Origin of the sequence: Rhizocola hellebori (assembly GCF_016862955.1) — a bacterium.
GTDB lineage: Bacteria > Actinomycetota > Actinomycetes > Mycobacteriales > Micromonosporaceae > Rhizocola > Rhizocola hellebori.
Genome location: NZ_BONY01000054.1, coordinates 1 through 55,895 on the forward strand (window position 1 = coordinate 1; position 55,895 = coordinate 55,895).

The following is a 55,895-nucleotide window of genomic DNA, read 5'->3' on the forward strand; positions in this document are numbered from 1 at the left end:
CTTTGGGGCTTCATGATCGCGAGGGAAGACAGTGGCTCTCGAGCGGCGCTGCCCGCGCGTTGCTTCGCACGCGCCAGCATTAGAGCCCGCGGGCTCTTGCCAGGCGCTCTAGATCCGCGGTCAACGCGTCGAGGCGTTGCATTCCCTGCTCGATGGCGGCGTTTGCCTGCTCACTCGGTTTCGCGTGCAGGAGCGGGCCCATGATGTCGTCGGCCCGCCTGGCGAAGTCGGCCTGAGCCTCGCTGATCGCGCTGCGCACCTCGGCCGTCAGCGCTTCAGGCGAAAGCCGCATCGCGTCGGCCTCGATCTTCAGGTCCCTGAGCACCCCGGCCGCTCCGGTCTTCGCCTTTACGTAACCGTCGCGCGACGTGCCCTCTCCGACCTGTTCGGCCAACTCGCGCTCCATCCGCTGGATGCGCTCGATCTGTTGGTATGCATAGTCGGCGAGGCCTTCAACGCTGTGGATTTCTGCCATGGCGGCAAGAATAGCGGTGGCTTTACCTGATTTGGCATACTCCCCTCGTGGCCACGAAGGACTTTCGCGACAGTGTCGAGCCGGCGATCCGGCCATTTCTGTCTGGAGACGAGCCCCTGCTCGCGGCATCGCCCCTGGTAGCCGATCCGGGGGCAACGGAGGAGCTCGATCTGGCCGACGAGCTGAAGAACCTTCTGGACCCGACGCTTTATGTCGGGCTGGGCGCCCATCCCGGCAATGCTCTTCAACACGCGACCTGGGGCCGGGGTGTCGTCGGCGGGCTCGACTCGATCGCCGGGCAGCTTTTCACGGCCGTCACCAAAGCCGTCAGCCCGACCATCGGCGTGGCCCCCAGTGGCATATACCTGTTCGATATGGACACCAAGCCGCGCGGCGAAGGCTTCTTCGCCAAATGGTTCGGCGAGGTTGACCGCGTCGCGAATTTGCTTCATCGGGTACCCAGAGAAAGCCTCATGGGTGCGGTGGCCACCCCGAAAGGCGTGTTGCTGCAAGGCCGGCTGCTGGCCGGATTCTCCGACGGTTCGGGCTGCGCGCTGCTGTGCGCCCCGCCGTCACTGGCACCCGCCGTGGTCGCGGCGATCGGAGCTCCCAAAAAGAGCTAATACCTGCACAGGTAAAGGGGAGGGCATGACCGAGATAAAGGTCTACTTGGACGCGATGACCAAGTACGCCGACGCTATGGACAAGTTGGGAGAAGACTTCGGCGCGACCAAACAACGGCTCTATGACGCCGATGTGACCGAGGACAGCTTCGGCATGCTCTCCGAGTCCCGAGAGGCGGCCAAGATTTACGAACAGCGCACCACCGACGGGCTCGACGTGCTCAAGGCCGGCGAGGAAACCTGCGCCGGGCTGGCCGATGCCTTCCGCCAGCTTCGCACCAACTACGAAGGCACCGATCAAGACCTCGCCACCCGAATCGGAGGCAACTGATGGTAAGAGCCCCGAGCGGATCGGCGCGCATTGAGGAATGGCTCGGCCCGGCCGGTGCCGCTTACGGCATCATCAAGCCGATCGTCGACTTCCTCGCCCACCCGATCGACGCGGTCACCGGCGACCCGGACCAGTTGCGGTCCAAGGCGGAAGCTTGGCGTAAAGCCGCGGACGACTTGGAAAAGTACGCGACGCGGGAGCTTGAGGCGCGCGGCAACCTGCTCGCCCACTGGGAAGGCACGGCCGCCGCCAGCTTCAACACCGAGATGGACGCGCTCAACCAGTCCTTTCACGACATCTCCGAGCACTACATCGGCACCGCTGAACTGCTGGAAGGATCCGCCGACGGCGCGCAGCAGGCCCAGGATCTGGTCGAGACCATCGTCCGCGAGCTCATCGCTTGGCTCATCGTCACCATCATCGTGGCCCTCGCCTCGTCCTGGATCACGCTGGGCGCCTCCCTCGCCGCCGGCTCGGCTGCCGGCGCCATAGAAGCCGGCGTGGCCGGCACCCGCGCCGCCGCCGTCGGCCTCAAGCTGGCTCGGCTGCTGCGCCAGGTCGCCGTCTTCCTCAAGAAGATGAGCGACTTCGCCAAGATGTACAAGCTCACCCAGATCCACAAGGTCGGCGTCGCCCAGTGGACGGCCGCCCGCTTCGCCACCGGCACGGGCTACCAGCTCATCGCCACCAACTGGGTCATCAAGAAAGCCATCGTCCAGCCCACCCTCGGCGGTCCGATCGACAAGGTCACCGGCGCGGACAAGAGCTGGGACCTCCCCCAAATCCTTTAATACCAACGCTTTCGTTCAGGGCCGGCGCGATTCGCGCCGGCCTTTGTTCATACCGCGCTGGGGCGGGCCGGGTCGAAGATCTCACTCACCGAGATCGCGTCGAACGCGTCGAGCAAGGCGTCGGTCCCGCGGGCCACCTTGAGATCGATCTCGGCACGATGCAGTGGCACCAACGCGAGAAGCGAGATCTCCTTGCCGGACTCGGTGACTATGGTGTTGGCTTCGGGCTCGCAGCGGACCATAGGCGCGACAAGCACACCGGCGAAGGGTGTTTTGGAGGCGAAGGGCTCGGCCGGGTCGCCGTTGGGAACAGAGTGCCACTCCCCGATCCACGTGTTGTACTCGTGCGGAAGGCGCGCCACCATTTTGAGCCACCTGATCGGCCAGTAGGCGTTCTCGTCCTCGAACGCGTCGGCATTCAACGGCCAGGTCTCGGGCAAGCAGAGCATCAGCTCGGCGAACGGGGAAACCTCTGCCGCCGCAGGCACATTCATCGGTCGATCGCTCATTCCCGACGTGACGAGCACAAAGTAGGGCCGCTGCGGGGTGGGCTCGACCACGTGGACATCAATATGAACGAGATCCGAGACAATCTCATGCCACACAAAGGCGATAGGCCCGAAATAGCGCTCGATGTGGGCCTCAATCGCCCGTGCCGTCTCCTCGTCCCCGTCTACTGCAGGCTCCCAGGAGGTCTCCCGCGCCGCATGACGAAGAACTTGTGAGCCTGCCGCGTTCTCACCGGTGGTTTCCATGCGCAGGAGCTTAGATCCTGCGTCACACCGGCGCCGATCGATCCGGCCAGTATCCGGCGCACATCGTCTCGAGCTGGTGATAGGCGTCGCTCGTGGTGATGGTTGTCGCCGCGAAAATGGCGGGCCCCGTGCTCGAAACCGAGGCGTCCTTGGCGGCTTTGACAAAGACAGCAGCGTATTCCTCACCTGGCTGCTTCAGCTCCGAGTTTCGCCCGGTAATGCTCTTGAACTTAGCCGCGTCCTGCTCGGCTCTGGCCACCGGGTTGATGGTTCCCCGCGACGTGATGGCCTTCACGAACTCCTGCAACGCCTCCTGGTTGGCTGCGTCGAGGGCCACACACGTGTCCTTGCGCGACACCGGATCGGCCGGGTCACTCTGCGTCGCACCAAACACCAGCACCGCGGCCACCAACGTCACCAACGTCGCCAGCACCACCCGCACCCGCGTTGTCCCCATCAGCACCCCTCGGCATAGATGCATTGACGATAAGCGCTCGGCGTCAACTCCGCGGCCCCGTCAAGTCAGCTGCTGGTGGCGGCGTGGGGCGATGCCGCGGACTCGTTTGAAGGCCGCGCTGAGGGCGAAAGAGCTTCCGTAGCCGACCTTTCGAGCCACCGAGCCGACGGTGGCTGACGGCTCACGCAGCAGGTCCGCCGCCAGCGCCAGGCGCCAGCCGGCCAGATACGACATGGGTGGCTCACCGACCAGATCGGTGAACCGGCGCGCGAGCGTGGCTCTTGAGACTCCGGCCTGCTCGGCGAGCTTGGCGACGGTCCATGGCTGGGCGGGCGCCTCGTGCAGCAGGCGAAGGGCTCTTGCGACGATGGGGTCGCTTTGCGCTTGGTACCAGGCTGGGCCGTGCCTCGTGGACTGCGCGAACCAGCGCCGGAGCACGGTGATGAGCAACAGGTCCAGAAGGCGATCCAGCACCACCTCCTGACCCGGCTCGTCTTTGACGATTTCGTCATCGAGCAGGGCGATGAGCGGGGAGTCCACGGCTTCCCGCGGCACCACCAGCATGGGCGGCAGCGCGGCCAGGAGACGCTGGCTTGTCGCGGCGGGCATTTGATAGGTACCCACCAAAAAAATCGTTGAACCATAGCGATTGTTGCCCCACGAGCGGACGCCCAGCATCATCGCGTCGTGCAAGTCTTCTCCGGCGGGGGTGGTGCAGCGCTGTCCCGGGTGGATGACCGCTTGCGGTGCGGTGGCGGGATCTCCGGCGAACGTGTAGGGATCGGGGCCGCGCATGATGGCGACATCGCCCGGCGCGACTGCGACCGGCTCCCCGTCCATCGGCACGACCCAGGCCGTGCCCTGCACGGCGGCCACCGCCGACAGCGGCGCACGATCCTCGATGCGCACCGACCACGGCGGTTCAAACAGCGCACGAAGCAGGAACGCGCCATGGGCGCGGGGGCCATCGAGGAGACTCGCGAGGGCATCCACGTCTTCAGGGTAGACGCTCGCTTATGCAATTAAGATCCTGAGCCATGGACCGTCTCAATGCGGCGGCGGTTTACTGGGCGCGGAGGTGCACATGTTCGAGCTGTTTCGCGGCGGAGCGCTGATCCTGGCGGTGCTTGCCACCGGCATCATGGCCGGTATCTTCATGCTCTACTCGCACACGGTAATGCCCGGCCTGGGGCGCACGGACGACAAGACCTTCGTCGCCGGCTTCCAGGCGATGGACCGAGCCATCCTCAACCCTTTGTTCCTCAGTACTTTCGTCGGTGCTTTGGTATTCACCGGCCTGGCGGCCGCGCTCAGCTTCGGCTCCGCCTCGCGCTCGATGCTGCCGTGGCTCGTCGTCGCCTTCCTGCTCTACCTGGCGATTGTCATCATCACGGGCCGCATCAACGTTCCACTCAACGACGCCCTCAAGGCCGCCGGCGATCCAAACACGATCGATGTCACCGCCGCGCGCGAACATTTCAACGAAGCACTCTGGATCCGCTGGAATCATGTGCGTTCGGTGGCATGCTTCCTGGCCTTCGCCTGCCTCACCTGGGCGACGGTCCTCTACGGCCGCATCACTGCGTAGACTCTCGCGTCATGGGGTGGAACACATCGGCACTGTTCGCTCGCGGCGAAGACGTTTTGGCTCTGTTACCCGTTCCGGTAACACCGACCGGTGCGACCGCGACCGCAGACGAGGCCACGAGCGGTCTGGCCGAGGAAGTGGTCTACGTGTCCAGAGCCGAAGAGTGGCAACAACTCTGGGACCCGAGCGTGATACACCTAGCCGACGCGGATACTGGCCAGAATTCGCTGAGTGTCTTCTTCTTCGGCGTCTCCAGCAGCTACGGCTTCATCCTGGTCGAGGACGGAGAGGTGGTCAGGCGCCTCATCTACGTTGATGGCGAGCCTTCCATCGACGAAGGTGAGCCGCTGCCGATCGAGGCGGAGATTCCTCACCCGAGCTGGGGGCCGGACGAGGACTGGGTGTGGGCCATCATCAAAGACGTCACCGGCATTACCTACGACGAAGACCGCATCTTCGAGGTCTACGCCTGTCAAGACTGAACAAGCGAACCGCCGCGCCGGTCGCGATCGTGACCAGCGCGGCGGTTCGAGCCAGAACGGGCCGAGGGGACCAGCGAGCGAGACCACCCGGCCGCTACAGCACCGTTCCTGCTTCCTCATCAAGCAGCAGTCTTCGCAGTGACTGTCCATTTGGTGCCGAACTTCATTCCCTGGCACCGGTTGTCGGCGTCTGTCGACAGTTCAATCGCGTTGGCGACGACCACCTTCAGCGAAGCATTGGGATCCACCGGGTAAATGGTTTTGGTGCCGGTCAGCTTCAGCATGGACTTGCAGTAGGCGACGTCTGTCACCCCGGTAATGTCCTCGTCCGCAAGCAACATGGGCGAAATCTCGGTGACAGCAATCGCCACGTCGTTGGCCTTGTTGTCGATGGTCAGCGTGACGGATGTCTTCTGATTGGGGAAAAGCGTCGTGTCCCCGGCGACACCGGTGAGAGTCAGCTGCTTGAACGTGTCAGTTCCGCCCATCACCTTCTCCACGGTTGCCTGCTGGGTGAAGGCCGCCAAGGCGATGCCGGTCACACCGACCACGATGGCGATTGAGAGGCCGGCCACGATGCCACGGAGCTTGCTGCGGTTCATGATTTCTCCTCGGATGAGAGTGACTGTTTGTTTCCTCGCGGGGGTGCGAGAAAGTGAACACACCGGGCGTGATCCGGTTGGCGGACGCAAGCTCCGCAATGTCCTCACGAAGCGGGCAGCGCCAAAGTCGGCGTATAGCTCGGCTCCGCCGTCGGCGCGGCGTTGCTCCCATGTCGAGGGTGGTTGTTTGAGTAAGCGATCGGCTCGGTGCCGGGCTGGAAAGGTGTTGGCGCGTATGTACATCTCTGCGTCACCTGCCTGGTGCAGAGATGGACATGCTCGCGAAGAGCGGTCGTGCTTGGGAGAGCTTGGAGATGATCTAGCGGCTGTGGGTCGGTGGCACAGTCGTTGGGGGTGGCCATGCACGGGGGTGGCGTTGCCGCCGGGGAGGGCGAGGGGCTCGACGCTGTGGGCGTGAGGTTGAGCTCGCTGCGCGCAGATTCTGGCTGCGCTGTGGTGGCGGCGGCCGGGATTGACACGGAAAGTCCACCGACCTCGACCGCTGTCGTCAGGGTCCAGGCACCGTAGGCCGCGCGGGCGAGGCCTAGGACGTGGATCGCCACCGTCAAAGCGATGACGACGCCGGCTGCGGGAAGCCTTGGCGATAGGAATTGTGACAACTTACTGACCTTCCATGCGATGGCGGTCGGTTACGGGATAAATCTCCCGTTACTCGCGACCGGTGCAATCGTTACAGATCAGCCGCCATGGCTGCACATGGAAAACAGGTGATTATCGGGCGCTAACCGGCGAATCAGGCCGTCATGCAGCCGAACCCAATCGTGGCCCCGGAACAGAGCCAGACTCACGAAAGCGGCCCCCTCGGGGCCGGGTGATCGTCACGGATCATCGCGGCGTGGGCGGCCGGAGGGCAGGGCGGGTGCGAAGCAAACAGCGCGCCGCGGGAGCGGCGCGCTGGGCGTGAAGCGGTGTGTGGAGCGGGGTTTAGAGCGAGCGCAGGGCGCGGGCGGCGTCGACGGCCCAGTAGGTGAGGATGACTTGGGCGCCTGCGCGCTTGATGGAGTGCAGGGTTTCGAGCATGACGCGGTCACGGTCGAGCCAGCCGTTGGCCGCCGCAGCCTCTACCATCGCGTATTCGCCGCTGACCTGGTAGGCCGCGACCGGCACGTCGACCGCGTCGCGGACGGCGGAAATGACGTCCAGGTAAGGCAATGCGGGCTTGACCATCACGATGTCGGCGCCCTCGGCGACGTCGAGGCGGACCTCGCGAAGCGACTCGCGTAGGTTTGCCGGGTCCTGCTGGTAGGTGCGGCGATCGCCCTCCAATGTGGACTCCACCGCCTCGCGGAACGGGCCGAAGAACGCGGAGGCATATTTGACCGCGTAGGCCAGGATGGTGACGTCGGTGTGGCCAGCTTTGTCCAAAGTGGAGCGGACGTGGCCGACCTGGCCGTCCATCATGCCGGAAGGGCCGACAATGTGAACCCCGGCGGCAGCCTGGGCCACGGCCATGTGGCCGTAGGCTTCCAGCGTGGCGTCGTTGTCGACGGTGCCGTCGGCGGCGAGCACGCCGCAGTGGCCGTGCGAGGTGAACTCGTCCAGACACAGATCGCTCATCACGAGCATGTCAGAGCCGACTTCGGAAATGACATCGCGGATGGCGACATTGAGAATGCCGCCCGGATCCGTTCCGCCACTTCCATTTGGGTCCTTTTTTGTGGGTACCCCGAAAAGCATGATCCCGCCCACGCCGACCTGAACCGCTTCCGCGGCGGCCTTGCGCAGAGACTCGCGGGAGTGCTGAACCACCCCGGGCAGGGATGCGACCGCCCGAGGCTCGGTGAGCCCCTCTTTGACGAACATCGGCAGCACCAGCTCGGCCGGATGCAGCCGAGTCTCGGTGACCATAGCGCGCATGGCCGCGCTGGTGCGTAGACGACGCGGCCGTTCACTCGGGAAAGGCATGACGCCTCCTAAGTTGAGTTGTTAGCGGAACCGAAGCGCAGTCGGGCCCTGCACCTTGGAACCGCGCCTTTGCTTGGCGGGCATGGCGGCGAGTCGCTCGCGCAGCTCCACTGCGTAGGTCGCGAGCGCCTCCACCAAATCTGGAACGGATGCGTGCTCGGGCTGGACATCAACCCGCAGGCCGAATTCGACCGCCGTTTCGGCTGTCTTCGGCCCTATCACCGAGACGACTGTGCGCTGATGCGGCTTGCCGGCGATGCCGACGAGGTTGCGCACGGTCGACGATGAGGTGAAGAGCACCGCATCAAAACCACCGGACTTGATGGCATTGCGAATCTCCTCCGGCGGCGGAGCGGCCCGGACGGTGCGGTAGGCGGTGACATCGTCCACCTCCCAGCCGCGCTCGGTGAGGCCTGCCGCAAGCGTTTCGGTGGCGATGTCGGCGCGCGGCAACAGCACCCGGCCTACCGGGTCGAAGATTTCGTCGTAGGGCGCGAACTCGGCGAGCAGCCCTTCGCTCGACTGGTCGCCGTTGGGCACCAGCTCCGGCTGAATGCCAAAGGCACGAACCGCTTCCGCGGTCGACTCACCGATGCACGCGATTTTCACGCCGCCGAAATGACGTGCGTCGAGGCCGTGCTCGGCGAACTTCTCCCACACGGCGCGCACGGCGTTGGCACTGGTGAAGATGGCCCACGCGTAGCGGCCGTCGACCAGACCCTTGATGGCGCGTTCCATCTGGGCCGGGGTGCGCGGCGGCTCGACCGCGATGGTCGGCACCTCGCAAGGGATAGCGCCGTAGGCGCGAAGCCGCGCGCTCATCACGCCGGCCTGCTCCTTGGTGCGCGGCACCAGAACCCGCCATCCGTAGAGCGGGCGGCGCTCCCACCAGCCGAGCTTGTCGACGTTGCTGACCTCGGACCCGGCGATGACGACCACGCGGTTGGTGAAACCGAGCGCGGCGGCCACGAAACTGTCCACTGTGGAGATTGTCGTGTACTGGGTCTCGCCCGTCCCGTCGCCGGTGATGGCGACCGGGATGCCGCCCTCCACTCCCGCGGAAAGCAGACCGTCGCGAACCGCGGCCAGATCGCCGGCGTCCACGGCCAGCGCCACCGAGCCGTGCTTGAGCGCGGAGGCGAGGCCGTCGAAGTCCACCGCGGCCACGTCATCGACGTCGAGAGACGTCCGCACGCCGACACCGGTGTAGGTGGCCACGCCGGAGGCGGTGCCTACGCCTGGTACCACGGAAAAATGCACATTGGTTCTGGCTATGGCCTGAACCTCTTTCACCACAGCATCGTGGCCGAACGGGTCGCCGGCGACGAGCCGGACCGCGTTGCGGCCGGACCGCGCTTCGGTCAGCAACACCTTCGCCACGTCACCCGGCCCACCCTCGGCCGGGCTGAACTCCGTGTCGGCGTGGGCATCCGAGCGCACCGTGTCCAGCAGCACGTTCGGTACCGCTCGATCAAACACCACATGGTCGGCCTCCAGCAGCGCTTCGAAGGCGCGGCGGGTAAGCAGGCCCGGGTCGCCGGGGCCAGCCCCGACGAAGGCGATGTGTCCGGCGGGTTTGCGAGTGCGGGTCATGCTGTGGTCCCCAATACGTGGTCAGCACCGTCTTCGAGGAGGTCGGCTGCGAGCAGCCGGCCAACCTCCTCGGCGTCGGCGAGCGTTCCGGTGCGCGACAGCCGGAGGGCATAGCTCCCATCCGTGCTGATAACCGCACCGCGCAGGTATATCTCGTCATCCTCGGTGACTTCGGCCAGCGCGGCGACGGGGGCGCTGCAGCCCGCCTCCAGTGTGGCCAGAAAAGCCCGCTCAGCGGTAACCGCCGCGCGGGTGGCTCTGTCGTCAAGCGGCGCGAGCAGCTCGACAAAGTCGGTGCGGCATTCGACCGCGAGCGCCCCTTGCGCGGGGGCGGGAAGCATGAGCATCGGGTCGAGGATCTCCGTGATCTCATCGGCACGCCCGAGCCGGACCAGGCCGGCGCGGGCGAGCACGATGGCGTCGAGTTCACGGTTGGCCACCTTGCGCAGCCGGGTGTCCACGTTGCCGCGGATGGGGACGGTGCTCAGCGGCAGACCGAGCGCGGCCAGCTGGGCGATGCGGCGCAGGGCGCCGGTGCCGATGACAGCGCCGTCCGGAAGCTCGGTCAGGGTCAGCCCGTCCCGCGCGACAAGGGCGTCGCGCGGGTCTTCGCGCTGTGGCACGGCGGCGATGGCCAGACCATCGACGCCGGCCGTGGGTAGGTCTTTGTAGGAGTGCACCGCGAAGTCGATCTCTTTCGAGATCAGCGCGTCGCGCAGAGCCGAGACGAAGACGCCCACGCCCAGCTGCTGCACGGGTGCGCTGGAGCGGTCACCCGCGGTCACGATCTCCACCAGCTCGACGGTTTCCCCGGTGAGCCGCTGGACTTCATTCGCGACCATTTGTGACTGCGCCAGCGCAAGGGCACTCCCCCGCGTGCCCAATTTCCATGTCATGCGATTACCTCCGGGATGTCCGCGACGTTGGTCGAAGCCGGGTCCAGCTCGAACAACTCGCGGATCAGCTCGGCGTAGGCCGCCCCTGCCGGACCGGCCGCGAGCTGCCGCACGCGTACGGTCGGCTGATGGAGTAAACGTTGCACCACCCTGTGCAGGGTATGGGCAACCTCGGACCTCTGTTCCTCGGTGAGGTCGGGACGGCGCTGAGCGAGACGGCGGAGCTCCCCGGCGACCACGTCATCGGCGCGGCCGCGCAGGGCCGCCACCGTAGGCGCGATCTCATATCCGCGCAGCCAGCTGTCATAGGCTTCCAGCTCGGCGTTGACTATCCGCTCGACCTCGTGCAGCTCGGCGGTGTGGCTGGGCGCCAGCGCCGCAAGATACTCGATGTCGATGAGCCGGACTCCGGGCAGCGCTCCCACCCCAAGCTCCACATCACGCGGTAGCGCGAGGTCGAGAATGGTCAGCGGGCGGGCGACGCCCCGGACAAGTTCGACGGTCAGCACCGGCTCCACCGACGCGGTCGCGGTGACGACTACGTCGGCCTCCTCCAGCAACCTTGGCAGCTCGTCAAGATGGCGAACCCCGGGCCTTTCGGTGCGGTTGACCATGGTGATGTCGGTGACACCGCGCCGGGTCAGCTCGGCCGCGGCGAGCGCGCCCATCGCGCCCGCCCCGACGATCAGCCAGCGCTGGGCAGCGCCATCGACGAGGTTCAGTGCGGTGCTGACCATGCTGCGGGGGGCACGGTCGATGCCGGTTTCGGCGTGGACTCGCTTGCCTACGCGCAAGGCTTGCTGCATCAGCTCGTGCAGCACCTTGCCGACCGTCTCCGCCTCGGACGCGCGCTGGTAGGCGTCGCGGAGCTGGCCGAGGATCTGCGGTTCACCGGCGACCATGGACTCCAGGCCGGCCGCCACCCGGAAGATGTGACGGACTGCGTCGATGCCGTGGTGCACGTAGAGCGAGTTGGCTAGTTCCTGTTGGCGCAGACCGGTGCTTTGGGCGAGCACCTCTGCGATGTGGGTGAGGCCGGCGTGAAAGGCGGGCACGGCGGCATAGATGTCGGTGCGGTTACACGTGGTAAGGACAACTACCTCACCTACGTTGGGGCCGAGGAATGCCTGCGGACCGTCCACACGCGACAGACGTTCGAGGGTAGGGACAGCGGAAGTGTGATGTGAAGCGCCGACGACTATGAGGTTCATCCGCGCAACCCTCCATTGATGCGGGCAGATTTCCTGTGCTCGTGAAAGGACAGGATCTGCAACTCGATGGCAAGGTCGACCTTACGAACGTCCACTCGATCGGGCACAGATAGTACGCACGGCGCGAAGTTCAAAATGCTGGTGACACCGGCGTTAATTAACTGGTCGGCGACCGATTGGGCGGCGGAGGCTGGGGTGGCCAGTACCGCAATCGAAATCGACTCGGCCTTAACGATAACCGCAATCTCATTGATATGCTTCACTACGAGCCCATTAATTCTTTCGCCGACCCGGGACGGATCCGCGTCGAACAGGGCTGCAATGCGGAAACCACGGCTAGTGAAGCCGGCGTAACCCGCCAGAGCATGCCCGAGATTACCCACACCTACCAACGCGACTGCGCGGCGTGACGTAAGCCCGAGGATGTATTCAATCTGGCCGATCAGCGGAGATATGTCATACCCGACGCCCCGGGTGCCGTAGGAACCCAGGTGGGAAAGATCCTTACGCAGCTTGGCGGAATTCACGCCCGCCGCGTTGGCCAGGCCTTCGCTGGAAACGGTGTCGTGACCGGTGTCCGCGAGGTGATGAAGAGCACGCAGATATTCAGGCAGCCGAGCCACGGTCGCCTCGGGAAGATCCGGGAAGAACGACTCGGAGACGCCGGCCTTCAGCTCGACGCCGGCGTCGCCGTTCAAGCTGACACCGACGACGGCCGCGCGGCCGTTGGGGCCGGATCCGTTGCTACCGGAAGTGCTGCCGTTGCGTTGCTGACTCATGAGACTCCGTGCCGACCTGGCGTGCAAAATAGGCACCCCGCTCACAGGCCTTTTGGCTGCTGTGCTAACGGAGCAGGTAACAGAGTAGGCGCTTGTGAACGGGTGCACAAATCGCGATCTTGAGACCTCGCCAGATATCGCGCCCATCCGTGGCCACCGAGAACGGCGAGATATGCCCCCGCGGCACACGTGCCCTCCATTCTCGCCGTAGCGGGTACCACGGATGAGCGCTGCTTGCTCAGTATCGCCACAGAAACCAGAAAAGGGACATAAGACGCGCCAGAATTTCAGGCCGCCAGCGCCACCGCTTCCACCAGGGTGCGCGCCACCGGTACGCCACACGCCAACAGGTTCTCCTCGTGCGTGAAGCCGCCGCTGTAAAGCACGCAGCGCGCGCCAACCGCCAGCGCCGCATCAGCATCGTCGACTGAGTCGCCGATCAGCACCACGTCACCGCCGGCCAATCCGAGCTCGCCCAGATGAGTCCTTAGATGATCGGCTTTGTAGGTGCCGTTCAGCGGATCCCGCAATCCATCAACCCGAAGGAAATCCAGGCCGAAGCGATTCACCGTCGGCACCAGCTCGTGGTGAAACCACATGGACAGCAGCGATTGCGTCCCCATCCACGCGCCCATCGCCTTCGTCGCGTCAGGGGTCAGCGTGACGGTGGGCAGTGCGTCCAGATAGGACCGATGGAAGATCTCGTCCAGCTCGAGGAACTCGGTCTCCAGCAGCTCGCGCCCGATCGACTCGGAGTAGAACTCGATAATCGGGCGGCGGAACCGCCGCCGGTGATCGTCAGTGGTGATCGCCTGCCCGCCCGCCTTGAGGAAGGCCGCGTTGGTCGAAGCCACCACGATTTCGATGTCGTTGAGAAGCGTGCCGTTCCAGTCCCACACCAGATGCATGGGCCAAGGTTACTTAGCCAGATCCCGAAGCAGCCGCTCCTTTTCCACCCGCCAATAGCCGTGTTCCTTGCCATCCAACATGATCACCGGGATCCGCTCGCCGTACTCCATCTCCAGCTCCGCCTCGCTGGTGATGTCGACCTCGTCGAACGGCTCGCCGATCTCCTCCAGCGCGGTGACCGCCACCTCGCACAGATGGCAGCCGGGCCGGGTGTAAAGCGTGATTCTCGTCATGGCTGGTCCCGAAGCAGGGTCTTGCGCACCTTGCCCGTCGCGGAATGCGGCAGCTCGGAGACGATTTCGATTCTGGTGGGGCATTTGAAGCGAGCCAGGTTGGCCGCGCAGTGCTCGGCCAGCTCGGCCTGGGTGACCGCGCCTTGCGGCACCACAAACGCGTGCACGGTATGGCCGGTGAGCTCGTGCGGCGCGCCCAGCGCGGCCGCTTCCCGAACTGCTGGATGGGAAAGCAGCACCTGCTCGACCTCGGCCGGGTAGACGTTGAACCCGTTGACGATGATCAGCTCTCCGATGCGGTCGACGATGAACAGGTCGCCCTCCGCGTCGGCGTAGGCCACATCGCCCGTGGGCCACCATCCGTCCTCGCCGGCCGGGCCACCGCGCCGATCGGGCCAGTAGCCCAGGAAGAGGTTCTCGCCCCGGACCACGATCTGGCCTGGGTCGTCGTCGCCTTCCCCCGGCTCGTCCTCGGCTGGAGTTCCGTACTCGTTGACCAGCTTCAGCTCCACGCCCGGGATGGCCTTGCCGATCGACCCCGGCTTGACAGAGGCGCTGGCCAGAGTCGAGGTGAGCACCGGGGCGGTTTCGGTGAGCCCGTATCCGATGTGGACGGTGAGCCCGGTTCGTTTGGTGAACTCGGCGGCGGATTGCGGGTCGAGGGCTGCGGCGCCGCACACGGCGAGACGAAGTGACTTGAGCAACTCGGGCGCGCTGGGCTCGGCGTTCCACGCGAGGTACATGGCCGGGACCCCGACTACCGCGGTGATTCGGTGCAGCGCGATCAGGCCGGCCGTGCCCAGCGGGTCGAATTGCGGCTCCAGGACACCGGTTGCGCCGTACCACAGAACAGAACCAAGACCGGTATTGAGCCCGTAGGCGTGAAAGAGCGGGATCCCGAGCAGCAGGACATCGTCAGCGCTCAGGATCGGCGGCTCGATCTGCTCGAGCTGGCGATGGTTGGCCATCAGCGCCCGGTGGGTGAGCATCGCGCCCTTGGGCGCGCCCTCGGTGCCGGAGGTGTAGAGCAGCACCCCCACTTGATCGTCATCCACCTCGGGGAACGGCGCGGACGGGGTGGCGTCGGGCGCCTTGTCCCGGATCAGCAACTCCGCGCCGGAGTCGGCCAGCACGTGCTCGATCTCGCGGGCGGTGAAGGCGGGGTTCACCGGGACAGCTATCAGCCCGGCCCGGATCGTGCCCAGCAGCGCCACCACGAACTCGATCGTGTTGGGCAGGCAGATCGCGACCTTGGTGGCACCGGAGGCCAGCAGGCCCGCGGCCGCCCGATCGACGAGCGCGTCAAGGTCCGTCCAGGTCCACGAGCTTTCCCGGCTGTGCAGCGCGACTCGCCCGGGCTGCGCGCCCGCCTTGTCCCGCAGGAGGGATGCGAAGTTCACGCGGGTGAGTCTATTTGGGTCCGCGGTCCCCCTAGCGGGTGAGGTCGGGCGAACTTGGCACACGGACGGCGTCAAGCCGCACACGGTGTGCGACACCTTCCACCAGGTCACGCTGACACTTGGCACGGTCGCGGGAGCCACAGCTATGGTGGTTTGTCGTAATCTTCCACGATCTGCACCTCTCAGCCCGGAGGAGACCTTTGTGCCAGATAGAAGTCTGAAACGGTTACCTCAACACCATTCGCACCATATGGTGGAGTTTGCCGGAATGGTGGGGCATGTGGAGGTGGCGCAATGACAGCGACGGTCTTCGGCGATGAGGTGTTTCTCCGCCCCTTTTCAGCGGGCGGCCTGCGCTCACTGTTAAACGAAGTGTTCGCCACCGCGGTACGCGGCGAGGGCGATCGTGCACCGACCACTCAGCGGATACGAACCAGGCAGGGCAACGATGCCTCGACCCGGCACGCTCCGCCCCCGGTCGGCGGCAAGGTAAACGGCAGGCCGGTGATGCCGGCGCAGAACACCCCGCTGGCAGACGCGCCGACCACGCTGTTGCCCGTCCTGCCGGGCGGCGAGGAGGAGACCGAGACCGGCCCGGCAGGAGGTGGTGGGCCGGCTGGCTTTCCAGACCGCCCTGACCGCACCGATCCGGCGCACGAGGTCTGGACTCTCGTGGAACGCGCCCAGCAGGGCGACACCGAGGCCTTCGGGCTGATCTATGACCGCTATGTCGACACGGTCTTCCGGTTCATCTACTTCCGCGTGGGCAACCGGCCGCTGGCCGAGGACCTGACCTCGGACACCTTCCTGCGCGCGCTCAAGCGGATCAGCAGCTTCACCTGGCAAGGCCGGGATCTTGGTGCATGGCTGGTCACCATCGCCCGCAACCTCGTTGCCGACCATTTCAAGTCTGGCCGGTACCGGCTGGAGGTTACTACCGGTGATGTTCTCGATGCCGACCGCGAGGACCGGGGCCCCGAGGGCAGCCCGGAGACCGCGGTCGTCGACCACATCACCAATGTCGCATTGTTGACTGCGGTAAAACAGCTCAACCCGGAGCAGCAGGAGTGCATTGTGCTGCGCTTCCTGCAGGGTTTCTCCGTCGCCGAAACGGCACAGGCCATGGGAAAGAATGAAGGAGCCATCAAGGCCCTTCAATATCGTGCGGTGCGCGCACTCGCCCGGCTCCTTCCGGAGGGCTTCCAGCCGTGACACTCCCCGTAACCCGACGTGCCCTAACGGCGTTTGTTCGAGTGCGAGCCGATTTCTCGACCAAGTACCTAGGGGGGTGCTCGCGATGAACGCTTCTCTGTTTGATCGTGCGCGCGCCGACCGCTTCGCCCAGCTTGTGGACGAAGCGAGTGGCGGCCGTCGTCACCATGCCCGTTCCCGGTTGGACGACGAGCTCGCTGAGCTTGTCTCCACCAGCCAACAGCTGCAGGCCATGCCGATCTCGGTACAGGCCTCGCCGGTCTTCAAACGCGACCTGCGCGCGCAGTTGCTGGCGACCGCGGTTCGGGAGGGCATCGGCAGCACCGCGCAGCCCGAGCCCAAACCGCGCCGAGCTTTCGGCCGGCCGCGCCCGCGGGCCCGCGGTGCCATCGTGGTCGGTATAGCCGCCGGCACGCTGGCCCTGTCCGGGGTCTCGATGGCCAGCGGTGAGGCCATCCCCGGTGACGCGCTCTACGGCATGAAACGCTCGACCGAGCGGGCACAGCTCGCGCTGGCCGGTTCCGAGCTGACCCGTGGCCAGCTGTATCTCGACTTCGCCCGCACCCGGTTGACCGAGGCTTACGCGGTCCGCTCGGATCCCAACGGCTTCGTGGCAGCGCTGAAGGACATGGACGGCGAGACCCAGCAAGGGATTCGGGCGCTCATCGCCTCGGCGATGGCCCAGCACGACACCACCGCGCTGGACGCGATCGACAACTTCGTCTCCGGCCAGCGCTTGCTGGTGGCCGGGATGCTGGATCTGAACGCCACCGCCGGCCGCGAGAAGGTGACCGAGTCACTGGCTCTGCTGACCGTGGTGGAGCAGCGCTCCGTTGCGGCTCGGTCGGCGCTGGCTTGCGGCGCCAAGCCCACCGGCGCTGACGCGCTTGGCCCGATCCCGGGCGGTTGTGCTGTAACCACGCAGGGTGGTGTGAAAACCACGGGCGGTACCAACGCTCCCGCGCCCGAGGGGACCACAGTCAACCCGCCGAACACCGGGGTGACCGGCATTCCGCAGGACCTCATCCCGTCGGCGGCCGCAACACCGGCCAAGCAGGAGGAGAAAACCGATGACGGCCTGCTCGGTGAGCTGGGCCGGATCCTCGGGGGCCTGCTGGGCGGCTAATCGCTTAGGTAATCACGCTGAAGGGACGGCCAATGCCGTCCCTTCAGTTTGTGCGGCACGGATTAGGCTCTACATCTGAATGTTTGGAGGATGCATGGCCGAGACAGCGGGCTGGGCAGCGGCAGAGCTGGAAGCCGCGATGATAGTCCCGCACCAGCCGCACGCCGCCGCCTTCTTCGACGTGGACAACACGATGATGCAAGGCGCTTCGATCTACTACTTCGCGCGCGGGCTGGCCAAGCGCCGCTACTTCACCTCCGCGGACCTGGCCCGTTTCGCCCTGCGCCAGCTGCGTTTCCGCCTGATCGCCTCGGAACACGCCGGTGACATCACCCAGGCCAGGGAGGCGGCGCTGGCCTTCATCGAGGGCTGGAAGGTGGAGGACGTGGCCCGGCTCAGCGAGGAGATCTTCGACGAGCTGATGGCCGACAAAATCTGGTCGGGCACACGCGCCCTGGCCGACCTGCATTTGGCCGCGGGCGAAAGGGTCTGGCTGGTGACCGCCGCCCCGGTGGAGCTGGGCACGGTTATCGCTTCCCGGCTGGGCCTGACCGGCGCGCTCGGGACGGTGGCTCAAATCCGCGACGGGCACTACACCGGCAAGCTGGTCGGCGAGATGTTGCACGGCCCGCACAAGGCGACCGCGATCCAAGCGCTCGCCGCGGCCGAAGGCCTGGACCTGTCCCGCTGTGCCGCCTATAGCGATTCGGTCAACGATGTGCCGATGCTCAGCACCGTGGGCCGCGCGGTGGCGGTCAATCCCGACAGCGCCTTGCGCCGCACGGCAAGGGAAAACGGCTGGGAGATCCGGGACTTCCGCACCGGGCGCAAGGCAGCGAAGGCCGCCGTGCCGATGGCCATCGGCGCCGGCCTGGTCGCCGGGGCGGTGGCCGGAGGCATCGCGCTCAACAGGAAAAGGCGACGGTTTTGACAGGTAAGCACCGCCATCCGATGACGCTCCGGCTCACCAGCCTCATCGCCTTGGTAGTGGCGCTCATCGCCACCGGTGTCATGTTGGTGGCCAAGCCGGTTGAGCACGGGCCGGCCGCATCGGCCGCTGAGGTCACGCTCGCACAGGCCTTTCCGGGGGCCAAACCGAAGCCGGTCAAGGCCACGCTCGCCGACGGGACGACCGTCACACCGCTGTTTTTCGTTGACACGCAACGGATGCTTGGCACCATCCGGAAACCGTCCGGCGAGACGCAGCTTGTCCTGCGCACACCCACCGGGGAACGGGTGCTGCGCAGCCTGCCGAATTCGCAAACCCCGGAGTTCGCCGGTTTCGCCGCCTTCGAGGGGCGCGTGGTGTGGCTCGAGCTGACCATGACCACCCGAGGCACCACCGAAACCCGTTTGTGGACAATCGATTCCGACGCAGCCGCGCCGCGCATGGTGACCGCCGACACCGGCGATGTGGCGCTGTTCGACAAGCGCGATGATGTCGTTATCCACGATGGTCTGGTGACCTGGCTGGCCGCGGCCCGTACGGACACCCCGCAGACCGAGGTGAGAACGGTCTCCATCAACGGCGGGCAAGTGAAAGTCGACACCCGTGACAGTGCCTATGCCTTCGCCGCGTGGCCCTGGCTGAGCAAGGTGAACACCAGCGGCATGGACGGCCCGACCGAGCTGCTCAACCTGGCCACCGGCGAGCGCAAAACCGTTGCGCCCAAAGGAAGTGAGTTGCTGGCCTGCTCACCGAAGTGGTGCCGCGCACTCGTCATCGGCAGCACGGCGTCTTCCACGATCATCGAGATGGCCCGGCCCGACGGCAGTGAGCGCCTGCGCACCGCGGCCGGAAGCGTTGCCGCGTCTACGGTTGATGTCGCACTGCTCGACCGGTACGAGATCTACTCGTACGCCGGCGGCAAGCTCGTCCTGTTCGACCTGCAGACCCGCAAGTCCGTCGTCATCGCGCTCGGCGTGACCCAGGTCATGAGCCGGGCGCCGATGCTGTGGTGGACCACCGGCGACAACGAAACCACCGCCTGGCACCTCCTCGACCTGCGCGAGTTGGCGGGCTAGACCTACTCCTGGAACGGGTCGGGTCGCAGTTTCAGCAGGTCGTGCAGCATGCCCTGGATGGTCTCGCGCACCTGGTCGGCGAGGTTGAAGACGACGGCTGGATCGTCAGCCTGGTCCGACCAGGGTGTGGTGTCGATCGGCTCACCGAAACGGATCATCCATTTGCTCGGCAGCGGCACCAGACCCGCCGGGCCGAGCCACGGAAACGTTGGCGTGACAGGAAAATAGGGCGTCCCGAGGAGACGGGCCAAGGGCTTGATGTTGCCCAGCAACGGGTAGGTCTCCTCCGCGCCCACGATGGCGGTCGGCACGATCGGGGTGCGGTTGCGCAGCGCGACCGAGACAAAGCCGGCCCGCCCGAAGCGCTGCAGCTTGTATCGCTCGGAATAGTGCTTTCCCACGCCCTTGAAGCCCTCGGGGAACACCCCCACCAGCTGGCCTTCGTGCAAAAGCCTGTCCACATCAGGGTTGCAGGCCAGGGTGGCCCCGGACTTGCGGGCCACCTCGGAGACCAGCGGCAGCCGGAACACCAGATCTGCGGCGAGGAGCCGAAGGTAGCGGTGGGCCGGGTGCTCGTCATGCACGGCTAGGCAAAGCATGAGCGCGTCGAGCGCGATGGTGCCGGAGTGGTTGGCCACGATGAGGGCCGCGCCCTCGTCGGGAACGTGCTTGGTGTCGAAGACCTCGGTGCGGAACCAATGCTTGTAAAGCTGGCGCAGCACGGGATGGAAGACATGCTCGGTGAGCTCGGCGTCGAAACCGAAGTCGTCGACCTCATATTGGCCGATCAGCCGCCGGCGAAGAAAAGCCAGCCCCGTCGCGACTTTCGCGTCCCACTCGTCCAGCAGATCATCCACGGGCCCGCACCGACTTAATCATGTCAAGGAAGCTGTCTATCCGATCGGGCGTGACCACAGCGCCGCTCTGATGCGACTTGATGAAATCGTCGAACGCGACCGAGGTCGAGCGCGGGGTGAAGCCGAACTCCTTGCACAGCTTGGCAGTGTCGACCACCCTGCCGTGGACGAAGAGGTCGACCTGGTCCAGCGAGACCCCGCCCAGCCGGGTCGCGGCCTGCAACAGCGGCTCCACCACCGGCAGGTTCACCCGGCCCGACCGCCGAAGCGCTTGCGACAGCGTGATGATGCCCGGCCCGGCCACGTTGAAGGTGCCCGGGTGGTCTTCGACCACCGATCGCCGCAGGATTTCCAGCGCGTCGTCGACGTGCACGAACTGCAGCCGGGGATCGCGCCCGAGCACGGTGGGGACCACGCTCTGGGCGAAGTAGCGCAGCAGCATCGTTTCCGCGGTCGGCCCCACGAAGGGGGCGAAGCGCAGCACGGTGGCGGTCACCTCGGGACGGCGGCGGCGGAAGCCGCGCACGTATCCCTCGATGTCGAGGATGTCGCGCCCGTAGCCGCCGCGCGGAACGTCACGCGCCTCGGTGTCTTCGGTGAAGACTGCGGGGTCGCGAAACGAAGCGCCGTAAGCCGCGGTCGAGGACCGCACCACGAGCCGCTTCAGGGTTGACGTCTGCTGGCAGCCGGCAAGCAGATGCATCGTGCCGATGACGTTCTGCTCTTTCATCCCCGCCCGCCCGCCCGCGGCCGGATCCGGAGAGGAGGCGACCGCGAGGTGGACGACGGCTTCAGCGCGCAGCTTGGCCAGTGTGTTGCCGGTGCTTTTGGTCAGGTCGACCTTGCGCAACTCGACACCCGACAGCAGATCGGCATAGGTCGAAGGCGGATCCACCCGGTCCAGCCCGATGACACGCTCGACCATCGGGTCGGCGGCTATCTGGGCGGCGATCTGGGCGCCTAGGAACCGGCTGACGCCGGTGACGACAACCACCCGAGGCGCGGTCGATTCCATCGCGCACCTCCCGGGGCGGGTTTACTTGCCGAGACGACGACGCTGGACGCGGGTCTTGCGCAGCAGCTTGCGGTGCTTCTTCTTAGCCATGCGCTTGCGGCGCTTTTTGACCACGGAGCCCATACGGAACCCTCTCGAAGTTGACGGGTGGTGAAACCGAACCTGTCCAGGGTAGCCGAGCCTTAAGAAGCAGCTTCGAAGGCCCCTCGTAGATACTCCTGAACCGCCTGCTCCGGAACCCGGAACGACCGGCCGACACGCACCGCGGTCAGGTCGCCGGAGTGCACCAGCCGATAGACCGTCATCTTGGACACGCGCATCAGCGTCGCCACCTCGGCCACGGTGAGGAACCTGACCTCGCCGAGCCGCGGCTCGTGATGCCCATGAGTGACCATATGAGTAACGTACCGGGGCAGAAGTGGCAAATGCGAGAGTTCTTCAAGATCACCCGGCGGCCTGCCGGATATAGGCCAGACAATCCCGCTGCAGATCTGGCCAGGAGATGTCGAGCACCTCCGGGGCGGCCTGCGACGCCACCCGGCGATCATGCACCACCGCATGGAAGAACTCGACCAGCTTCGGCTCACCGAAGCGCTCCGATATGCAACGCGCCCCGAGGAACGCGAAGGCGTAGAGCCCCGAGACAGCCTTGTTGGCCGCGTTGTCGGAAGGGCCGGTGACCTCGAGCCCATCGCTGTCCTTCGCGATCGCGGCCACGTCCTGGATCCCGGAATGAGCCGAAACCGGGGAACCTTCCATCTCACCGATCTCGGCGATGCCCTCGGTCAGCCACCACAGCTCCTTGCCGCCCGCGATGCGCCCCGGCAGCGACGCCGCATGGGTCAGCTCATGGCGCAACAGGTCATCGACGGCGGAAGGGTCCAGCCCGTCAGCGTTGAGCACCAGCTCGTAGCGGTCCGTGCTCACCTCGATCGCCGCGCCGCCGGACCACTCCGGCGGGTTCCAGTCGAACCACCGCTCCCATTCCTTCTTCGGCGCCCAATAGATCACGTACCGGCTCGGCGGCTTGCCGTCGCGGGCGAACCTGTCGGCCACCAGCGCGGCCTTCTCCGCCTGGACCAGGACCGACGGCAGCTTGCCCGCCTGCGACTTGACCGTGGCCACGATGGTGCGCTGACCCGCCTGTGCCACCAGCTCGCTGGTCTGCCAGGGATGCGGCTCCTTGTCGTCGGGTGCCCACTCCACCAGCGTGGCCGTCGCCCCGACCACCCGCCACACGGTGTCGGCCAGCGCCGAGGCGTCTGCGCATCCGTCGGTGACGAAGCACGGGCTGCTGTCCAGCTCGATGCGCCACAGATCGCCGTCCTTGCGGATCGGGTTCGACGGCTTGTCGTGCCAGTCGGCCACCTTCATCGCGCGCAGCGACTTGAACTGCACCGCCAGCCGATCGCGATCGGCCTTGGCGGCCTGCGCGTCAAGCACGGACAGGTAACCGGCCTCGTCCCCGGAAAGCAGCGACTCCCGTTGCCTGGCAAGGGTTTCGCCGACCTTCTCGCGCACCCAGTCTTGGTACACGGAAATGGGATCGCCCTCGCGAGGGCTGCGGGCCGGACCCGGTGTGCCAGAGCTGCGCGCCGAAACCGGTGGCTTGTCCTCAAGCACGTTTGCCACGAGCACCGCCAGGCCCACCAGCCCGGCGCAGAACACCAACGTCAACACGACGCCCAGGGCAACCCAACGGCCCCAACGGCGTTTGGGAGGGGGCGGGGGCGGCCCATAGATCAGCGCAGCAGGAGGAGGAGTGGGGTGCACAAAGTGGGAGGTTACCTCACTTTTTCGAGACCAGCGCCCTCGCGAAGAACCCGATGTTGGCTGGACGTTCGGCCAGCCTGCGCATCAGATAGCCGTACCACTCGCTGCCGTAGGGCACGTAGACGCGGACCGAATAACCCTCGTGGCTGAGCCGCAACTGTTCCTCGGGACGCACGCCGTAGAGCATCTGGAACTCGAAGCGGTCCGGCTCCCGGTCGAACCAGCGCGCCCGGTCTTCCCCGATGGCGATGAGCCTCGGGTCGTGGGTGGCCAGCATCGGGTACCCGTCGCCGGCCATCAGGATGTTCATGCAGCGCACGTAGGACTTGTCCACCTCGAGCGCCGACTGGTAGGCCACGTGCTCCGGCTCCTTGTAAGCACCCTTGCAGAGGCGCACCCGGGAACCGGCCGTGGCCAGCTCGCGGCAATCCGCCTCGGTGCGGCGCAGGTAGGCCTGCAGCACCGCGCCCAGCGAAGGGTGATCGCGGCGCAGCCGCAGGAGAATGTCCAAGGTGGAATCGGTGGTGGTGTGGTCTTCCGCGTCGAGCGTCACCGTCGTGCCCGCCTCATCGGCGGCGACGCAGATCTCCCGCGCGTTGGCCTCCGCCTTCGCCTCATCGAAGGCCTGCCCCAGCGCGGAGAGCTTCAGACTCACCTCGGCCTTGCCGTCGGCGGTGAGCCCGGCCGAGTCGAGCGCCTTGAGCAGCTCGAGGTAGGCGTCCTTGGTGGCGGTGGCCTGCTTCTCGTTCAGCGTGTCCTCGCCGAGATTGTCCAGCGTGATGCGCAGGCCCGAGTGGGCCAGCTGCTTGGTGGCGAGGAGAGCCTCATCGGTCGTGACCCCGGCGACGAACCTTTTGACGACGTCGCGGCTGACGGGGGCGGTTTCGACCAGTCGCTCCACCCGGGGTGACCGGGCGGCGGCAAGGATCACGGAGCGCAGCATAACGCCAGACTAACGGCTGGCCCCCCACAAGCTTGCCGGGCTCAGCTACAAATGACCCGTGCCACCTAAACCCTCTAAACGTCGAAAACCGAGGTCGCCTGCCCCTATGAAGATCCCGGCGCACCTCCCACCGCGGCCGTCCCGCCCGGCCGGCCTCGCGGTGCTGCGCTCGCCCAAAGTCCTGGTGGGCGGGGTGCTGCTGCTGGTCCTGGCGACCGCCTGCGCCTGCGGCTCGATGGACGACGATGACTGCGACTCGATGGGCACTACAGACTCGGTCTTTGCCGCCGGATCCTCCGGCGTGCGGATGGCACCACCTGCGCAAACCCAGAGCGATGCGCTGCCCGCAAGCGGCGGGTTCGGCACGCATCTCGCCTCATGCGGCGGTTAGCGGTCACGCCCCGGCCGGGGTGGCGGGAGACCGTCCGGTCGCAGGGAATGCTCCACTCGGACACGACCCTGGATGACGGGCAGACCCTTCCCTACTGGGATGAGTCGGCGTGCTACGAGTTCTCTGTCGATGAGGTGCTCGCGCTCGAGGAGCAGACCGACCAGCTGCACGGGATGTGCCTGGCCGCCGCCGAGCATGTGGTGTCGGCCAACCGGTTCGCCGACTTCGGGATCCCCGGATGGGCGGCCGAGGCGGTCAGCCGCTCGTGGCGGGAGAAGCCGCCCTCGATCTACGGTCGTTTCGATTTGTGGTACGACGGCACGAGCGCGCCAAAGCTGTTGGAGTACAACGCCGACACGCCCACCTCACTGCTTGAGGCGGGCATCATCCAATGGTTCTGGCTCACCGACACCCGGCCCGGCACGGACCAGTGGAACAGCATCCACGAAAAGCTTGTCGCCGCTTGGGAAAGGCAGGCCCCCGGGTTCGCCCCCGGCCCGGTGCACTTCGCCTGGTCGAACCTTGAGGAGACCTTCGAAGACCTGATGACCGTCGGCTACCTCGCCGACACGGCTCACCAGGCGGGGCTCGACGTGCGGGTGGTGCCGATGCTCGACATCGCCTGGGACGGGCGGCACTTCCGCGACAGCGCGGGCGACCCGATCACGACGATCTTCAAGCTCTACCCGTGGGAGTGGATGCTGGCCGAGCCTTACGGGAAGGTCGCGCTTGAACCTGGTACCCCCACACATTGGCTGGAACCACCGTGGAAGCTGCTGCTTTCCAACAAAGCTCTGCTGGCGATTCTCTGGGAGCTCTTCGAGGGGCATGAGCTGCTGCTTCCGGCCTATCTCGATGGACCGCGCGGGCTGGCCGAATACGTGGCGAAGCCGTTGCTCGGCCGGGAGGGCGCCAACGTGCGAATAGTCACGCCCGACGGTGAAATGCACACGGAGGGTATTTATGGGGCGGAGGGCTGGTGCTTCCAAGAGTTCCGGGCGCTGCCTTCGTTCGACGGTCAGCGTGTCGTGCTGGGATCGTGGGTCATCGACGGCGAGGCCGCCGGCCTGGGCATTCGCGAGAGCACCAGCCTCATCACCGACCACCATGCCCGGTTTATTCCCCACTACTTAGTTCCGTAGGACGCTGGCACACAACTTCGCGCAAGATTGCACTACCTTTGTCGGGTGGACTTCGATGCGTACGCCCGCATGGCCGTTGATCTTGTCAACGCGCCGCTGGACGACCTCAACGCCCTGAAGGGCCTCTACCCCGACCCGGAGTGGATGTGCGAGGACCCGACCGAGCGTGATCTGCAAACCTTCCGGAAGGCCCAGAAGAAACTGCGCGACGTCTTCTCCTTCGGCTCCTCCGGACGCGAACGCGAGGCTGTCAACGAGCTGAACATGCTCTTGGAGACTCACCCTGTCCATCCCCGGATCTCCGGCCACCAGTCCGGCAACTGGCATATCCATGTGACCAGCCGAGGCTCCATGATCAGCGCCGAATACCTCGCGGGCGCGGTCTGGGGCCTTTCTGTCTGGTTGTGCGAATACGGCAGCGCGCGCTTCGGGGTGTGCGCCGACGAACGCTGCGGCAACGTCTACCTCGACACCTCGTCGAACAACTGCCGCCGGTTCTGCTCGGAGCGCTGCGCGACACGTTCCCACGTCGCGGCCCACCGCGCGCGCAAGAAGGCCGCTGTCGAGGACACCGCCACCAACCTCACCCCCGTCGGCTAGCCCGGCTCGCTCCTGCGGCTCCGCGATTTCCCTGAACTCGCGGCGATCGATGGCGGGGCGCTAGGGCACCGGCACGGAGAGGTGGGTGCGGGCGAATTGGAGCGCGTCGGCGAGATCGGCCTCTCGCTCGGCACGGCTGCGGGCGCGGCGGGTCGCCACTTCGAGCGCGACAGAGCCCGAGAAACCCCGCCTGGCCAGCGACTCAAGCAACTGTGCGCAGGGCTGGTTGCCGCGTCCGGGGACTAGATGCTCGTCGCGTCCCTCCCCCGTGCCGTCGCCGAGGTGGATGTGGGCCAGGCCATCGCCCATCGCCTCGGCCATTTCCAGCGCGTCGGAGCGTGAGGCCGCGCAGTGCGAAATGTCCAACGTGTAGGAATCGTAGCCGCTCCTCGTCGGATCCCAGCCCGGCGAATACGGGACGAACTGCCGGCCGGCCATGCGGACCGGGTACATGTTCTCGATCGCGAACCGCAGCCCGGGATGGCGTCTGGCCAGGCGCTGGATGCCTTGCGCGAACCCGCGCGCGTAGTCGCGCTGCCAGGTGAACGGCGGGTGCACCACCACCGTGGTGGCGCCGAGATCCTCGGCGAGCACGGCGGCCCGCCGCAACCGCTCCATCGGATCGCTGCTCCACACCCGCTGGGTCACCAGCAGGCAGGGCGCGTGGACCGACATGATGGGAACGCCGTAGTGCTCGACCAGCCCCTGCAGCGCGCTGGTGTCCTGGCTGACCGCATCGGTCCAGACCATGACCTCCACCCCGTCATAGCCGAGCGTCGCGGCCACCTCGAACGCGGCCGCGGTCGGCTCCGGGAAGACCGAGGAGCTTGACAGCAAGACAGGCACAGACACGTCCTCCACCCTAGTCCGCGGGATAGGCCACCCCTCCCCGTGCCCACGGCCCGGCGTCCTGAAACACGGCCGGACGGGCTTTAGCGTTAGTTCTCCACATTGGACAGTGAGAGCTGGTCGAGCCGGCTGAGGATGACGCCTTCCCGCAGTGCCCACGGGCAGATGCGCAACTCGTCGATGCCAAGCCGGCGCATGGTGTGCTCGGCCACCACGGCCCCGGCCGCGAGCTGATGGGCCCGGCTCGGGCTCACCCCGTCAAGCTCGCCAAGCGCGACCGAAGGGATTCGCTGCACGAAAGCCCTTACCTGATGCAGCCCGGTCATCGTCAGCGAGCGCGGCACCCACAGCCCTTCCCCGCTCGGGGCGGCGCCGGCCAGGCGGGCCAGCGTGCGAAAGGTCTTCGAGGTCGCAGCGGCGAACTCCCATCCGCCGATCTTGTCCAGCTCCTTGTGCTCCAGCTTGTTGTCCACATAGGACTCAAGCGCCTCCACCTCTTCCGGCAACGGCGGATCGTGCGAGAGCTTGTTGCGGGTGAGCCTGCCCGCGCCGAGCGGAAGCGAGACCGCGATTTCGGGCGACTCGTCGACCCCGGCCGCGATTTCCAGCGACCCGCCGCCGATGTCCAGCACCAGCAGCCTTCCCGCCGACCAGCCGAACCAGCGGCGCACCGCCAGAAACGTCATCCGCGCCTCGTCCTCGCCCGAGAGCACCCGCAGATCGACGCCCGTGTCCAGCCAAACCCGGCGCAGAACGTCGGCCGAGTTGCTCGCGTCCCGCACGGCTGAGGTGGCGAATGCCAGTAACTCGTCCACCTCCAGGCGTCGCGCGGCCTCCTTGGCCCGAGCGCACGCCTGTACCAGCGAATGGGAGCCCTCCTTGGTCAGCGAACCGTCGCCGTTGAGCTGCTCGGCCAGGCGCAGCCTTTCCTTCTGGGAGTGCGCGGGCCAGGGATGTGCGCCCGGATGGGCATCGACCACCAGCAGGTGGACCGTGTTGGAACCGACGTCGAGAACACCGAGCCGCATGCGCCTACCGTAATGCCCTTCGGGCGCGTCGTAGTCTGGGCTCTGTGAAAGAGGTAGCGCTGGGTTTCCCCAGGGAGTGGATCGAGTTCGCCGATCCAGCCGACTCCAACCATGTGATCCGCGCCGACATGACCTGGCTGCTCTCCCGCTGGAGTTGCATCTACGGCGTGGGCTGCAAGGGCATTCTGAAAGGCCGAGCGGTGGAGGGATGCTGTTCGCACGGCGCGTTCTTCACCGATAAGGAGGACATCGCCCGGGTGAAGGCGGCGGTGAAGAAGCTGACCCCGACGACGTGGCAGCACTTCCGCAAGGGCTACAAGAACTGGACCGAGGTCGACGAGCTCGACGACCAGCCTGCCCGGCGCACGGCCACCCGCCCCGGCGCGGGTTGTGTCTTCCAGAACGACCCCGGTTTCGCCGCAGGCGGCGGCTGCGCCCTGCACGGTCAGGCGCTGCGCGATGGGGTTCATCCACTGGAGTACAAGCCGGATGTGTGCTGGCAGCTGCCGATCCGGCGCGGCCAGGACTGGGTCACCCGACCCGATGAGACCAAGATCCTGCTTTCCACCATCGGCGAGTTCGACCGGCGCGCCTGGGGCTCGGGCGGCCACGAGCTGAACTGGTGGTGCACCTCGTCACCAGACGCGCATGTGGGCACCGATGTGGTCTATGTCAGCTATGGCCCCGAGCTGACCGCGCTTCTGGGCGAGAAGGCCTACGCCGAGCTTTCCCGTCTCTGCCGGGAGCGCCTCGGCAAGGGCCTGGTCGCACCGCACCCGGCAACGGTTGCGCAAAACCAGTCAGTGGCTGGAAACGAAAAGGCAAAACGGATGCCCCGCCGGGTCTAGATAGACCCTCACGTCATCCTGCGGCTGGAACTCGGCGAGCGTTGCGCCTGCGGCTACTGCGCGGGCGCCCGCCTCCGCCAGATCCTCCACCGCTATGTCGAGGTGGACCTGCATCTGCTGGTCGCCCGGCCCGGCCGGCCAGACCGGCGGCACATGCTCCGGCTCCAGCTGGAACGACAGGCCCGCACCCTCGGGGGCCTTGAGCGTCACCCACTCCGGCTCGTCGCTGCCGAGCTCCCAGCCCAGCAACCGCTGGTAGAAACCAGCCAGCGCCCTCGGCTCGGGCGCGCCCAGCACGATTCCCTTCAGCCTCACCTGTTGTCCTCCAAGCTTTCGGTGTACCTGTTCTGCGCCGCCTCGAGCGCCCCGGACTCAGCCTTGGTCAGTTTCCGGAACAGCTGAATTTCAAAAGTCACCGCTTTGCCCTTGACCGTGCGCCGCCAGTGCCCGATCAGCCTCCCGTTGAGCAGGATGGAGTTGTAGTAGACGGCAGCCTGGCGAGTCAGGCTGGGCATGGCCAGCGCGTCACGGCTCTCCGTGTAGGCCATCCCTATCTCGTCATAAACCTGGATCAGGTCTACCCTCGGTTGCGCCATCTTCGGCTCGGGCAGCTCGCGGCCGAACCAGTAGGATCGTCCATCCACGACGGTGTTCAGCACCTCGTTTCCGAGCATTGCCAAGCCTTTGCGGCCGTCGGCCTGGGTCAGCCCCGACCACCATGCGAAGTCCTTGAGCGTGGCCGGGCCGCGCGTGGTGAAGTAGCGGCGCACCAGCTCGGCCAGCGCCTCCTCACGGCTCAGGACTATCGCGTCGGGGGCCCTTTCCTCAATCAGTGCATAGGTTTGCTGCTTGCCCCTCGGCGCCCCGCTGCAGATGATCCCGTCCAGCTCCGCCCGCATGAGGACAAGCGTGAACGCCAGATTTTCCAAGGTCAGCCCCGCGTTTTCGAGCACCGCGCGCATCTGCTTGCGCTCGAGCTGCTGCCCACCCTTGAGCGCCTTGACGAACAACGCGTTGGTCTTCTTGAAATCCGTCAAACCGTTGGCGCGGTAGTAGGGCGCGTTCACCGCGTGCACCCGGTGGCCGGTCAGCTCCAGCATCCAGCGGATGTCCTCGCGCGCCACGAAGTGCCACGTGGGCCGCATGACATGGGTGCGCAGAATCCTGCCGTCGGCGATGAGCTCGTCCACCATGGGCTCGGTGACGTTCTTCGTGCGCTGCACTATCGACCAGCGCGCATAGGGGAACTCTTGTGCCTGTAGCGCGGCGAAACTTCTCACCCCGGAATGGATGTCCTGGAAAGGCTCACCCCAGAGCCGCTGGTTGACCATCCGCAAGGCCGCAATTTCCCCATGCGAGAACATCACTCGATGCTATCGGGCAGACTCCGGGCGGCGAACCAGAAGTAGATGCCCGACGCCGTGACGATGAGGGCGGCGCAGCCGAACACGGCGTCTATGCGGCCAAGGTGCATGCCGAACAGCGTCGTGTCCAGGTCCTTCAGGACGGTGCTCACCAGCACGCTGGTGACGGCGATGGAGACGATTGCCCCGAGCCGGTTCGCCGGCATGATCACCGCGAAGACCCGGCCCAGGAGATCCCGCGGCACCACCCGCATCAGCACGGGCGCCAGCGCCGTGTTGAGCGCGCCGATGCAGTAGCCGAGCCCGGCGATCACCGCCAGTGCCGGCCACACGCTTTCCAGGCGCGAATAGGCGAAGAGAAACGCTCCGCTGAGCACAAAGCCACCCACGATGACCCGGACATGACCGAGCCGGTCACCCAGAAAGCCACCGGTGAACGAGCCGATGACCGCGCCCACCCCGAAGGCCCCACCGAGCACGCCGAACCACTTCGGCTCGGCGTTGAGGTTCTCGGCCACGAAGTAGAGATCCAGCGCAACGAACGCCCCAATCCCGAGCTGGACGACGACGGCAAGGATCAGCACGGCACGTACCAGCGAATGACCGCCGATGAACCGCATTCCCGAGACGAACTCGCGCCACACGCCGGCCGATTCCTCGCGCGGCTTTGCTGGCGGGACGGCCGCCGGATCCACTTTGATGAGCCGGATCAGCAGGTAGGACACGAGAAATGACAGCGCGTTGACGGTGATCGCCCAGGGCACGCCGACGCTCACCAACAGCGGCGCGGCCAGCGGTGGGCCGATGATCGAGGCCAATGCGCCCGCGGACTGGGCGTAGCCGGAGGCCCGCCCCTGCATCTCCTCCGGAACGATGTCGCGCAGCAGCACTATCCGCGACGGATTGAAGAACTGTGAGGCCGCCGTATCGAGCGCGACCACCACGGCGATGATGGTGAGGGTCACCGGCAACGGCAGCGTCACCACGCTGACGACGATCAGGGAGCTGATCAGAGCCGCCCGGATGAGGTCCATCCGGAGCATGGTGCGCCGGGCTTCCCAGCGATCCACGAACACGCCCGCGATCGGCCCGAGAAAGATGATGACGATCGAGGTGACGATGAGCACGACGCTGCTGACCGCGGGGGCGTAACCCTTGCCCGCCAGGAGAACGTAGCCGATCCAGATCAGCAGGGTGGTGCCGAAAACCTCGTCGCCCACGACCGAGATCGTCTGTCCAAACCAGAGCTTCGCGTAGTTCCGGTTGATGAGCATCCAAAGACATTAGGACAGCACAGCCGATCTCGCTGCCCCGGTTTACGGCTCGAACTTGTAACCCAGCCCTCGCACGGTGACCAGAAAGCGCGGCGTGGACGGCTCCGGCTCGATTTTGGACCGAAGCCGCTTCACATGCACGTCAAGGGTTTTGGTATCGCCAACATAGTCGGCTCCCCACACCCGGTCGATGAGCTGACCCCGGGTCAGCACCCGGCCGGCGTTGCGCAGCAGCAGCTCCAGAAGCTCGAACTCCTTGAGCGGCAACTGAACCGCAGCGCCGTCGACGGTGACCACGTGCCGCTCGACGTCCATGCGCACCGGTCCGGCGGTCAGGGTGGCACCGGCGTGCTCGACCACCTCCGAGGTCTGCCGGCGCAGCACGGCACGGATCCGGGCGACCAGCTCGCGCGGCGAGTACGGCTTGGTGACGTAGTCATCCGCGCCGATTTCGAGACCCACCACCTTATCGATCTCGCTGTCCCGCGCGGTCACCATGATGATCGGCACATTGGAGCGCTGCCTGAGCTGGCGGCAGACCTCCGTGCCGGGCATCTCCGGCAGCATCAGGTCGAGAAGAACGATGTCGGCGCCGGTGCGGTCGAACTCGGTCAGCGCGGCTGTTCCGGTTGCCGCGAGCGAGACCTCGAAGCCCTCCTTGCGCAGCATGTAGGACAGCACATCGGAGAACGATTCCTCATCCTCAACCACGAGCACTCGTGACATCACTGACCAATCTCCTCATGTATTGCCGATACTTCTAGCGCGTCCGGTGGACGGGCCGGAAGACGCAGGGTGAACGTCGAGCCACCGCCGAGCCGACTGCGCACGTCCACCCTCCCGCCATGGTTGGTAGCTATGTGCTTCACGATGGCCAGCCCGAGCCCGGTGCCGCCGGTAGCACGCGACCGGGCCTGGTCGGCTCGATAGAAACGCTCGAATACTCTGTCAAGGTCTGCCGGGCCGATGCCTATTCCCTGGTCCGAGACGCTGATGTCGACGCGTTCGCCATCGGCGAGAGCGCTGACGATCACCGCTGAGCCCTCCGGGGAGTAGGCGACCGCGTTCTCCACCAGGTTTCCCAGCGCCGTGGCGAACTGGCTGTCCCGGCCATAGATGGTCAGCCCTCTGGTGCCCACCACCACCAGCTCTATCCCCTTGGCCGTGGCCGCGGTGCGGCTGCGGTCGACGGCATCGGCCACCACCCAGTCGACCGAAACCGGCTCCGGGTCGGGCAGCGGCTCCGCGCCCTGCAGCCGGGAAAGCTCCATGAGCTCGGTCACCAACTGGCCCAGGCGCGCGCTTTCGCGCTGGATGCGCTCGGCGAAGCGGCGGCCCGCGGCGACATCGGTGGCCGGGTCGGCACCGGACGCCTCCGGGTCGGTCGCGTCGAGCAGGCCCTCCGCGAGCAACTGCAATGCCCCGATGGGCGTTTTCAGCTCGTGGCTCACGTTGGCGACGAAGTCGCGGCGCACCCTTTCCACGCGATGGGCCTCGGTGACATCGGCCGCCTCGATGCAGATCATCCCGCCGCCGATGGCGACCGCGCGCAGGTGCACGCCAAGCGGCTCGCCCACCCGCGGCAGGTCCACCTCCACCTCCCGGCGTACGCCGGTGTGGCGCACCTGGCCGGAAAGGCTGCGCAGCACGGGGTGCGCGCTCACCACACCCGGCTGACCGCCGGCCCGCAGCAGACCCATCGCCCGCGCCGCCGGGTTGGCGAGCACCACCTGATCGGTGGCATCGAGCAAGACCACGCCGACCCGCAACGAGTCGAGGCTCTTACGCCCCATCCCCGCCATCGGATCGACGATAGGCTGCGCCACGGCAGCCGTCTCATTACGCCTTGCCCACCTCACGCTGCGATCGTAGGTCACACAGTTCACCTGGCGTTCCACCAGATTGAAGTGAAATGTCCGTAAAAGCGGCAACAGACGTGCGAAGTTCACTTTCAGGCCCGGTCTCGTTCACCATCGTTCACCCTGTAGTCGCCACCCGGTCTTATGGTGACTTTGTTCTCTGCCCCTATTTCCGGAGTGATCCATGCGCGAGGAATTCCGAGCTGACCTGTATGAAGTCGGCCGCCTGCTGGTTTCGATGGCCGAGGCGGTGCGCACCGCAATGGGGGCCGCCACCACGGCGTTGCTCAGTGCCGACAAAGAGGGAGCCGAGCGCGTGGTCGCCCGCGATGCGGAGATCAATGCGATCTTCCACTCGGTCGAGGACAAAGTGTTGCGCCTGCTTGCACAGCAGGCGCCGGTGGCGTCCGACCTGCGCATGGTGATCACTTCGTTGCACATCGGCACCGATCTGGAGCGTATGGGCGACCTCGCCGAGCACGTGGCCAAGTCGGCCCTGCGGCGCTACCCCGGGGTGGCTGTGCCCGCGGAGCTGGCGGGAGTGGTCGGCCAGATGGCCAACGTGGCGGACCGCATCGCCGGAAAAATCACCCTTGTGCTCGCCAGTCGCGATCTGGAGCGGGCCGCCGAGCTCGAGCGTGACGATGATGACATGGACGAGCTCGAACGTCAGCTCTACACCCGCATCCTCGGCCCGGATTGGAAACACGGCGTCGAAGCCGCGGTGGATGCGGCATTGCTGGGCCGCTTCTACGAGCGCTACGCCGACCACGCCGTAAACGCCGGCCGCCACGTCATCTACCTGGTGACCGGCGAAAGCGAGAAGTGAGCGGCAACGCCAGCTCCCACTAAGCACATCGCGAGCAGCGCCGCCTTCGTGGCAGCCCTGCCCGCGATGATCGTCGCTATTTCGGGGAAAACGCGACAATCGCCGTGTCGGTCGGCGGCGCAGCCGCCGGGCGCGGCCAAGCACGCACGGATGTGCCGCGCGGGAGCTCGCGGCGAGCGACCACAACGTTGCGGCGCAATAAAATTGCAGTTACTTGGTCGTGGCGCCGGTGAGGCCGGACTGGACCTGGCGGTGGAAGACCAGATATACGGCCAGAATCGGGAGCATGGCGAGGGTCATGCCGGCGAAGAGGCGGGCGAAGTCGGTCTCGTAGCGCGCTTCGGCGGCCAGCTCCAGCAGGCCCTGGGTCAGCACCTTCGGGTCGCCCTGCTTCATCAGCACGGTGGGCAGGATGAACTGGTTCCACTGACCGATGACGTTGAAGATCCCGATTCCGATCATGCCGGGCTTGGCCATCGGGAGCATGACCTGAAAGAAGGTCCGGACGTGGCCCGCGCCGTCGACCGAGGCGGCCTCGGCGATGGTGGTGGGCAGGGTCCGGAAGAAGGCGTGCAGGAAGAAGATGGTGAACGGCATCGAGTAGGCGACATAGACCAGGATCAGACCGCCATAGGTGCCGCGCCCGATCACGCTTTCCAGGCCGGTGACCTCGCCGACCTTCCCCACCGTCAGGTATAGCGGCATCATGCCGAGATAGATCGGCATGGTGAGCCCGGCCACGAAGATCCAGTAGACGACGCGGTTGCCACGGAACGGATAGCGCGCCAACACGTAGGCCGCCATCGATCCCAGCAGCATCGTCAGGGTCACGCCGCCGGTGAGCACCACGAGCGTGTTGAAGAAGAACTCGCCGATGTGGCCCTTGGTCCACGCGCGCCCGAAGGCATCGAGCCGCCATTCCGCCGGGAGCCCCAGCGGGGAGTGGATGATTTCCTGATCGGTCTTGAAGGACTGGATCGTGGCCCAGATCAGGGGAACGGTGACCAGCAGACCCCACACGATGAGGAAGGTGTGCGAAAAAGCGTTCGCCACCAAGCCTTTTGCCGGGTCCGGGGAAGCTTGCTTGTCGTTGGAAGACATCTCTCTTCCCCTCTCAGAACTCGATCTTGTCGCGGCTGCGGGTCACGCGGAACTGCAGCGCAGCGAAGAGCAAGGTGATGATCGCGATGGAGATACCGGTGGCGCAGGCGTAGGCGAAGGCGTCGTACCGGCTCGGGCGCAAGACGTTTGACATCATCACCGAGCTCATCACCTCGCTCGCGTGGTTGGGGCCACCGCCGCCCGGATCCGGGGTCAGGCCGATCACCAGGGCGTAAAAGTCAAGCGCCGCAATGCCCAGATAGACCCACGCCACCGAGACGTGGTCGCGCAGCAGCGGAAGCGTCACCTTGTAGAAGCTCTGCACCCGGGTCGCGCCGTCGAGCGTCGCCGCCTCGAAGATGTCCTTCGGGATCGACTGCATCGCGGCGGAGAAAAGCACCAGATAGAACCCGACACTGCCCCAGACAGCGATGGCGATCAGGCAGACCAGGACCACCGGGATGTCCAGCGTCATCGATCCAATGTGGATTTGCGGGGTACCGAACGCAGGCGTGGGATCGGCGAGGAACAGCTCCGGGTCATTCTGCTCGACGAGCCCCAGCTTCATCAGCAAAGCGTTGAGCATGCCGCCATCGTTGCTCTGCAACACCCGCCGCCAGATGACCGCGACGATGGCGATCGACATGACCTGGGGGAAGAAGAAGATGAACTTGTATATGGAGGAGCCGAAGACGCCCCGCACGCCCGCCTTGTCGCTGCGACCGCCCACGTTGAGCATGAACGCGAAGAAGAGCGCGATCAGGATCGTGATGATGGGGAAGATGGTGAGCACGACGACGTTGTGCCCGATGGCGCGCAGGAAGACCTCGTCGTCAAGCAGATTGCCGAAGTTCTCGAACCCGACGATCTTCCAGTCCGGGTTCAGGCCGTCGAAGTCCGTGACCGAGAAGAGCGCCGTCGCTCCGTAGGGCAGGAGCACGTACACCACGTAGAGCACTATCGGAGCGATGAGAAAGCCGGTGATGAACCAGCCTCTGCCCTTCCGCATGTGAGTTCCTTCGGTAGCAAGCCATGGGGCCGGCCGTCATGCATAGCCGGCCCCATGGGGATGAACATCAGGCGTCGGTACGCTTCTGCTTCGTGATCTTGTCGTCCTTGGCGACCGCGTCAGCGGCCTTCTGGACCTCGTCCATGAACTGAGCCGGAGTGATACGGCCAGCCATGAGCTCGGTCGCCTGGGTGCCAACGGCCTTCTGCAGGGTCGGGTACCAACCCTCGTAGAACCAGGTGATGACCTCGGGCGCTTCCGCGGCCGCCTTCGAGGCGGAGGTGAGCGCGCTGGAGATGGTCAGACCATCCGCGGCACCCTTGACCACCGGCAGCGACTTGGTGAGCTCGGCGAACTTGCGGGCCGATTCCTTGCTCAGCATCATGCGCAGGAACTCAAGACCACCGGCGGTGTTCTTGGCCTTCTTCGGCACCACGAAGCCCTCGCCGGGCGCCGCGTGGATGGTGCCGAACTTGGCCTTGTCGGCGGTGGTGATGTCCCACGGCGCGGCAACGGAAAGCTTCGCGTTGCCGATCGTCTTGGCCATCTCACCCTCGAGCCACGAGCCACACCAGATGAACAGCGCCTTGCCGTCGATGACGGCCTGCTGGGTGGTGGTGTGGTCGAGACCGGCGGCGCCGGCCTGGACCCAGCCCTTGCCCACCATCTCGGCGAGGTGCTCAACAGCGCCCTTGACCGCTTCGGACTTCCACGCGTTGGGCTCGAGGTGATCGATCGCGACGATCGCGGACTTGCCGCCGACCTTCCAGATCCACTCGTTCACGACGTTGTGGATGTACCAGGAGTGGATGCCCTGGAACGTGTAAGCAGCAATGCCCTTGGCCTTGGCGGCCTCGGCCAGCGTGGTGAACTCGGCCCACGTCTTCGGCGCCTTCCAGCCCTCCTTGTCGAACAGGGTCTGGTTGTACCAGTGCGCGTAGATGGAGTAGGCGTAGTTCAGCGTGTACGGCTTGCCATCGTGCAGACCGGACTCGACGGTCCCGGCCACCAGGGTGTCCTTGACCTTCTTGCCCGGCTCGTCGTAGCTGTCGGAGTTGAGCAGCTCGGTCAGGTCGACCAGCTGGTCACCCTTGACGAGGTTGCCCACCGGGATGGTCTCCGGTGAGGAGTTGTTCAGCACGTCCGGCGGGTTGCCACCGTAGAAGCGGGGCTGGTAGTCGGTGAGGATCAGCTTGGAGTACTTGACCTCGGCCTTGCCGTACTTGCCGGAGAACTTGGTCTTGTTGAACTCGAAGTAGTCCTTGCCGAAGCCGCCGTCGAAGCCGGCAACCTCAAGGCCCTTGTCCTTGGCGACACCAAACGGGTTGTCCTTGGTCTTCTCTCCGGTCGCGCCGTCGGTGGATCCATCGTCGCCGCAGGCGGCCAGGAATCCAGCGGCAGGGGTGGCGAGCAGACCGGCGGCCGCCGCCCGCCGCAGCACTGTGCGGCGAGTGAGGTCCGACGGGCTGTCGGGGGATACGGTCATGACATCTCCTCGTAATGCGAGATACAGCGGCGCGTCGGGGCAATCCCCGCGTCTGCTTTTAGGGGTTCTTCATCCAGCGCAAGCAACGCTGGAGTTTCTGGGACCGTCATGCGGCTACCTCCCGGAGGCGGTGCCCGGCGACCGCTTGTGCGGTGCGCTGGAAGGCGGCGTGGGATCGATCGTGGGTGCGCTGCGCGACCGCGATGTAGAGCAGGTCGAGCAACACCAGTTGCGGGTGGCGGGCGGAGAGTGCGTCAGGCCGGAAGGTGGTGGCCTGAGTGGCGGTCAGCAGCACTATGTCGGCCACGTCTGCCAGCGGGGAGCGCGGAAAACTTGTCAGGGCAACGGTTACAGCCCCGCGGCTGCCCGCTTCGGCGATCATTTCGATCGTCTCGCGGGTCTGGCCGGAGTGCGAGATGCCAAGGGCGACATCCCTTTCGCGCAGCAGGGCGGCGCTGGCGAGTCCATTGTGGACATCCGGCCATGACCAGGCGGCCACGCCGATGCGGTGCAGCGAGAACTGCATCTCCGCCCCGACGAGCGCCGACCCGGAGGCGCCGTAGATGTCCACGCGATTGGCGGCGGCGATGGCGTCGGCCGCCCTTTCCACCTCGGTCAGATCGGTCATCGCCGCGGTGTCGCGCATGGCCTGGGTGTCGGCCGCCATGATCTGCCCGAGCACGCGCTCAAGCGAATCGGTCGGCTCGATCTCCCGGCCAATGTCGACAGCCCACCCGGCGGAGCGGGCCGCGCGCCCGGTTTCCCCGGCGATGGCTAGCCGCAGATCCGCGTAGCCCTCGAAACCGAGAGCGCGGCAGAACCGCGTGATGGTGGCCGGCGAGGTGCCGGAACGCTCGGCAAGCTCCACAATGGTGGCTCGCGATGCCCCGGCGGGATCGGTCAGCACCTGCTCCGCCACGCGTCGCAGGGCACCGGTGAACTCGGGCAGGCGACCGCGGAGTCGAACCAGCACGCTGTCGGGGCCGGCCTCCTCGTAAGCGCCTCGTTCCACCGCGTCAACCTCGCCTTTTTCTGGAAGGAGTGTTAACTGTTAGTGGAAAGAATTCTTACTCAAAAGGCCGGAGTGTCAACAGCCAGCCGCCAAGTTTTCAAACTGTTACAAGGAAGCTCCACCGTTCGGCCTAGAGCGGCTAGACCGAAAGGTGGAGCTATTGATACCCAACCGTCAGGCGGCTACTGGCTCCGCGACGGACAGCGCCGCCCGCTCACGATCGAGGCGGCTCTCCCGGGCCGCCGAAGCGGCGAGGTGACCCCACCCGCCCGCCAGGCCCAGCACACCGCAAACGATCCAGTGCCAGGCGCCCAGGGTCTGCAGGCTCCACCCGCCGACCGCCGGGGCGACGAAGAAGGCGGCCGGAAAGACCAAATTGAACACTCCTTGGTACCGAGCCCGCATGTGCCAAGGCGCGAGCTCCGCGATCACCGAAGCATTGGCGGGCGCCGCGAACATCTGCCCCAAGGTCCAGATGACGGCCGCGCCAAGGTAGACCCACGCCAGGTCGGCGAAGGCCACCGAAGCGAAGCCGAAGGCGAGCAAGGTGAACGAGAAAGCGAGCACCCGCCCGTGCCGGCGATGCCCCACCAGCTTCGGCACGAAGAGCTGACCGAGCACGATCATGGCGCCGCCCAGCGACACCACCAGACCGTAGACCGCCGGGCGCAGCCCGTCCGCGGCCATCGCCAGCTGGACCGTGGAAACTCCTTGCGCGGTAAGCAAAGCGAGCACGAAGGTGAGCCCGACGAAGGCCATGAACACCCGATCGGTGAGCACCCGGCCCAGCCCCGGTCTGGGGCCGGTGGTGGACCGGGTGGGCAGGGTCTCTGGTACCCAGAAAAGAATGAGCAGAGCCGTGATGGCGGTCATGCTCGCATCGGCGACGAACAGCGCGAAGAAACTGAACTCTGCCACTATTCCGGCCAGGGCCGCCGCCACCGCGCTGCCCATGTTGAAGGCCCAGAACTGGAGATTGAAGGCGCGCGGCCGGTCGGCTTCCGGTGTCACGTCGACGATGGCGGCCACCATCGCCGGGCTGGGCAACATGTGGGTCAGTCCCAGCAGGATCGCGAGCAGGGCGATGAGCCAGAGCGGCCCGGCGAATCCGAGCGCCAGCATGAGAATCGCGCTGGCCGAGGTCCCGAGCAGGTAGGTGCGCTTGCGCCCCCAGCGATCGGCGAGCACACCCCCGGTCAGCGTGCCGATGGCGCCGCCCGCACCGTAGCCACCGGTGATCAACCCGGCCATCGCCAGCGTGGTGCCCCGAGCCGTGGTCAGATACGTCGGCAGCAGCAGCATGCCGAAAGCGCCGATTCGGTTGACCAGCAAGGCGGTGAACAGCGTCCAGAAGGTGCGCGGCAACCCACCCACCGTGTCGCTAAGAAACCGCCGCAACTGCCACCTCCGGCTGACGCTGGGCCGCCGCTAGCTCAGCGATGCGCCGCTCCCGGCTCGGACCGCTGAACCACTGTCCAATCGCGACAGCCACCCCGAGACCGGCCAGGACCAGCCAGAGCGTTGCCGGTGGGGCCTGGTCGAGCAGAATACCGCCGAGGACCGGGGCGATGAAGTTGGCCAGGGTGAAACCCATCGAGGCCACACCCTGGTACCGGCCGCGCATCTGCGCCTGCGAAAGGTCGGCGACATAGGCGCCGTTGATCGGAGCATTGATCATCTCACCGGCCGTCCAGACCACCACCGTGAGCATGAGCAACGGCACCGTTCCCGCGATGGCCACCGAGCCCATCCCAAGCCCGACAAGCAAAGCCGCCGCGACCAGAACGCTGGTGCGACTGCGCTTGCCGATCAGCCGCGGCACGAAGAGCTGGCCAACCACGATCATCACGCCGTTGACCGCGATGACCGTGCCATAGTCGGCGGGGTCGAGCCCGCGCTGGTGCATCGCGATCGGGATCAGCTTGCACGCCTCGATGATGATCCACAGCCCCAGGTTCAGCGCCACGAACACCATGAAGAGGCGGTCCCGGAAGACCGTCATGATGCTGCCATTGACCGGAGCCGAGTCCACCCGCACCACGCTTCGCGTCTCCGGGACCAGCCCGAACACCAGCCCCGCGGTGATGAGCTGCGCCGCGGCGTTGAGCAGGAAGACGGTCATGTGCGGGGCGTGCGCCAGGACGCCGGCCAGGATCGCGGCCACCGAGAACCCGATGTTGATGGCCCAGTAGTTGAGGTTCATGCCCTTGAGCCGGCTCGACGGCCCGAGCACATCCACCATCGTGGCGCCAAAGGCGGGCCGGCCGATACCGTTCCAGAATCCGAAGAGCGTGGCCAGAACCGCAATCCCGACCGGTTGCATAGTCAGACCCAGTCCGACCGCGGTCGCCGCGAGCATCACATTGGAGACCAGGATGCTGCGCCGGCGGCCCCAGCGATCCGCGAGCACACCCCCCGCCAGCGAGCCGAGCGCCATTCCGCCACCGAACAGGCCGAGCACCAGACCGGCGAAGGTAGCGCTGAACCCGTAGTGGGCCACCATATTGATCTCTAGGTAGAGCATGACGAAGGCGCCACTGCGGTTGATCAGGGTAGCTGTCCACAGGTACCAAAAAGTTTGGGGTAAGCCACGCACACGGATACTGTGCCTTACCGCTCTCGCCTAAGTCACGCGCTTTCGAGCGTGGCGCCGCCCACACAATCCGGTTGCGCGCCACCACGTCGGAACCCAGCGCCTGGTCCGCATTGTGGGCCAAAGAGCCAATGGAATGACCCATTCAGCCCGGCTCTAGGCACGGCCTGTACGCTGAGCGGCCATGGAGCGTCACGATTACCCCGTTCTTCGTCCGCATTCGCACATTCCAGGATCACCCGGTCCGCTTGTTCTTGTGGTACTCGACGGGGTGGGCGAAGGTAGAGGGGATCAATACGACGCGGTGGCGACAGCACGCACCCCGGCGCTGGACGCGTTACGTGCCAAGGCTCTCTTTCGCAGCATTCTTGCGCACGGCCCCTACGTGGGACTGCCGTCCGAGAGCGACATGGGCAACTCGGAGGTCGGGCACAACACCCTCGGAGCAGGGCGCATCTTCGACCAAGGCGCAAAGCGGATCGAAAATGCTCTTGCCTCCGGCGCGATCTGGGGCGACGCCTGGAAGGAGATAGTGGCTCAGACCGTCGGGCAGGGCAGCACTTTGCACCTCATCGGCCTGCTCTCCAACGGAAACGTGCATTCCAACACGTCGCACCTGTCGGCGCTCATCCAGCGCGCGGTGGAAGAGGGCGTGCCACACATCAGAGTGCACGTGCTCTTCGATGGCCGCGACGTTCCTGACCACACCGCCGATCAGTACATCGCCAAGCTCGAAGCGGAGCTCGCCACGTTCCATGGCAAGGCAGACGTTCGGATCGCCTCCGGCGGTGGCCGGATGGTCACCACGATGGATCGCTACGAAGCCGACTGGCGCATCGTCGAAAGGGGCTGGCAGGCGCATGTGCTCGGCACCGCCCGGCCCTTCACCTCGGCAGCCGAGGCGATCGACACGATGCGCGCCGAAACACCCGGCATCAGCGACCAGCTGTTGCCCGCGTTCACGGTCGTCGACGGCGAGGGCAAGCCGGCCGGGGCGATCCAGGACGGCGATTGCGTAATCATCTTCAACTTCCGCGGCGATCGGGCCATGGAGCTTTCCCGAGCCTTCGAGGAGGGCGACGACTTCGAGGGCTTCGATCGCGTCCGCAGGCCTAGCGTGATCTTCGCCGGGATGACCCTCTACGACGGCGACACCAACGTGCCGAAGCGCCGAGTGGTGGAGCCGGAGAGGGTCTCGAGCACAATCAGCGAGTACCTGGCTGGCTCAGGGGTGACCCAGTGGGCGGGCGCGGAGACGCAGAAGTTCGGCCACGTGACCTACTTCTGGAACGGAAACCGCTCGGAGAAATTCGACTCCGCCAGCGAGGTCTACGTCGAAGTGCCGTCCGACCGCGTCCCGTTCAACGAGCGCCCATGGATGAAGTCAGCGGAGACTGCCGATCAGGTGATCGAAGCCGTCCGCTCAGGGGACTTCCGGTTCATTCGGGTCAACTTCGCCGGCGGCGACATGGTCGGGCACACCGGCTCATTTGAGTCGGCCATCATCGCCATGGAGTCCGTCGACTTGGCGATCAGCCGTATCCAGCAAGCGGTTGAGGCTGCGAGCGGATGCCTGATGATCACGGCCGATCACGGTAACGCCGAGGACATGGTGGAGCGCGACAAGGCAGGCGATCCGCTTTTCCGTGCCGACGGCTCGCCGCAGTGGAAGACCGCCCACAGCACCAATCCGATTCCCCTGATCATCGCTGACTACAGCGGCCGCAAGCTCGCGCTGGCCGACGGCCTACCTAAGGCAGGCCTGGCCAATGTGGCCGCCACCATCGCCAACCTTCTCGGCTTCGAAGCTCCAACCGAATACGATCCAACACTTTTGGCCTAGAAATGCCGGCGGCCGGCCTGGTGACGCTCACCCCCGTTAGCGTCACCGGCCAGCCGGCCGGTTCTTCAGGTGGCGCCGTCCCCCAACGGCTATGTGCCACCCATCCCCCACGCTCAGTTCGGCGCCTACAACCGAAAACCGATTCGATCGGGCTTGACACCCGGGTGTCTCATCGAACCTTGCGCTTGCCGACGACGTTACGCCGCAGCTCAAAGGCCCGTCCAGTCATTTTGCGAATTTGCTTCATCACTCTTCGTAATGGGAGCGGTACCGAGCGCTATGTTCACAAAATCGGGCATAAGTTACTCTTCGGTTACCCTGAATTTCATGATCAACTCGACCCGTGAGGCCACCCCTAACTTGCGGTAGATGCTCGCCAGATGGGTCTCCACGGTTCGTTCGCCCAAAATGAGGCCTTCGGCGATCTCGCGGCTTGGCGCGCCGCGCAGAGCCCATGTCAGCACCTCGCGTTCCCGGGCGGTGAGGGTGCCCAGCGCCGGGCTGGGCGCGTCAACCGGCCGCCGCGCCCGGCGCAGATGCTCATCGGCCAGGCGGGCCGCCACGGGATCGATCACCTCGCCCGCTGTCAGCGCCTGGGCGGCCGCGCCGGCGAAGGCGGTCTCGTCGCTGAGCACCGCTTTGGCCCGCAGGGCGTACCAATTCACCAGCGCGCTCGACGAGTCGCTCTCCAGCGCGGCCAGCCGGGTCAATGCCGCCGTTCCGCGAAGCTCATAGGCACGGGCCAGCAACTCTTGATCTTCGAGGGCGGCCGCTTCCCGCTCCGCGTGCGTGAGTGAGACATCGTCGCCCGTCAGCGCCGCCACCGCCAGGCTCGCCTCCGCCAAAGCCCTCGGATCGCCCGACTCGTGCGCCAGGGCGTGTGCCTTCACCGCCAGCTCGGCCGTTTCAGCCTCTATCGCCAGCCGGGCGTGGAGTCTGGCCACCACTGACACATCAAGGTTTTTGCCCTCCAACGCGAATCTGAGCGCATCAAGGCGTTCCAGGTCTCGTGGTGGCCGTGCCCCTGTTCTTGCCAGAGATGGGCGCGGGCCGAAGCCGAGAGCAGCCGCGGCGACCAGACCCGGGTCTTCGGCGCGAATGCCCATCCGCAGCGCGCCCGTCAACGCGGCCCGGCCAATCAGGGTGTCCTCGTGTGTGCGCGCGGCCCGCAGCCGAGCCGTGCCGGCGGCCACCATCAGCCGGCCGGTCTGTCCCGGCGCCCAACCCGCCCGTCCGGCGAATGTGGCGGCCTGCCCGAAGTACTCGGCGGCCATCTCGGGCAGCCCTTGGCTGTCGGCGGTAGCGCCCGCGGTGGCGGCAGCCGCGGCAGCGGCGTCGAGGCGGTGGCCGCCGCCCAGGGCTGCGGCCTCGCCCAGGTGATGGGCGAGCTCCACCACGGTGGCGGCCCGCGCCCCCGGGGTCGCCCCCAGCGAGCTGAGCGCCCCGGCCACCCGCTCGTGCAGCTCCGCGCGATGCCTCGGGCCGAGCAGGTCGTAGCAAACCTCACGAGCCAGCGCCTGGCGGAAGCTGAACACGTGCCCGGGTAGTTGCCGCACCAGCGATGCGGCCTCCTCGAGTCCACTTAGGACGTCCAGCTCGGGGTAGACCCGCTCCACGATCGCGAGGTCGAACTCGCGCCCGATCACCGCGGCGAGGTCGATGACCGCACGAGCTTGCTCGCCAAGCGCGGCAAGCACCGTCACTACCGGCGCGGCCAGCTCGCCCGGCCAGCGAATAGCCAGCCGATGCAGGCCATTGGCGGTGGGCTCGACCTGGTCGAGGATCGCGGCGAGCAAAGTCGGATCAGAGTCAGTGCGCCGCATCAGCTGTTCGGCCAGCCTCGCCGGAAGAGCCGAGCCGAACCGCCTTCTCAGCAGTTCCGCGGCATCCTCATGATCCACAGTGGACTCCCTCTCCGGGAAAGTACGCAGATGATTCTGACGGCAAAGTTACGTACTCGCCGCGATGTGCGCACACCGGGACCAGACCTACCGTTCTCGCATGTCGAACTTCCGAGACCTCATCGCCCGCATGGCGATCGACGCGGAGTTCGCCCGGCACACTCGGGCGAACCCGGATGCGGTCGCCCGCCAGTACCACCTGAGCCATGGCGAGTCCGAGCAGTTGCGCGGTCTGGCCGACGCCGCCACCTCGGCCGGCCCCACCGCCCTCGGCGCCCGACTGTCCAAAATGGGTGGTATCACCACTGCCGCCCTGAGTGGCCCGTTCTTCACCGGCCCGGACACCGACCACGATGGCATCGTCGATCTCCTGGACACCGACGACGACAACGACGGCATCCCGGACGCAAGCGACTCCAAGCCGCTGGTGCCGAACCTGTTGGTGACCCAGCCGCACCTGCCCCCCACCGGCCCGGTCGTCACCCTCGACCCCGATGTCACGAACCCGACCGGCGATGCCGATGGCGACAAGATTCCCAATTTCCTGGATAAAAACGACAGCTCCACCGACACCACCCACGAGCGGTGGGGAGACAACGACCACGACAAGATTCCGAACATCGACGATCCCGACACGGCCGGCGAGTACATCCTCGACAAGATTTTCCTCGACCTCGCCGGCGACAACGATGGCGATGGCCTGGTGAACCCGCTCGACTCGAACGACAGCAACCCGGACACCACCAACGAGGCGCTGGGCGACAAGGACCACGACGGCATCTACAACTACCTGGACAAGTTCAATATCAAGTTCCCGGTCGGCGACATCGTCATCCACCCAGAGGTCCTCGACCCGAGTGCCGGTGGCGGAACACCTCCCCCGCCGCCGCCCGCAGGCGACCCGGCGCCCCCGCCCGCGGCCGACCCGGCCCCGCCGGCGCCGACCGGTGGCGACAGCCCGTCCACTCCGGACATCATTGTCAACGTCGACGTCCCGCCGGCCGAGCAGGTCGTGGCCGCACCGCAACAGCCGATCCTGCTCAACAACGACGCGGTCGGCAAGCCGGTAGCCGTGCCGACGTCGGACGAGGAAGGTGGCCTCGGGACACCCATCCTGGTTGTCGGCGGCGTAGCGCTGGCAGCCGGTGCCGTAGCCGGTGGTATCGCAGGCAAAGTTCTCAGTGACAAAGGAAAGGACGAGGAATAGCGATGTCGAACTTCCGAGACCTCATCGCCCGCATGGCAATTGACGCCGAGTTCGCGCGGCACGCCCGGGCAAACCCGGACGCGGTAGCCCGCCAATACGGTCTAAGCCACGACGAATCCGAACAACTACGCGGCCTGGCCGACGCGGCAGCCTCCGCGGGCCCCACGGCCCTCGGCGCCCGTCTGTCCAAAATGGGCGGTATCACCAGCGCCATCCTTAGCGGCCCGATCTTCACCGGTCCGGACACCGATCACGACGGCATCATTGACCTGTTCGACACCGACGACGACAACGACGGCATCCCGGACGCCACCGACTCCATGCCGCTGGTGCCAAACCTGGTCATCGTCGACCCGATCCATCCCGTCGGCCCGCTGCACGACATCCACCTGCACCCCGACGTATTCGACCTCGACCCGGACGGTGGCGACACCACACCTCCTACGCCGCCGCCCGCAGGCGACCCGGCTCCGCCTCCTCCGCCCGCAGCCGATCCTGCCCCGCACTCCGGTGGCGACGGCCCGTCCACTCCCGACATCATCGTCAACGTTGATGCCCCACCGGTCGACCAGGCCCCAGCTGCGCCGCAGCAGCCGATCCTGTTGGCCGATGACGCTTTGGGCAAGCCGGTCATCGTCCCGGTCAGCGATGACGGTGGCATCGGCACCGGAGCACTGGTCGTCGGCGGTGTCGCTCTCGCCGCCGGTGCCGTGGCAGGCGGGGTCGCGGGCAAGCTGGTCACCGACAAGACGTCTGAACAGGAATAGATCCTTACTGACCATCCTCCATAAGGAGGATGGTCAGAAACCTGTCACCCTAGTGCCCACATCCATTCGGACGCCTAGGATTCGCGGGGCTAGCGCTTGAAGGGGCGGATTCGATGCTTTGCCATGCGTGTCACGTGCATCTGCGACGGGATCACCCGTACTGCCTGCACTGTGGCACCCTGCGCCGGGGCACCCAAGTCGAGTCTTTTGCCCCGCCCCAGCTGCGCTGGGAAAACGCGAGCCTCTCCTTGGTCAAAGCGGTCACCACGATCGGCCGCGGCGACGACAACGACGTGGTCATCAAGGACGCCAGCGTCTCCCGCGCCCACGCCCGGGTCATCCGCACCGACCGCGGGTTCTTGGTCGAAGATCTTAACTCCTTTAACGGCACGTCGGTCGGCGGCCAACTGCTGCGCGGCGGCAACGCGCTGCTCTCCGACGAAGCCGAGCTGCACATCGGCGACGTCCCGGTGACCTTCGCGCAGCCGCGCGATGTCGCCATCGGCGGCAAGACCATCGTCCGGGGCACGGAGAAGGCGCCGATCGAAATCGTGGTGCCCACCGCCCAGGAGCCGTTGAAGAGCACCCCGCGCAGGCGCGGGCACTGGGCGCTCAAGCAGGTGCCCGACGACCGTGGCGAGCAAAAGTGGGTGCTGCGCAACACCCGCAGCGGGCGCTACCTGGAGCTCGACGAGCGCGATGTCTTCCTCTGGGAACGACTCGACGGCTACAACACCGTTCGCGACCTGCTTTTCTTCTACGCGCAGCGCTATGGCGAGCTGGCATTGCCCCGCATCGAGCGCACCCTGCGCACCTTCGCCGACCTTGACCTGGTCACCGGGGTCTTCGGTCACGAGAGCCGCAAACAAAGGCGTCTGCTCAAGACCTTGCTTCAGCCCGAGCTTTCCATCAAGGGGCTCGACCCTTTGTTCGCCCGCATCTACCGCTCCTTCGGCTGGTGGTTCTTCAGCCGCCCCGGCGTCATCGCGCTGTGGGTCCTGATCGGGGCGGGGCTGTTCGGCATGTGGGTCGCCAGCGGACACCAGAAGCTGTTCCACACCGCCGGCGCCGGTGCGTTCGGGGCCGTGGCGGTCGGGGCCGGCTACCTGATCGCGCTCATCATCCACGAAAGCGCCCACGCCCTTGCCGTGAAGTCCTACGGCCGCAAGGTAACCCGCGGCGGGTTCATGCTGATGCTGGGGATGCCGCTGGCCTTCGTCGACACCAGCGACATGTGGTTCGGCTCGCGCTGGTCGCGCATCGTGGTCACCATTTCCGGGCCGCTGTCCACGGCCGGAATAGCGGGCGCCTGCGCGCTTTACGCCGCATACGCGACGCCCGGCCAGCTTTCCGCGATGGCCTACCAATTGGCTTTCGGGCTCTACCTGAACACCGCTTACAACCTCAATCCGCTGATGCCTTTGGACGGGTACCAGGCGATGGCCGACGCCTTACGCATGCCCAGATTGCGGGAGCAGGCCACCGCCTATTTCACCAAGGGTTTCTGGGCGGATCTGCGCAAAGGGCACCGCCCCGGTTGGCGTCAGATCGGCATGGCGGCCTATGGTTTCACCGCAGTCGCTGGTTTGGCGGTCTTCGTCGTGCTGGCGTTCCTGATGTGGCGGGATCGACTGGGCGGACTCGTCCGCGACCACCTGCCGCCCGGCATCGACATCGTCGTCGTCACCCTAGGCATCGGCATCGTTCTCTTCCCTATCTGGTACCGGATGATTCGCAAATTGATTCTGTTCGTCAAACGTCGACCGAAGGAGGTGCCGGCCACATGAACTGGACAGTGCCTGGTTATTACGAAATCAAAGAGCTGGGCCGGGGAGCTTCCGGCCGGGTGGTGCTCGCCGAGCACGTGGGCACCGGCATGAAGGTCGCGATCAAATACCTGGCGGCGCACCTGGCCCGCGACCCCGAGTTCGTCAGCGCCTTCCGCACCGAGGCCCGGATTCTGTCCGAAGTGGAGGATCCGCAGATCGCGTGCCTCTACGAGTACATCGAAGGCCCCGACGGCGCGGCCATCGTCATGGAGCTCGTGGACGGTGTGGCCTTGCGCGCCATGATTAAGGCCCACGGCCCGACCGAGCCGACCTCCGCGCTGCTGGTCCTCAAAGGCTCCCTGCTCGGCCTCGCCGCCGCGCACCAGCGCGGTGTCGTGCACCGCGACTACAAGCCGGAAAACGTGCTCGTCAATCAGGAGGGCCAGAGCAAGCTCGCCGACTTCGGCATCGCCGCCCGCGCCGGACGCCAGGGTGTGCACGCAGGCACGCCCTCCTACATGGCGCCCGAGCAGTGGGCCGGCGCCCCGGCCAGCCCGTCGACCGACATCTACGCCGCGACCGCCACGTTCTTCGAATGCCTCGTCGGCGTGCCTCCCTATCGTTCCCCCGGTGACCTGCTCGGTTTGCGCAAGCAACACGAGGAAGCCCCCATCCCGATCGACGCCGTCCCCGAGCCGGTACGCGGTCTGGTGCGCCGGGGTCTGGCCAAGAAGGTCGAACACAGGCCCAAGGACGCGGCCACCTTCCTCTACGAGCTCGAGCAGGTCGCGGGCGCGGGCTACGGCCCGGAGTGGGAAGAGGAGGGCCGCAGCGCCCTGGCCCGCCGGGCCGCCCTGCTGCTGCTGCTTTTCCCGCTCGCAGGGCTCGCCGCGGGCGGCACCGGAGCGGCAAAGACCGTCATCGGCTGGTCCAACCGTTCCCTGAACATGCTCCTGGCCGGTGGAGTGACCCTGGCCCTGCTGATCGCGGGCGGCCTCGGCTGGTACTTCACCCACGACAGCCAAAACCTGCCCCCGGTCGCGCTCATCCAGTCGCCGTCACCCACCCCCGACACCTCGCCCTCGCCATCGCTGACGCCATCCCCCACCGCCGAGCCCTCCCCCACGGCCTCCCCGTCACCGCTGCCCTCGTTGTCGCCGTCGCCTTCGACCAAGCCCTCCCCGAAGGTCTCGAGCCCGCCACCGCCGCCTGCCCCCGTGGTGCTCAGCATCAGCTCGCCCAACCCGAACGACCCCAACGACTATTGCTGGCTCGCCGACAACCACACCACGTGCTCTCAATTCCCGCAGGGCAACTACCAGCCGCGGATCATCATCAAGGTGGACACCAACACCACCAACAGCTTCACTCTGAACCTGCGATTCGTGCAGGTGTACACGAACAAGGCCGGCGAGTTCGAGGACACCGGGCGCACCGGGCTGCCGCCGATCACGCAGAGCGTGGTGGTTCCGGCGGGCAAGACCAGCAACGTCTTGACTATCACGGGCGCGGATCTGCGAACCTACTGGAGCTCCCAGTTCTGCCGTGATGCCACCCTGAACCCGCGCATCAAACTGACCATCACTGCTAGCATTCCAGGCCCCGGCAGCTCCGCCGACTACATCACCGACGCCGCCTGCGTTATCGGTTGAGAGGATCACGTTGAGCCAGATTGGTGAATACGAGGCGCGCGGGCCGCAACGTGGTTCGCGCGCCGGCACGTGGCAGACTCTGTCCGGATCGGACGGTCAGTTGCGCGGTGGTCTGCGTCTGGACAAGGTGCCCCTCGATCAGGGTATCGCCGACCGGCTCAGTGAGGCGGTACGTGCCGTACGCGCTATCAACCTGCCCGGTTTGAACACTTTGATCGATCAGGTGCACGATGGCAACCATCTTTGGCTGATTTCGAACGTTCCGCCCAACCCCACGGTCTCCTCGCTCACCAATCTGCCCGCCCCGGTCGCCGCTCTCATCGCCGTCGACATTGGACAGACCCTCGCCTCCCTGCACTCCGCGGGCCTCGCGCACGGCGATGTCAGCACCGACACCGCGATCGTGACTGTCGAGGGCCGGGCTGTGCTCATCGAGTGCGGCTACGCTCACGCGCTGGCCGGCACCACTCCCGGGCCGGGCCACGATGTCAACGGCTGGGTGGGACTGGTCCGCTTCCTGGCCGCTGCTTCCAACAACAACGAGTTGCTTCTTTCCGCCGCGTCCCAGGCCGAAGGGATCGGCGGCAGCGCCGGCCTGTCCGCCGCGCTGGCTTCGCTTGCCACCGCCGCGCCCAAGGTCCCCGGATACGGCGAGCGCAGCGCGCTGGCCGTGCTGGCAACGATCGCACCCTCGGCCGCCCCGGTCGTCCCGGTAGCACCGGTCACTCCATCCACCCCTGAATCCGTGACGGTCAGGCTGATGCCCGCCGCCGACAGCGCCGACGCGACCATGTCGCCCGCCGAGCTGGAAACCGCGCTGGGCAAACGCAACGAGGAGGTGCTCCGCTTCGGCCGCGGTGTCGCCGCCGCCCGCCCGCCCCAGCAGGCTTCCACCGCGCCACCGTGGCAGGGCTCCACCGCCTCCTATCCGGTGGCGCAGCGCCCCAATCGCGCCCGTCGCCGCCTCATCAGCATCTTCACCGGCCTCATCACCGTCGTCATCCTCGCCGTCGTCGGCTACTTCATCATCCAGCGCCTCGCCCCGCTCCAGGTCACCAGCGTCGCCGTCGGCATCGCCCAACCGTTGCCCGCCAACGCCTGTGACACCCGTGTCGACGTCGTCGGCACGGTAACCTCGAACGGCAACGGCGGCTCGTTCACCTACCGCTGGCTGCGCAGCGACGGCGCATCAACGGCCATCCTCTCCGAATCGGTCCCCTTCGGCACCAGCGTCACCCAGGTCCACCTATTCTGGCAATTCAGCGGAAAGGGCACGCTCAAGGCCAAGGCGACGCTCCAAATCCTTACCCCCCAACCGGTTGAGACCTCCACAGAATTCACCTACACCTGCCGCTGACTTGCCACACCACAAATCCTTTTCTAACCTTTGCGCCGCGCCGTCGTGGCTGGCCGCCGTATCTCCCGGCGGCGAACGACAGGCCCGTGCGTAGCAACCCCCAGTGGCTCCGCCGCCCCCTCCCCCGCCCCGCCTCCCGTCTCCATCTCCGCCGCCTCGGCCGCCCTCAGCGTCACCGACACCGCCCCGCCCCCACCGCACCGCTTCTGCCGCTTCCCGCCGCACCGGCTCTCATCGCGCCATCCGCCACCGCTGCCCGCCACACTATTTCTGCCGTTGCCGCCCCTGCCTGCCACCTGCCACCTGCCACTGCACCTACACCTCTGCGCCAGAACGGTAAGGCAGAGATGTAGGCGCGGGTGGACCTGCCACCGCGCTGCATCTGCGGTTTGCCAGCCCTGCCCACTACTTCCGTGGCACCTACATCTCTGCGCCAGAACGGTGAGGCAGAGATGTAGGTGCGGTGGACCTCCTGCCGCCGACCCCGCCAGCCCCGGCTGCCCACCGCGCTGCATCTGCGTCTGCCGCCCCTGCCTGGTGTGCCCGTGGCACCTACACCTCTGCGTTAGGGCGGTGAAGCAGCGATGTAGGTGCCGTGGAAGTAGACGGGTGTCCGCCGGGTGGGTGGTGCGATCGGGGCGGTGGAACGGTGGGGTGTTGCTTGCGGGCGTTGCTCTGCTGGTCGGCGGGGTAGCCCGGGCGCGACCAAGCATGGAGGTGGCGTTGCCGCCCGGAGGTGCGAAGGGTGCTCTCGCAGGCGATCGAGACCGAACAGCTGGTCCCGCAAGCATCGCAAGCGTGGGCTAGCGCCTTCGTTTCCGCGACCGCCGGGAGTCCTCGAAGGCGACGACCGGGGTGAAATACCCGGCGGCCCAGCAGAGCGGCAGCGAAACGAGGTAGCCGATGCCGGCAACGACTGCAGCCGTGGGGCCGTCCTCCACGACGGCGGCCAGCTCATGTTCTTCGCCGGCGGGGGCGCTGTACACCTCGACCGCGTCACCGGGATCGAAGTCGTCGCCGCCAACGATCAGCTCGCCGGTCAATGGGCGGCCAGCGACACTGAGTTGGTAGTGGTAGTCATCTGTCTTGCTGTACCACGGATCCACGCGGCGCTCGGCCGTGACGAGGGCGGTTTGCCTGGTCCAGTTTCGGCCCATCTCCAGCCACAGCGCCGCAGACATCGAAATCACGGCGGTGAGCGCCGCGATGGATATTGCCGTCACCATCAGCGTCTTGAACAGGCCGTGGCCCGACAGCCTCCACGCCTTGTTGAGGAACAGCACTGAGATGGCAATGATGCTGCCGATCCCCACACATCCCGCTATCCAAGCGCTCGCCGTCGACCCGAGCGGAGACACAAGCCAGCCGATGCCTGTGACCAAGGTGAGCGCCGCGACCATCGCCCACGCCCGAAGCCAGCGGCTGGCGGGCAGGCTCAGGCGAGAGCGGAGGTGGGCGTAGGACATGCGCGTCAGGGTACTGCGTGATCGCCACCTGCGCGGGCCGCGAAAAGTGCACGGATGCACTAATGTGCGCGGCATGTCTGCGACTGCTCTACGTTGGAGCGCCGTCCCGCTTGGCATGCTTGCCTTCGCGCTTCGGCTGGCGGCCACCCTTTGGTGGGAGCCGTTTACCTGGCGCTTCAACTGGTTCGTCAGCCTCCTGTTGTGGCTGGCCGCAATGATTGTCACGGTGGGCGTTCCATTTGGCATCTTCGCTTTGCTCAGCCGCGGATATCGCCGCCCGGCCGAGTTTGCCTTGGGCAAGCGTGGGTTTACCGCCCCGCTCTCCCCGATCGGTGCCGGATCCCAGGCGATATTGTTGCTGTTCCTTGCTGGCGGGCTCGTGGTGACTGAGCGGGTGCCGAATAGCGACTCCATGCGGCTGGCCGAATTCAACAACGGGTGGTTCGCATCATTGATCATCGCGAGTGTCCTTGCGGCAGGCGCAGTGACAATCGTGCTAACGCGCCGCCAACAGCTTCTGCTCGACGCCGAAGGGCTGACCATTCGCCGGTGGTGGCGCGGCAGGCGGCTGAAGTGGGATGAGCTTGCGCCGGGTGGGCCTCTGCCCCCGGCGAAGAAGTCGCAAGGCTCCCTGCAGCTTAACCGCAAGCAACCACCGCACAGCACACACTATGTGCCGGCCGAAATGATCGGGATCGCGTTTGTGGACATCGACCCGACCTACCTTGCCGCGGCGATCCGGCGCTATGTCGAGAATCCACAGGATCGGGCGGCGATCGGCACCGCTGAAGAGCTCAGCCGGCTCGCGGTAGCCCAATAGGAGAGCCGATGACCAGACTCAGCCACCTCTTCGTTCACGTCAGCGATCTCGATCGGGCCAAGCGTTTCTATGTCGACGACCTCGGCCTGGCCATCCTCATGGAGGAAACCGGATACCTTCGGGTCGGCGGGGCCGATGGCTTTCACATGGGCCTGGAGCAACGTGAGCCGAGCCAGGTCGGATCGGTGGGAATCGAAATCGTGATCCAGGTGCCCGACGTCGACGCGGCCTACCAGAAGCTTGTGGAGCGGGGCCACCAATTCGAGGCTCCGCCCACGGACATGCCCTGGGGCGCCCGCCACGCGTGGCTGAAGGATCCAGACGGATATCCGCTGTCGATCTACAGCTGAGACAAATACACGGACTCAGGCGTCGGGTGCCAGGTGGCGGAAGGCACGCAGGTTGTCAGTGGACTCACCTCGGCTGAGCCGCCACTTCCATTCGCGTTTGATGGCACTGCTGAAACCCAGCTCCAGCAACGTATCGAAGGACTCGTCGGCGGCGGTGAGGACCGAGCCGAGCAATTGGTCGACGGTTTCCTCGGTGACAGCAAGGGCGGGCAGTCTGCCAATCAGGTAGACGTCGCCGTTGGTGTCGATGGTGAAGGCGACCCCGTGCAGTTTGGCGTTGCGGCGCAACAGCCAAGCCCAGACTTCTTCGCGATTTTCGTCCGGCTGGCGAATGACGAAAGCTTCCACGCGCAACGTGTGTTCGCCGGCAATGAGATTCACGTTCGTTTTTAATTTGTGGGTACCAGGCAAAGTCACCACATACGAATGCTCGCCGGTCTTCTCCAGCGGAAGATCGGCGCAAGCGCGCTGGATGACCTCGTCTAGCACGCGAGGTCGGCCAGCTGGCAGCGCTGCCGGTTGCGGTGTTCGGCCATCACGTCAGAGTAAACCTCGACAAGGCTGTCAGCAGTGCGGTCCCAGGAGAAGTCGCTTGCGTGCTTGATGGCGCCGACCGCCAGCTCGTCGCGCCAGCCGGGCGCGGCGAGGAGACCGCCGAGGACACGGGCCCAGTCGGGCGCGGCGTGGCCGTCGATGAGCACGCCGGAGATGCCGTCGCGGACCGCGGTGACCAGACCGCCCACCGCGGCGGCGACCACGGGCGTGCCGCAGGCTTGCGCTTCGAGCGCGACAAGCCCGAACGACTCGTTGTAGGACGGGACCGCGACGATGTCGGCCGCGCGGTAGACGTCGGCGAGGCGTTCGGCGCTTTGCGGCGGGAGAAACCGCACGCGATCGGAAACCCCGAGCGCGTGGGCCAGCTCGATGAGGGCGGTGGGCCGGTCGAGGCCGGACCCGCTCGGCCCGCCCACGATCAGCGCGATGGCATCGGGGTCGTGCAGCTCGGCCAGGGCCCGGATCAGGACGTCGGGCGCCTTGAGCGGCTGGATCCGGCCCACGAAGGCGACGACCTTCGCCTCCGGGGCAAGCCCGAGCCGGGCACGTGCGGCCGGCCGGGAGCCCGGCTTGAACCTGCCCAGATCCACGCCCGGCGAGACCACGGCCACCTGCTCGATGGGCGCGGCATAGAGGTCGATCAGCTCACGGGCCTCGGTGGGGGTGTTCGCGACCAGACGGTCGGCCTGTTCGACGACCTGCTCCTCGCCGATCACGCGCGCCTTCGGCTCTGCGCGATCACCTTCGGCGAGCTGGGCGTTCTTGACCTTGGCCAGGGTGTGGGCAGTGTGCACGAGCGGCACCCCCCAGCGATCCTTCGC

The 55,895-nt window shown here is 66.3% G+C and carries 57 protein-coding genes and 1 pseudogene (1 of these 58 running past the window's edge); 22 read left to right on the top strand and 36 right to left on the bottom strand.

Annotation, left to right across the window (positions count from 1 at the left end):
• Positions 1-79 precede the first annotated feature (79 nt).
• A complete protein-coding gene (locus Rhe02_RS33495; RefSeq protein ID WP_203912450.1) occupies positions 80-475 on the bottom strand; it encodes a YbaB/EbfC family nucleoid-associated protein in 396 nt (131 codons plus the stop codon).
• 47 nt (positions 476-522) lie between these two features.
• Between Rhe02_RS33495 and Rhe02_RS33500 the strand changes: the two genes are divergently transcribed.
• Genes Rhe02_RS33500 through Rhe02_RS33510 form a run of 3 tightly spaced genes read left to right on the top strand, consistent with a single transcriptional unit; the run spans position 523 to position 2,220 of the window.
• Positions 523-1,098, top strand: a complete 576-nt coding sequence (locus Rhe02_RS33500; RefSeq protein ID WP_203912451.1) for a hypothetical protein — start codon at positions 523-525, stop codon at positions 1,096-1,098.
• Between the two features lie 25 nt (positions 1,099-1,123).
• Positions 1,124-1,429 (top strand): hypothetical protein, encoded by a 306-nt coding sequence (locus Rhe02_RS33505; protein ID WP_203912452.1) that lies wholly within the window; start codon positions 1,124-1,126, stop codon positions 1,427-1,429.
• Positions 1,429-2,220 carry a WXG100 family type VII secretion target gene (locus Rhe02_RS33510; RefSeq protein ID WP_203912453.1) on the top strand — a complete coding sequence of 264 codons (792 nt, stop codon included), beginning with the start codon at positions 1,429-1,431 and terminating at the stop codon, positions 2,218-2,220. Before Rhe02_RS33505 ends, Rhe02_RS33510 begins: the two co-directional genes overlap by 1 nt.
• Positions 2,221-2,267: 47 nt before the next feature.
• On the opposite strand, the gene Rhe02_RS33515 is transcribed toward Rhe02_RS33510, so the two are convergent.
• The 3 genes from Rhe02_RS33515 to Rhe02_RS33525 all read right to left on the bottom strand — a co-directional run bounded on the left by Rhe02_RS33515 (position 2,268) and on the right by Rhe02_RS33525 (position 4,425).
• Positions 2,268-2,975 (bottom strand): suppressor of fused domain protein, encoded by a 708-nt coding sequence (locus Rhe02_RS33515; RefSeq protein ID WP_239124223.1) that lies wholly within the window; start codon positions 2,973-2,975, stop codon positions 2,268-2,270.
• Positions 2,976-2,997: 22 nt separating this feature from the next.
• Positions 2,998-3,417, bottom strand: coding sequence for a hypothetical protein (locus Rhe02_RS33520; RefSeq protein ID WP_203912454.1), 420 nt, complete (start codon positions 3,415-3,417; stop codon positions 2,998-3,000).
• 75 nt (positions 3,418-3,492) lie between these two features.
• Positions 3,493-4,425, bottom strand: a complete 933-nt coding sequence (locus Rhe02_RS33525; RefSeq protein WP_203912455.1) for an AraC family transcriptional regulator — start codon at positions 4,423-4,425, stop codon at positions 3,493-3,495.
• Between the two features lie 91 nt (positions 4,426-4,516).
• On the opposite strand from Rhe02_RS33525, the gene Rhe02_RS33530 reads away from it, so the two are divergent.
• A complete protein-coding gene (locus Rhe02_RS33530; RefSeq protein WP_203912456.1) occupies positions 4,517-5,020 on the top strand; it encodes an anthrone oxygenase family protein in 504 nt (167 codons plus the stop codon).
• A gap of 11 nt (positions 5,021-5,031) precedes the next feature.
• The gene (locus Rhe02_RS33535) at positions 5,032-5,502 is read left to right on the top strand and encodes a hypothetical protein (RefSeq protein WP_203912457.1); all 471 of its coding nucleotides are present in this window, start codon (positions 5,032-5,034) and stop codon (positions 5,500-5,502) included.
• Positions 5,503-5,621: 119 nt separating this feature from the next.
• Here Rhe02_RS33535 and Rhe02_RS33540 read toward each other — a convergent pair whose 3' ends face one another.
• The 9 genes from Rhe02_RS33540 to Rhe02_RS33580 all read right to left on the bottom strand — a co-directional run bounded on the left by Rhe02_RS33540 (position 5,622) and on the right by Rhe02_RS33580 (position 15,051).
• Entirely contained in the window at positions 5,622-6,104 is a 483-nt protein-coding gene (locus Rhe02_RS33540; RefSeq protein WP_203912458.1) for a hypothetical protein, read from the bottom strand.
• A gap of 945 nt (positions 6,105-7,049) precedes the next feature.
• A complete protein-coding gene (gene hemB / locus Rhe02_RS33545) occupies positions 7,050-8,030 on the bottom strand; it encodes a porphobilinogen synthase (RefSeq protein ID WP_203912459.1) in 981 nt (326 codons plus the stop codon).
• 21 nt (positions 8,031-8,051) lie between these two features.
• Positions 8,052-9,623 (bottom strand): bifunctional uroporphyrinogen-III C-methyltransferase/uroporphyrinogen-III synthase, encoded by a 1,572-nt coding sequence (locus Rhe02_RS33550; RefSeq protein WP_203912460.1) that lies wholly within the window; start codon positions 9,621-9,623, stop codon positions 8,052-8,054.
• Positions 9,620-10,519: a hydroxymethylbilane synthase gene (gene hemC / locus Rhe02_RS33555; RefSeq protein WP_203912461.1), complete on the bottom strand. Its 900-nt coding sequence runs from the start codon at positions 10,517-10,519 to the stop codon at positions 9,620-9,622. Before hemC ends, Rhe02_RS33550 begins: the two co-directional genes overlap by 4 nt.
• Positions 10,516-11,730, bottom strand: a complete 1,215-nt coding sequence (locus Rhe02_RS33560; protein ID WP_203912462.1) for a glutamyl-tRNA reductase — start codon at positions 11,728-11,730, stop codon at positions 10,516-10,518. The genes hemC and Rhe02_RS33560 overlap by 4 nt, the downstream gene beginning before the upstream one ends.
• Positions 11,727-12,509 (bottom strand): redox-sensing transcriptional repressor Rex, encoded by a 783-nt coding sequence (locus Rhe02_RS33565; protein WP_203912463.1) that lies wholly within the window; start codon positions 12,507-12,509, stop codon positions 11,727-11,729. The genes Rhe02_RS33560 and Rhe02_RS33565 overlap by 4 nt, the downstream gene beginning before the upstream one ends.
• Positions 12,510-12,796: 287 nt before the next feature.
• Positions 12,797-13,417, bottom strand: a complete 621-nt coding sequence (locus tag Rhe02_RS33570; protein WP_203912464.1) for an HAD family hydrolase — start codon at positions 13,415-13,417, stop codon at positions 12,797-12,799.
• A 9-nt stretch (positions 13,418-13,426) separates the two neighbouring features.
• A complete protein-coding gene (locus Rhe02_RS33575; RefSeq protein ID WP_203912465.1) occupies positions 13,427-13,651 on the bottom strand; it encodes a glutaredoxin family protein in 225 nt (74 codons plus the stop codon).
• On the bottom strand, positions 13,648-15,051 hold the full coding sequence (locus Rhe02_RS33580; protein ID WP_203912466.1) for an AMP-binding protein: 1,404 nt from the start codon (positions 15,049-15,051) through the stop codon (positions 13,648-13,650). The genes Rhe02_RS33575 and Rhe02_RS33580 overlap by 4 nt, the downstream gene beginning before the upstream one ends.
• Before the next feature lie 294 nt (positions 15,052-15,345).
• Between Rhe02_RS33580 and Rhe02_RS50815 the strand changes: the two genes are divergently transcribed.
• From Rhe02_RS50815 to Rhe02_RS33600, 4 genes and pseudogenes are all read left to right on the top strand, one after another.
• Complete coding sequence (locus tag Rhe02_RS50815; protein ID WP_308442042.1) at positions 15,346-16,263, top strand: ECF subfamily RNA polymerase sigma factor, BldN family; 918 nt, start codon at positions 15,346-15,348, stop codon at positions 16,261-16,263.
• Between the two features lie 85 nt (positions 16,264-16,348).
• Positions 16,349-17,173, top strand: a pseudogene (locus Rhe02_RS33590) (DUF5667 domain-containing protein); the annotation flags it as partial.
• 310 nt (positions 17,174-17,483) lie between these two features.
• Positions 17,484-18,320, top strand: a complete 837-nt coding sequence (locus Rhe02_RS33595; protein WP_203912468.1) for an HAD family hydrolase — start codon at positions 17,484-17,486, stop codon at positions 18,318-18,320.
• A gap of 20 nt (positions 18,321-18,340) precedes the next feature.
• Entirely contained in the window at positions 18,341-19,414 is a 1,074-nt protein-coding gene (locus tag Rhe02_RS33600) for a hypothetical protein (protein ID WP_203912469.1), read from the top strand.
• A 2-nt stretch (positions 19,415-19,416) separates the two neighbouring features.
• Here the strand turns inward: Rhe02_RS33600 and Rhe02_RS33605 are convergent, their stop codons facing one another.
• The 6 genes from Rhe02_RS33605 to Rhe02_RS33630 form a co-directional block, all read right to left on the bottom strand.
• Positions 19,417-20,271 (bottom strand): lysophospholipid acyltransferase family protein, encoded by an 855-nt coding sequence (locus Rhe02_RS33605; RefSeq protein WP_203912470.1) that lies wholly within the window; start codon positions 20,269-20,271, stop codon positions 19,417-19,419.
• The gene (locus tag Rhe02_RS33610; RefSeq protein WP_203912471.1) at positions 20,264-21,286 is read right to left on the bottom strand and encodes an NAD-dependent epimerase/dehydratase family protein; all 1,023 of its coding nucleotides are present in this window, start codon (positions 21,284-21,286) and stop codon (positions 20,264-20,266) included. Before Rhe02_RS33610 ends, Rhe02_RS33605 begins: the two co-directional genes overlap by 8 nt.
• A 21-nt stretch (positions 21,287-21,307) precedes the next feature.
• A complete protein-coding gene (locus tag Rhe02_RS33615) occupies positions 21,308-21,409 on the bottom strand; it encodes a 30S ribosomal protein bS22 (protein ID WP_007465623.1) in 102 nt (33 codons plus the stop codon).
• 59 nt (positions 21,410-21,468) lie between these two features.
• Positions 21,469-21,681, bottom strand: a complete 213-nt coding sequence (locus Rhe02_RS33620) for a helix-turn-helix domain-containing protein (protein WP_203912472.1) — start codon at positions 21,679-21,681, stop codon at positions 21,469-21,471.
• A 49-nt stretch (positions 21,682-21,730) separates the two neighbouring features.
• A complete protein-coding gene (locus Rhe02_RS33625; RefSeq protein ID WP_203912473.1) occupies positions 21,731-22,966 on the bottom strand; it encodes a hypothetical protein in 1,236 nt (411 codons plus the stop codon).
• A gap of 109 nt (positions 22,967-23,075) precedes the next feature.
• Positions 23,076-24,002, bottom strand: a complete 927-nt coding sequence (locus Rhe02_RS33630) for a proline dehydrogenase family protein (protein WP_203912474.1) — start codon at positions 24,000-24,002, stop codon at positions 23,076-23,078.
• Positions 24,003-24,108: 106 nt separating this feature from the next.
• Here Rhe02_RS33630 and Rhe02_RS33635 point away from each other — a divergent pair, with 106 nt between their 5' ends.
• The 3 genes from Rhe02_RS33635 to Rhe02_RS33645 are packed head-to-tail and all read left to right on the top strand — an operon-like array spanning position 24,109 to position 26,135.
• Positions 24,109-24,393: a hypothetical protein gene (locus Rhe02_RS33635; protein ID WP_203912475.1), complete on the top strand. Its 285-nt coding sequence runs from the start codon at positions 24,109-24,111 to the stop codon at positions 24,391-24,393.
• Complete coding sequence (locus Rhe02_RS33640; RefSeq protein ID WP_203912476.1) at positions 24,381-25,535, top strand: glutathionylspermidine synthase family protein; 1,155 nt, start codon at positions 24,381-24,383, stop codon at positions 25,533-25,535. The genes Rhe02_RS33635 and Rhe02_RS33640 overlap by 13 nt, the downstream gene beginning before the upstream one ends.
• Positions 25,536-25,580: 45 nt before the next feature.
• Positions 25,581-26,135, top strand: coding sequence for a CGNR zinc finger domain-containing protein (locus Rhe02_RS33645; RefSeq protein ID WP_203912477.1), 555 nt, complete (start codon positions 25,581-25,583; stop codon positions 26,133-26,135).
• A 60-nt stretch (positions 26,136-26,195) separates the two neighbouring features.
• Here the strand turns inward: Rhe02_RS33645 and Rhe02_RS33650 are convergent, their stop codons facing one another.
• A complete protein-coding gene (locus tag Rhe02_RS33650; protein ID WP_239124224.1) occupies positions 26,196-26,987 on the bottom strand; it encodes a sugar phosphate isomerase/epimerase family protein in 792 nt (263 codons plus the stop codon).
• A gap of 86 nt (positions 26,988-27,073) precedes the next feature.
• Complete coding sequence (locus Rhe02_RS33655) at positions 27,074-28,012, bottom strand: Ppx/GppA phosphatase family protein (RefSeq protein WP_203912478.1); 939 nt, start codon at positions 28,010-28,012, stop codon at positions 27,074-27,076.
• A 44-nt stretch (positions 28,013-28,056) separates the two neighbouring features.
• On the opposite strand from Rhe02_RS33655, the gene Rhe02_RS33660 reads away from it, so the two are divergent.
• On the top strand, positions 28,057-28,860 hold the full coding sequence (locus Rhe02_RS33660) for a DUF3109 family protein (protein ID WP_203912479.1): 804 nt from the start codon (positions 28,057-28,059) through the stop codon (positions 28,858-28,860).
• On the opposite strand, the gene Rhe02_RS33665 is transcribed toward Rhe02_RS33660, so the two are convergent.
• From Rhe02_RS33665 to Rhe02_RS33685, 5 genes are read right to left on the bottom strand one after another with little or no spacing between them, the layout of a single operon-like run.
• Complete coding sequence (locus Rhe02_RS33665; protein ID WP_203912480.1) at positions 28,813-29,175, bottom strand: VOC family protein; 363 nt, start codon at positions 29,173-29,175, stop codon at positions 28,813-28,815. The two genes, Rhe02_RS33660 and Rhe02_RS33665, sit on opposite strands and share 48 nt — an antisense overlap.
• Positions 29,172-30,224: a winged helix DNA-binding domain-containing protein gene (locus Rhe02_RS33670; protein WP_203912481.1), complete on the bottom strand. Its 1,053-nt coding sequence runs from the start codon at positions 30,222-30,224 to the stop codon at positions 29,172-29,174. The genes Rhe02_RS33665 and Rhe02_RS33670 overlap by 4 nt, the downstream gene beginning before the upstream one ends.
• The gene (locus Rhe02_RS33675) at positions 30,224-31,498 is read right to left on the bottom strand and encodes an MFS transporter (RefSeq protein WP_203912482.1); all 1,275 of its coding nucleotides are present in this window, start codon (positions 31,496-31,498) and stop codon (positions 30,224-30,226) included. The genes Rhe02_RS33670 and Rhe02_RS33675 overlap by 1 nt, the downstream gene beginning before the upstream one ends.
• Before the next feature lie 42 nt (positions 31,499-31,540).
• On the bottom strand, positions 31,541-32,224 hold the full coding sequence (locus tag Rhe02_RS33680) for a response regulator (protein WP_203912483.1): 684 nt from the start codon (positions 32,222-32,224) through the stop codon (positions 31,541-31,543).
• Positions 32,224-33,357: a sensor histidine kinase gene (locus Rhe02_RS33685; protein ID WP_308442043.1), complete on the bottom strand. Its 1,134-nt coding sequence runs from the start codon at positions 33,355-33,357 to the stop codon at positions 32,224-32,226. The genes Rhe02_RS33680 and Rhe02_RS33685 overlap by 1 nt, the downstream gene beginning before the upstream one ends.
• Positions 33,358-33,541: 184 nt before the next feature.
• Here Rhe02_RS33685 and phoU point away from each other — a divergent pair, with 184 nt between their 5' ends.
• Positions 33,542-34,186, top strand: coding sequence for a phosphate signaling complex protein PhoU (gene phoU / locus Rhe02_RS33690; protein ID WP_203912484.1), 645 nt, complete (start codon positions 33,542-33,544; stop codon positions 34,184-34,186).
• Positions 34,187-34,396: 210 nt separating this feature from the next.
• Here phoU and Rhe02_RS33695 read toward each other — a convergent pair whose 3' ends face one another.
• The 6 genes from Rhe02_RS33695 to Rhe02_RS33720 form a co-directional block, all read right to left on the bottom strand.
• A complete protein-coding gene (locus tag Rhe02_RS33695; protein WP_203912485.1) occupies positions 34,397-35,287 on the bottom strand; it encodes a carbohydrate ABC transporter permease in 891 nt (296 codons plus the stop codon).
• Between the two features lie 13 nt (positions 35,288-35,300).
• Complete coding sequence (locus tag Rhe02_RS33700) at positions 35,301-36,296, bottom strand: carbohydrate ABC transporter permease (protein WP_203912486.1); 996 nt, start codon at positions 36,294-36,296, stop codon at positions 35,301-35,303.
• Between the two features lie 67 nt (positions 36,297-36,363).
• Positions 36,364-37,782 carry an N-acetylglucosamine/diacetylchitobiose ABC transporter substrate-binding protein gene (gene ngcE / locus Rhe02_RS33705; protein WP_203912487.1) on the bottom strand — a complete coding sequence of 473 codons (1,419 nt, stop codon included), beginning with the start codon at positions 37,780-37,782 and terminating at the stop codon, positions 36,364-36,366.
• 106 nt (positions 37,783-37,888) lie between these two features.
• Positions 37,889-38,794 (bottom strand): MurR/RpiR family transcriptional regulator, encoded by a 906-nt coding sequence (locus Rhe02_RS33710; protein WP_203912488.1) that lies wholly within the window; start codon positions 38,792-38,794, stop codon positions 37,889-37,891.
• A gap of 174 nt (positions 38,795-38,968) precedes the next feature.
• Positions 38,969-40,192 carry an MFS transporter gene (locus tag Rhe02_RS33715; RefSeq protein WP_239124225.1) on the bottom strand — a complete coding sequence of 408 codons (1,224 nt, stop codon included), beginning with the start codon at positions 40,190-40,192 and terminating at the stop codon, positions 38,969-38,971.
• A complete protein-coding gene (locus tag Rhe02_RS33720) occupies positions 40,176-41,390 on the bottom strand; it encodes an MDR family MFS transporter (protein ID WP_203912489.1) in 1,215 nt (404 codons plus the stop codon). Before Rhe02_RS33720 ends, Rhe02_RS33715 begins: the two co-directional genes overlap by 17 nt.
• Before the next feature lie 181 nt (positions 41,391-41,571).
• Between Rhe02_RS33720 and gpmI the strand changes: the two genes are divergently transcribed.
• Entirely contained in the window at positions 41,572-43,230 is a 1,659-nt protein-coding gene (gene gpmI, locus Rhe02_RS33725; RefSeq protein WP_275412664.1) for a 2,3-bisphosphoglycerate-independent phosphoglycerate mutase, read from the top strand.
• Positions 43,231-43,532: 302 nt separating this feature from the next.
• On the opposite strand, the gene Rhe02_RS33730 is transcribed toward gpmI, so the two are convergent.
• A complete protein-coding gene (locus tag Rhe02_RS33730; RefSeq protein WP_203912491.1) occupies positions 43,533-45,131 on the bottom strand; it encodes a helix-turn-helix transcriptional regulator in 1,599 nt (532 codons plus the stop codon).
• A 100-nt stretch (positions 45,132-45,231) separates the two neighbouring features.
• Between Rhe02_RS33730 and Rhe02_RS33735 the strand changes: the two genes are divergently transcribed.
• From Rhe02_RS33735 to Rhe02_RS33755, 5 genes are all read left to right on the top strand, one after another.
• Positions 45,232-46,338, top strand: a complete 1,107-nt coding sequence (locus Rhe02_RS33735) for a hypothetical protein (protein ID WP_203912492.1) — start codon at positions 45,232-45,234, stop codon at positions 46,336-46,338.
• Between the two features lie 2 nt (positions 46,339-46,340).
• On the top strand, positions 46,341-47,105 hold the full coding sequence (locus Rhe02_RS33740) for a hypothetical protein (protein WP_203912493.1): 765 nt from the start codon (positions 46,341-46,343) through the stop codon (positions 47,103-47,105).
• Positions 47,106-47,239: 134 nt separating this feature from the next.
• On the top strand, positions 47,240-48,892 hold the full coding sequence (locus Rhe02_RS33745) for an FHA domain-containing protein (protein ID WP_203912494.1): 1,653 nt from the start codon (positions 47,240-47,242) through the stop codon (positions 48,890-48,892).
• Positions 48,889-50,526 carry a serine/threonine protein kinase gene (locus Rhe02_RS33750; RefSeq protein WP_203912495.1) on the top strand — a complete coding sequence of 546 codons (1,638 nt, stop codon included), beginning with the start codon at positions 48,889-48,891 and terminating at the stop codon, positions 50,524-50,526. Before Rhe02_RS33745 ends, Rhe02_RS33750 begins: the two co-directional genes overlap by 4 nt.
• A 10-nt stretch (positions 50,527-50,536) precedes the next feature.
• On the top strand, positions 50,537-51,883 hold the full coding sequence (locus tag Rhe02_RS33755; protein ID WP_203912496.1) for a protein kinase family protein: 1,347 nt from the start codon (positions 50,537-50,539) through the stop codon (positions 51,881-51,883).
• Between the two features lie 803 nt (positions 51,884-52,686).
• Here the strand turns inward: Rhe02_RS33755 and Rhe02_RS33760 are convergent.
• Complete coding sequence (locus Rhe02_RS33760) at positions 52,687-53,349, bottom strand: hypothetical protein (protein WP_203912497.1); 663 nt, start codon at positions 53,347-53,349, stop codon at positions 52,687-52,689.
• Positions 53,350-53,422: 73 nt separating this feature from the next.
• On the opposite strand from Rhe02_RS33760, the gene Rhe02_RS33765 reads away from it, so the two are divergent.
• Both Rhe02_RS33765 and Rhe02_RS33770 read left to right on the top strand, forming a co-directional pair.
• Positions 53,423-54,169 (top strand): hypothetical protein, encoded by a 747-nt coding sequence (locus Rhe02_RS33765; protein WP_203912498.1) that lies wholly within the window; start codon positions 53,423-53,425, stop codon positions 54,167-54,169.
• An 8-nt stretch (positions 54,170-54,177) separates the two neighbouring features.
• Complete coding sequence (locus Rhe02_RS33770) at positions 54,178-54,519, top strand: VOC family protein (RefSeq protein ID WP_203912499.1); 342 nt, start codon at positions 54,178-54,180, stop codon at positions 54,517-54,519.
• 15 nt (positions 54,520-54,534) lie between these two features.
• Here Rhe02_RS33770 and Rhe02_RS33775 read toward each other — a convergent pair whose 3' ends face one another.
• Together Rhe02_RS33775 and mshA are read right to left on the bottom strand one after the other, a co-directional pair.
• Entirely contained in the window at positions 54,535-55,008 is a 474-nt protein-coding gene (locus Rhe02_RS33775; protein ID WP_203912500.1) for a type III secretion system chaperone family protein, read from the bottom strand.
• Positions 55,002-55,895, bottom strand: partial view of a D-inositol-3-phosphate glycosyltransferase gene (gene mshA, locus Rhe02_RS33780; protein WP_203912501.1) — the 3' portion only. Its footprint extends 378 nt past the window's final position; the window shows 894 of its 1,272 coding nt (coding positions 379-1,272); its start codon lies beyond the right edge, outside the window; it ends in the stop codon at positions 55,002-55,004. The genes Rhe02_RS33775 and mshA overlap by 7 nt, the downstream gene beginning before the upstream one ends.

Bases quoted from the DNA above. Each gene is read 5' to 3' on its own strand.
- Rhe02_RS33600 (WP_203912469.1), top strand. From the start codon at position 18,341: ATGACGCTCCGGCTCACCAGCCTCATCGCCTTGGTAGTGGCGCTCATC.
- Rhe02_RS33695 (WP_203912485.1), bottom strand. From the start codon at position 35,287: ATGTCTTCCAACGACAAGCAAGCTTCCCCGGACCCGGCAAAAGGCTTG.
- Rhe02_RS33615 (WP_007465623.1), bottom strand. From the start codon at position 21,409: ATGGGCTCCGTGGTCAAAAAGCGCCGCAAGCGCATGGCTAAGAAGAAG.
- Rhe02_RS33560 (WP_203912462.1), bottom strand. From the start codon at position 11,730: ATGAACCTCATAGTCGTCGGCGCTTCACATCACACTTCCGCTGTCCCT.
- Rhe02_RS33610 (WP_203912471.1), bottom strand. From the start codon at position 21,286: ATGGAATCGACCGCGCCTCGGGTGGTTGTCGTCACCGGCGTCAGCCGG.
- Rhe02_RS33635 (WP_203912475.1), top strand. From the start codon at position 24,109: ATGAAGATCCCGGCGCACCTCCCACCGCGGCCGTCCCGCCCGGCCGGC.
- Rhe02_RS33515 (WP_239124223.1), bottom strand. From the start codon at position 2,975: ATGGAAACCACCGGTGAGAACGCGGCAGGCTCACAAGTTCTTCGTCAT.
- Rhe02_RS33510 (WP_203912453.1), top strand. From the start codon at position 1,429: ATGGTAAGAGCCCCGAGCGGATCGGCGCGCATTGAGGAATGGCTCGGC.
- Rhe02_RS33655 (WP_203912478.1), bottom strand. From the start codon at position 28,012: ATGCGGCTCGGTGTTCTCGACGTCGGTTCCAACACGGTCCACCTGCTG.
- gpmI (WP_275412664.1), top strand. From the start codon at position 41,572: ATGGAGCGTCACGATTACCCCGTTCTTCGTCCGCATTCGCACATTCCA.
- Rhe02_RS33680 (WP_203912483.1), bottom strand. From the start codon at position 32,224: ATGTCACGAGTGCTCGTGGTTGAGGATGAGGAATCGTTCTCCGATGTG.
- Rhe02_RS33495 (WP_203912450.1), bottom strand. From the start codon at position 475: ATGGCAGAAATCCACAGCGTTGAAGGCCTCGCCGACTATGCATACCAA.
- Rhe02_RS33630 (WP_203912474.1), bottom strand. From the start codon at position 24,002: ATGCTGCGCTCCGTGATCCTTGCCGCCGCCCGGTCACCCCGGGTGGAG.
- ngcE (WP_203912487.1), bottom strand. From the start codon at position 37,782: ATGACCGTATCCCCCGACAGCCCGTCGGACCTCACTCGCCGCACAGTG.
- Rhe02_RS33570 (WP_203912464.1), bottom strand. From the start codon at position 13,417: ATGCATCTGGTGTGGGACTGGAACGGCACGCTTCTCAACGACATCGAA.
- Rhe02_RS33535 (WP_203912457.1), top strand. From the start codon at position 5,032: ATGGGGTGGAACACATCGGCACTGTTCGCTCGCGGCGAAGACGTTTTG.
- Rhe02_RS33770 (WP_203912499.1), top strand. From the start codon at position 54,178: ATGACCAGACTCAGCCACCTCTTCGTTCACGTCAGCGATCTCGATCGG.
- Rhe02_RS33740 (WP_203912493.1), top strand. From the start codon at position 46,341: ATGTCGAACTTCCGAGACCTCATCGCCCGCATGGCAATTGACGCCGAG.
- hemC (WP_203912461.1), bottom strand. From the start codon at position 10,519: ATGACATGGAAATTGGGCACGCGGGGGAGTGCCCTTGCGCTGGCGCAG.
- phoU (WP_203912484.1), top strand. From the start codon at position 33,542: ATGCGCGAGGAATTCCGAGCTGACCTGTATGAAGTCGGCCGCCTGCTG.
- Rhe02_RS33640 (WP_203912476.1), top strand. From the start codon at position 24,381: ATGCGGCGGTTAGCGGTCACGCCCCGGCCGGGGTGGCGGGAGACCGTC.
- Rhe02_RS33760 (WP_203912497.1), bottom strand. From the start codon at position 53,349: ATGTCCTACGCCCACCTCCGCTCTCGCCTGAGCCTGCCCGCCAGCCGC.
- Rhe02_RS33565 (WP_203912463.1), bottom strand. From the start codon at position 12,509: ATGAGTCAGCAACGCAACGGCAGCACTTCCGGTAGCAACGGATCCGGC.
- Rhe02_RS33575 (WP_203912465.1), bottom strand. From the start codon at position 13,651: ATGACGAGAATCACGCTTTACACCCGGCCCGGCTGCCATCTGTGCGAG.
- hemB (WP_203912459.1), bottom strand. From the start codon at position 8,030: ATGCCTTTCCCGAGTGAACGGCCGCGTCGTCTACGCACCAGCGCGGCC.
- Rhe02_RS33670 (WP_203912481.1), bottom strand. From the start codon at position 30,224: ATGTTCTCGCATGGGGAAATTGCGGCCTTGCGGATGGTCAACCAGCGG.
- Rhe02_RS33700 (WP_203912486.1), bottom strand. From the start codon at position 36,296: ATGCGGAAGGGCAGAGGCTGGTTCATCACCGGCTTTCTCATCGCTCCG.
- Rhe02_RS33620 (WP_203912472.1), bottom strand. From the start codon at position 21,681: ATGGTCACTCATGGGCATCACGAGCCGCGGCTCGGCGAGGTCAGGTTC.
- Rhe02_RS33550 (WP_203912460.1), bottom strand. From the start codon at position 9,623: ATGACCCGCACTCGCAAACCCGCCGGACACATCGCCTTCGTCGGGGCT.
- Rhe02_RS33530 (WP_203912456.1), top strand. From the start codon at position 4,517: ATGTTCGAGCTGTTTCGCGGCGGAGCGCTGATCCTGGCGGTGCTTGCC.
- Rhe02_RS33595 (WP_203912468.1), top strand. From the start codon at position 17,484: ATGGCCGAGACAGCGGGCTGGGCAGCGGCAGAGCTGGAAGCCGCGATG.
- Rhe02_RS33735 (WP_203912492.1), top strand. From the start codon at position 45,232: ATGTCGAACTTCCGAGACCTCATCGCCCGCATGGCGATCGACGCGGAG.
- Rhe02_RS33765 (WP_203912498.1), top strand. From the start codon at position 53,423: ATGTCTGCGACTGCTCTACGTTGGAGCGCCGTCCCGCTTGGCATGCTT.
- Rhe02_RS33505 (WP_203912452.1), top strand. From the start codon at position 1,124: ATGACCGAGATAAAGGTCTACTTGGACGCGATGACCAAGTACGCCGAC.
- Rhe02_RS33750 (WP_203912495.1), top strand. From the start codon at position 48,889: ATGAACTGGACAGTGCCTGGTTATTACGAAATCAAAGAGCTGGGCCGG.
- Rhe02_RS50815 (WP_308442042.1), top strand. From the start codon at position 15,346: ATGACAGCGACGGTCTTCGGCGATGAGGTGTTTCTCCGCCCCTTTTCA.
- Rhe02_RS33540 (WP_203912458.1), bottom strand. From the start codon at position 6,104: ATGAACCGCAGCAAGCTCCGTGGCATCGTGGCCGGCCTCTCAATCGCC.
- Rhe02_RS33675 (WP_203912482.1), bottom strand. From the start codon at position 31,498: ATGCTCATCAACCGGAACTACGCGAAGCTCTGGTTTGGACAGACGATC.